Source organism: Salinibacterium sp. UTAS2018, from assembly GCF_004118935.1.
In the GTDB taxonomy this organism is placed as follows: domain Bacteria; phylum Actinomycetota; class Actinomycetes; order Actinomycetales; family Microbacteriaceae; genus Rhodoglobus.
The window spans coordinates 288,358-346,028 of sequence record NZ_CP035375.1; the positions used below are offsets into that span (position 1 = coordinate 288,358).

The 57,671-nt window shown below is 60.7% G+C and carries 46 protein-coding genes and 1 pseudogene (2 of these 47 only partly in view); 23 read left to right on the plus strand and 24 right to left on the minus strand.

The window, feature by feature from the left end:
* The 3 genes in view from ESZ53_RS01375 to ESZ53_RS01385 are tightly spaced (at most 38 nt apart) and all read right to left on the minus strand, a layout consistent with a single transcriptional unit that may run on beyond the window.
* Positions 1-371, minus strand: partial view of an SCO6880 family protein gene (locus ESZ53_RS01375; RefSeq protein WP_129071196.1) — the start only. It extends 1,096 nt beyond the left edge of the window; the window shows 371 of its 1,467 coding nt (coding positions 1-371); its start codon is at positions 369-371; its stop codon lies beyond the left edge, outside the window.
* Between the two features lie 6 nt (positions 372-377).
* Positions 378-1,721 (minus strand): conjugal transfer protein TrbL, encoded by a 1,344-nt coding sequence (locus ESZ53_RS01380; RefSeq protein WP_129071197.1) that lies wholly within the window; start codon positions 1,719-1,721, stop codon positions 378-380.
* 38 nt (positions 1,722-1,759) lie between these two features.
* Positions 1,760-2,032, minus strand: coding sequence for a DUF6112 family protein (locus ESZ53_RS01385; RefSeq protein ID WP_129073445.1), 273 nt, complete (start codon positions 2,030-2,032; stop codon positions 1,760-1,762).
* A 336-nt stretch (positions 2,033-2,368) separates the two neighbouring features.
* Between ESZ53_RS01385 and ESZ53_RS01390 the strand changes: the two genes are divergently transcribed.
* Positions 2,369-2,668, plus strand: a complete 300-nt coding sequence (locus ESZ53_RS01390; protein ID WP_129071198.1) for a hypothetical protein — start codon at positions 2,369-2,371, stop codon at positions 2,666-2,668.
* Between the two features lie 327 nt (positions 2,669-2,995).
* Here ESZ53_RS01390 and ESZ53_RS01400 read toward each other — a convergent pair whose 3' ends face one another.
* The 8 genes and pseudogenes from ESZ53_RS01400 to ESZ53_RS01435 all read right to left on the minus strand — a co-directional run bounded on the left by ESZ53_RS01400 (position 2,996) and on the right by ESZ53_RS01435 (position 10,127).
* Entirely contained in the window at positions 2,996-3,262 is a 267-nt protein-coding gene (locus ESZ53_RS01400) for a DUF6112 family protein (protein WP_129071200.1), read from the minus strand.
* 23 nt (positions 3,263-3,285) lie between these two features.
* Positions 3,286-4,443 (minus strand): annotated as a pseudogene (locus tag ESZ53_RS01405) (M23 family metallopeptidase); the annotation flags it as partial.
* Positions 4,444-4,454: 11 nt separating this feature from the next.
* A complete protein-coding gene (locus ESZ53_RS01410) occupies positions 4,455-5,138 on the minus strand; it encodes a hypothetical protein (RefSeq protein ID WP_129071202.1) in 684 nt (227 codons plus the stop codon).
* Between the two features lie 30 nt (positions 5,139-5,168).
* Positions 5,169-6,185 (minus strand): ParB N-terminal domain-containing protein, encoded by a 1,017-nt coding sequence (locus tag ESZ53_RS01415; RefSeq protein WP_129071203.1) that lies wholly within the window; start codon positions 6,183-6,185, stop codon positions 5,169-5,171.
* A complete protein-coding gene (locus tag ESZ53_RS01420) occupies positions 6,182-7,039 on the minus strand; it encodes a hypothetical protein (RefSeq protein ID WP_129071204.1) in 858 nt (285 codons plus the stop codon). The genes ESZ53_RS01415 and ESZ53_RS01420 overlap by 4 nt, the downstream gene beginning before the upstream one ends.
* 462 nt (positions 7,040-7,501) lie before the next feature.
* Positions 7,502-8,119 (minus strand): DUF2637 domain-containing protein, encoded by a 618-nt coding sequence (locus tag ESZ53_RS01425; protein WP_168187167.1) that lies wholly within the window; start codon positions 8,117-8,119, stop codon positions 7,502-7,504.
* A complete protein-coding gene (locus ESZ53_RS01430; protein ID WP_129071205.1) occupies positions 8,116-9,039 on the minus strand; it encodes a bifunctional DNA primase/polymerase in 924 nt (307 codons plus the stop codon). The genes ESZ53_RS01425 and ESZ53_RS01430 overlap by 4 nt, the downstream gene beginning before the upstream one ends.
* Complete coding sequence (locus ESZ53_RS01435) at positions 9,036-10,127, minus strand: ArdC-like ssDNA-binding domain-containing protein (protein ID WP_129071206.1); 1,092 nt, start codon at positions 10,125-10,127, stop codon at positions 9,036-9,038. Before ESZ53_RS01435 ends, ESZ53_RS01430 begins: the two co-directional genes overlap by 4 nt.
* A 389-nt stretch (positions 10,128-10,516) precedes the next feature.
* Between ESZ53_RS01435 and ESZ53_RS01440 the strand changes: the two genes are divergently transcribed.
* From ESZ53_RS01440 to mobF, 12 genes are all read left to right on the plus strand, one after another.
* The gene (locus ESZ53_RS01440) at positions 10,517-10,948 is read left to right on the plus strand and encodes a hypothetical protein (protein WP_129071207.1); all 432 of its coding nucleotides are present in this window, start codon (positions 10,517-10,519) and stop codon (positions 10,946-10,948) included.
* Between the two features lie 57 nt (positions 10,949-11,005).
* Positions 11,006-11,470, plus strand: a complete 465-nt coding sequence (locus ESZ53_RS01445) for a hypothetical protein (RefSeq protein ID WP_129071208.1) — start codon at positions 11,006-11,008, stop codon at positions 11,468-11,470.
* Positions 11,467-12,483 carry a DUF6545 domain-containing protein gene (locus ESZ53_RS01450; RefSeq protein WP_129071209.1) on the plus strand — a complete coding sequence of 339 codons (1,017 nt, stop codon included), beginning with the start codon at positions 11,467-11,469 and terminating at the stop codon, positions 12,481-12,483. The genes ESZ53_RS01445 and ESZ53_RS01450 overlap by 4 nt, the downstream gene beginning before the upstream one ends.
* Positions 12,480-13,622, plus strand: a complete 1,143-nt coding sequence (locus ESZ53_RS01455; RefSeq protein WP_129071210.1) for a S9 family peptidase — start codon at positions 12,480-12,482, stop codon at positions 13,620-13,622. Before ESZ53_RS01450 ends, ESZ53_RS01455 begins: the two co-directional genes overlap by 4 nt.
* Before the next feature lie 126 nt (positions 13,623-13,748).
* Positions 13,749-13,949 (plus strand): helix-turn-helix domain-containing protein, encoded by a 201-nt coding sequence (locus ESZ53_RS01460; RefSeq protein ID WP_129071211.1) that lies wholly within the window; start codon positions 13,749-13,751, stop codon positions 13,947-13,949.
* Between the two features lie 4 nt (positions 13,950-13,953).
* The gene (locus ESZ53_RS01465) at positions 13,954-17,265 is read left to right on the plus strand and encodes a helicase-related protein (protein ID WP_129071212.1); all 3,312 of its coding nucleotides are present in this window, start codon (positions 13,954-13,956) and stop codon (positions 17,263-17,265) included.
* Positions 17,258-17,923, plus strand: a complete 666-nt coding sequence (locus ESZ53_RS01470; RefSeq protein WP_129071213.1) for a DUF4391 domain-containing protein — start codon at positions 17,258-17,260, stop codon at positions 17,921-17,923. The genes ESZ53_RS01465 and ESZ53_RS01470 overlap by 8 nt, the downstream gene beginning before the upstream one ends.
* Before the next feature lie 18 nt (positions 17,924-17,941).
* On the plus strand, positions 17,942-19,927 hold the full coding sequence (locus ESZ53_RS01475; protein WP_246837345.1) for a site-specific DNA-methyltransferase: 1,986 nt from the start codon (positions 17,942-17,944) through the stop codon (positions 19,925-19,927).
* A gap of 5 nt (positions 19,928-19,932) precedes the next feature.
* A complete protein-coding gene (locus ESZ53_RS01480) occupies positions 19,933-23,070 on the plus strand; it encodes a type III restriction-modification system endonuclease (RefSeq protein ID WP_129071215.1) in 3,138 nt (1,045 codons plus the stop codon).
* An 11-nt stretch (positions 23,071-23,081) separates the two neighbouring features.
* Positions 23,082-24,836: a DUF262 domain-containing protein gene (locus tag ESZ53_RS01485; protein ID WP_129071216.1), complete on the plus strand. Its 1,755-nt coding sequence runs from the start codon at positions 23,082-23,084 to the stop codon at positions 24,834-24,836.
* 68 nt (positions 24,837-24,904) lie between these two features.
* On the plus strand, positions 24,905-25,648 hold the full coding sequence (locus ESZ53_RS01490; RefSeq protein ID WP_129071217.1) for a hypothetical protein: 744 nt from the start codon (positions 24,905-24,907) through the stop codon (positions 25,646-25,648).
* Positions 25,649-25,958: 310 nt separating this feature from the next.
* Positions 25,959-29,504 carry a MobF family relaxase gene (mobF, locus tag ESZ53_RS01495; protein ID WP_168187259.1) on the plus strand — a complete coding sequence of 1,182 codons (3,546 nt, stop codon included), beginning with the start codon at positions 25,959-25,961 and terminating at the stop codon, positions 29,502-29,504.
* 65 nt (positions 29,505-29,569) lie between these two features.
* Here the strand turns inward: mobF and ESZ53_RS01500 are convergent, their stop codons facing one another.
* Entirely contained in the window at positions 29,570-30,577 is a 1,008-nt protein-coding gene (locus ESZ53_RS01500) for a DNA-processing protein DprA (RefSeq protein WP_246837346.1), read from the minus strand.
* A gap of 187 nt (positions 30,578-30,764) precedes the next feature.
* Between ESZ53_RS01500 and ESZ53_RS01505 the strand changes: the two genes are divergently transcribed.
* Positions 30,765-31,112: a sulfate permease gene (locus tag ESZ53_RS01505; RefSeq protein ID WP_129071219.1), complete on the plus strand. Its 348-nt coding sequence runs from the start codon at positions 30,765-30,767 to the stop codon at positions 31,110-31,112.
* A gap of 417 nt (positions 31,113-31,529) precedes the next feature.
* On the opposite strand, the gene ESZ53_RS01510 is transcribed toward ESZ53_RS01505, so the two are convergent.
* From ESZ53_RS01510 to ESZ53_RS01520, 3 genes are read right to left on the minus strand one after another with little or no spacing between them, the layout of a single operon-like run.
* Complete coding sequence (locus ESZ53_RS01510) at positions 31,530-33,302, minus strand: SAVED domain-containing protein (RefSeq protein ID WP_129071220.1); 1,773 nt, start codon at positions 33,300-33,302, stop codon at positions 31,530-31,532.
* Positions 33,302-34,765, minus strand: coding sequence for a ThiF family adenylyltransferase (locus ESZ53_RS01515; RefSeq protein WP_129071221.1), 1,464 nt, complete (start codon positions 34,763-34,765; stop codon positions 33,302-33,304). The genes ESZ53_RS01510 and ESZ53_RS01515 overlap by 1 nt, the downstream gene beginning before the upstream one ends.
* Positions 34,762-35,769, minus strand: coding sequence for a nucleotidyltransferase (locus ESZ53_RS01520; RefSeq protein ID WP_129071222.1), 1,008 nt, complete (start codon positions 35,767-35,769; stop codon positions 34,762-34,764). The genes ESZ53_RS01515 and ESZ53_RS01520 overlap by 4 nt, the downstream gene beginning before the upstream one ends.
* Positions 35,770-36,077: 308 nt before the next feature.
* Between ESZ53_RS01520 and ESZ53_RS01525 the strand changes: the two genes are divergently transcribed.
* From ESZ53_RS01525 to ESZ53_RS01535, 3 genes are all read left to right on the plus strand, one after another.
* Positions 36,078-36,446: a helix-turn-helix domain-containing protein gene (locus tag ESZ53_RS01525; RefSeq protein WP_129071223.1), complete on the plus strand. Its 369-nt coding sequence runs from the start codon at positions 36,078-36,080 to the stop codon at positions 36,444-36,446.
* 3 nt (positions 36,447-36,449) lie between these two features.
* On the plus strand, positions 36,450-37,028 hold the full coding sequence (locus ESZ53_RS14575) for an ImmA/IrrE family metallo-endopeptidase (RefSeq protein WP_129071224.1): 579 nt from the start codon (positions 36,450-36,452) through the stop codon (positions 37,026-37,028).
* Positions 37,029-37,095: 67 nt separating this feature from the next.
* On the plus strand, positions 37,096-40,779 hold the full coding sequence (locus ESZ53_RS01535) for a hypothetical protein (RefSeq protein WP_129071225.1): 3,684 nt from the start codon (positions 37,096-37,098) through the stop codon (positions 40,777-40,779).
* Between the two features lie 884 nt (positions 40,780-41,663).
* Here ESZ53_RS01535 and ESZ53_RS14270 read toward each other — a convergent pair.
* From ESZ53_RS14270 to ESZ53_RS01550, 4 genes are all read right to left on the minus strand, one after another.
* Positions 41,664-41,840 (minus strand): hypothetical protein, encoded by a 177-nt coding sequence (locus ESZ53_RS14270; RefSeq protein ID WP_168187168.1) that lies wholly within the window; start codon positions 41,838-41,840, stop codon positions 41,664-41,666.
* A gap of 134 nt (positions 41,841-41,974) precedes the next feature.
* The gene (locus ESZ53_RS01540) at positions 41,975-42,172 is read right to left on the minus strand and encodes a hypothetical protein (protein ID WP_129071226.1); all 198 of its coding nucleotides are present in this window, start codon (positions 42,170-42,172) and stop codon (positions 41,975-41,977) included.
* A 437-nt stretch (positions 42,173-42,609) separates the two neighbouring features.
* Positions 42,610-43,236: a hypothetical protein gene (locus ESZ53_RS01545; RefSeq protein ID WP_129071227.1), complete on the minus strand. Its 627-nt coding sequence runs from the start codon at positions 43,234-43,236 to the stop codon at positions 42,610-42,612.
* An 886-nt stretch (positions 43,237-44,122) separates the two neighbouring features.
* The gene (locus ESZ53_RS01550; protein ID WP_129071228.1) at positions 44,123-44,518 is read right to left on the minus strand and encodes a Rid family hydrolase; all 396 of its coding nucleotides are present in this window, start codon (positions 44,516-44,518) and stop codon (positions 44,123-44,125) included.
* 641 nt (positions 44,519-45,159) lie between these two features.
* Here ESZ53_RS01550 and ESZ53_RS01555 point away from each other — a divergent pair.
* Entirely contained in the window at positions 45,160-45,516 is a 357-nt protein-coding gene (locus tag ESZ53_RS01555; protein ID WP_129071229.1) for a cupin domain-containing protein, read from the plus strand.
* A gap of 102 nt (positions 45,517-45,618) precedes the next feature.
* Positions 45,619-46,611, plus strand: a complete 993-nt coding sequence (locus tag ESZ53_RS01560) for an LLM class flavin-dependent oxidoreductase (protein ID WP_210403822.1) — start codon at positions 45,619-45,621, stop codon at positions 46,609-46,611.
* A gap of 687 nt (positions 46,612-47,298) precedes the next feature.
* Here ESZ53_RS01560 and ESZ53_RS01565 read toward each other — a convergent pair.
* Positions 47,299-47,919 carry a hypothetical protein gene (locus tag ESZ53_RS01565; protein WP_129071231.1) on the minus strand — a complete coding sequence of 207 codons (621 nt, stop codon included), beginning with the start codon at positions 47,917-47,919 and terminating at the stop codon, positions 47,299-47,301.
* 76 nt (positions 47,920-47,995) lie between these two features.
* Between ESZ53_RS01565 and ESZ53_RS14385 the strand changes: the two genes are divergently transcribed.
* From ESZ53_RS14385 to fmdA, 4 genes are all read left to right on the plus strand, one after another.
* On the plus strand, positions 47,996-49,039 hold the full coding sequence (locus tag ESZ53_RS14385; RefSeq protein ID WP_210403823.1) for a LuxR C-terminal-related transcriptional regulator: 1,044 nt from the start codon (positions 47,996-47,998) through the stop codon (positions 49,037-49,039).
* 188 nt (positions 49,040-49,227) lie between these two features.
* Positions 49,228-49,521 carry an FmdB family zinc ribbon protein gene (locus ESZ53_RS14580; RefSeq protein WP_210403824.1) on the plus strand — a complete coding sequence of 98 codons (294 nt, stop codon included), beginning with the start codon at positions 49,228-49,230 and terminating at the stop codon, positions 49,519-49,521.
* Positions 49,522-49,549: 28 nt separating this feature from the next.
* Entirely contained in the window at positions 49,550-50,170 is a 621-nt protein-coding gene (locus tag ESZ53_RS01580; protein ID WP_129071232.1) for an AmiS/UreI family transporter, read from the plus strand.
* An 81-nt stretch (positions 50,171-50,251) separates the two neighbouring features.
* On the plus strand, positions 50,252-51,505 hold the full coding sequence (fmdA, locus tag ESZ53_RS01585) for a formamidase (protein ID WP_129071233.1): 1,254 nt from the start codon (positions 50,252-50,254) through the stop codon (positions 51,503-51,505).
* A 417-nt stretch (positions 51,506-51,922) separates the two neighbouring features.
* On the opposite strand, the gene ESZ53_RS01590 is transcribed toward fmdA, so the two are convergent.
* The 4 genes from ESZ53_RS01590 to ESZ53_RS01605 all read right to left on the minus strand — a co-directional run.
* Positions 51,923-52,822, minus strand: a complete 900-nt coding sequence (locus tag ESZ53_RS01590; protein WP_129071234.1) for an oxygenase MpaB family protein — start codon at positions 52,820-52,822, stop codon at positions 51,923-51,925.
* 98 nt (positions 52,823-52,920) lie between these two features.
* On the minus strand, positions 52,921-53,907 hold the full coding sequence (locus tag ESZ53_RS01595; RefSeq protein ID WP_129071235.1) for an NAD(P)-dependent oxidoreductase: 987 nt from the start codon (positions 53,905-53,907) through the stop codon (positions 52,921-52,923).
* The gene (locus ESZ53_RS01600; RefSeq protein WP_129071236.1) at positions 53,904-56,732 is read right to left on the minus strand and encodes an alpha/beta fold hydrolase; all 2,829 of its coding nucleotides are present in this window, start codon (positions 56,730-56,732) and stop codon (positions 53,904-53,906) included. Before ESZ53_RS01600 ends, ESZ53_RS01595 begins: the two co-directional genes overlap by 4 nt.
* Positions 56,726-57,671 carry the 3' portion of a 3-oxoacyl-ACP synthase III gene (locus tag ESZ53_RS01605; RefSeq protein WP_129071237.1) on the minus strand. Its footprint extends 77 nt past the window's final position, so only the last 946 of its 1,023 coding nucleotides appear in the window; the start codon falls outside the window, past its right edge — the gene reads right to left on this strand; it ends in the stop codon at positions 56,726-56,728. Before ESZ53_RS01605 ends, ESZ53_RS01600 begins: the two co-directional genes overlap by 7 nt.

Sequence of the window (57,671 nt, forward strand, 5' to 3'; positions counted from 1 at the left end):
CGCAGCCGTGCCATGTCGCCGGGTAGTGCGAGCGAGCCCGCAGGCCGCGGCTTTACAACGCGTCGCCGGTAGAGCAGCTGTCCACCGGTGGTTTTCCACATCCACCAAAAGGCAACGGGAATCCATTCGACGATCGGACGCCCAGCGATCCGGATCCACACCACGGATGCGGCACAGAGCCATACGGGTGCCGACAACGCGATGAGCATGCCGCCTCCGGCATAGAAAGCCCACACAAGCGTGGTCACACCAATTCCGAGCGCGACCAGCTGGGAAAGGGATAGTCCGAGCAGGATGCCCCTTCGTGTCAGTCGGGAGAATTTCACCGGAATGAGGTCCCCGGCTCGTTGATTGTCGTAGTCCTTTAGCATGGTCAGCTATTCCTTCCCAGATCGTGGCTGCTGGGTTCTGGGTGGTGCTGGATCTGATCGCGGTGCGGGAGGTTGAGGCGTGGAATGAGGCGCGGGTGCAGCCGCACCCGAACCACCTGCACCGGCAGCCGCAGTTTCGGCCGTGCCACCAACAGCGACTCCGAGCTGAGGCCCGGCAGTAGCGGCAGCTTTGACGATCTCCGCGCCAATGACCGCTGCCGCTGCGGGACCAGCAGCTGCGGCAGCGCCACCGGCACCTGCACTGGCTCCCGCGCCCGCTCCGGCAGCTGATCCGCCGGACGTCGCCCCACCTGAAGCAGACGTGCTGAGTGAAGCGGTTGCTGCTGGAGCGGCGTTGGATGTCCCGCCACCACCGGAGCCACCGTCGAGAACTTTCTTCACTCCGTCGCTCTGAGGCTTCGACGGCACTGGCACGGGCCGGTTGACTGCGCTCTTTGCCTCCTGCTCGCTTCCCATCGCGTGGTACATGTCGAAGCCAAGGAACGAAATGAACCGATAAACCATGTACGGCGCAAAGGCTGCGATGAACAGCAGCACGATGCCTGAGATGGGTTCAGTCACGGCCGACAAGTCAGCCTCAATCGGGGTCGACACCTGCGTGATTGCAATCAAGAACACGACGACGAGCACGAGCTTGGATACGATCAGCGCAACCACGAAAGCCGCCCATTTTCCGATCCATCCACGGGTGACGTCCCATGCAGCGCCTGCAAATGCGATGGGCGCGAGCACGATCGCGACGAGCAGCAGAGCCTTGCGGATCAGGAGCGAGAACCACACGATAGCGACCGCACAGATCATGAGTCCGGCGAAGAAGATCGTGACGATCGCACCGACCCCGGGAGCGGCGATATTGATTGTGGTGAGTCCAGCGGCGAGGAGTGCGATCTTGTCGCCCATGGTGGCGGTGGTTTCTCCGGCGGCCTGAACAACCCCGATACACAGCTGATCCACGATCTCCAGCGCCGTCGCCGTCAAGGTGATGACGACGAACGACCCCAGAACCGCTTTGGCTGCGCCGAGTGCTGCACGCGAAAGTGCGGCGGGTTCGCGCCGGATGAGACCGAGGATGAGCTGGAAGCAGAAGAACAGCAGCACGATGAAGACGCCGATGCCGAAGAGCAGGTTGTAGACGTCCAGGTAGCCCGGGGATTGGACGTCAACCAGGGTTGTGCTATCGAAGACGGTCCACATGGTTTCGATGAGCCATCCGGCAGCTTGCCCCATCGTGGAGGCGAGCCAGTCGAATGGCGCCGACACGAGGGTCGCTGCACCTTCACCGACGGCATCACACACGTTGGAGATGACAGGAATATCGCAGACACTCATCGCAGGCCTCCCGGAAGTATCGGATGAACGGATGGGTCTCAGACCTGCTGTCCGACGTTCCAGAAGAAGTTGATGAGGGTCACCGATGCACCGCAGATGACGGCCGCGCCGCACGAAATGAGCACGCCGAGTTTGCCGCGAGAGGCGAGGTGCGGGTTGGACGAGTTCGACCCAAAGCCCCAGACGATCGCCGAGATGATCAGCGCGAGCACGGAGAGGATCAGGCCGATCGTCATGACGGCTCCGACGATGGTGCGCAGCTGGGCGATCCCTGGCAGCCCCGAATCGTTCGGGGTGATATCGATGTCCATTGGCACCAGGGCTAAAAGCTGCGTCGGTATCTGCAGCAACGTAGAGGGGAAACCGAACACGGCGTGCTCCTTGAGATAAATCTGCCTTAGGCGGATGACGAAACAGTGTCGCTAACCAGGTGCACCGTGTCTCCCGTCTCTCGCGCCAAGCACCGGCCAGTAGCTTGTTTTGACCGAGACTTACAAGTGGATTCTCTAGTTGTTTGTTTGATGGCCAGCTTTCGACTCGACAATTGGGCCTTCCCTTGGAGAATGAGGCCGCCTGAATGGCCGTAAGTTCGAATGATTCACTAGTGTTTGTTCAGATAGTAAATCCACCCCGAAAGGATGTCTCTGATGGTCAGAGCTGACCACAATCCAGCGCAAGCGGAAGCCGATATGCAACGACGGCAAGAGGAGGCGAGTCGAACTGACGACGCAAGAGACGAGGCACAGGCCCTTGTTGACGACCTGGATCATGAGATTGATGCCGCCCATGCTGCAGGGGATGATTCTGCCGTCTCAGAGCTACAAGATCGACATGAACAGGCGGAGCGTGATCTTGAAGCTGCGGAGCAAGAGTTTGAGTCGGCGATGAACCAACTTGGGCAAGATATGCAGTTTTGGTATGAGGAGGACGACGATGATGAGGAATAACTTGTCGAAGAATAGAGTGCAGAAATGAGTAGATTCCCAGATGTAGATTGGTTTTGCGACCGGTGCAATGAACATCTGAATTATCAGGATGGATTCGACGACAGCAAGTACACGTGGAAGTGCACTGGCTGCGGTCACAAGAACAGCAGTTCTAAGGACAACATTTTCGATTCCCCCGAGGACTACCTTGGCGGAGCTGATCCAATCAAGTACTGAGTACTGAGTACTGAGTACTGAGTACTGAGTACTGAGCATCGGGCAGTGAGGCGAGCCCGCCAACGGTAGACACCGTGTGTGGCGTGCGTATGAGACTTGAACTTCGCGAGGTCACAACTGCTCACCGAGCTGGATGAGCCAGTTCATCCACGTCACGCCGCCGCCAGCGAGGATCGCGGCACCCAGCGCGATGAAGACCCCGGCACTCGCCTTTGCCGCGACCGTAGGGTTTCCGGTGGAAGTGGCGATGGCCCAGAGGAATGCACTGACGATGATCATGAGTACGGCAACAATCAGGATGATCGTGAGCATCGCTCCGATGACGACCTTGAGATCACCGATGCCGCTCAGGCTGTCGAAGTCTGGAAACACATTCATCAGCGGCCGCCTTTGATCGCGGAGCATCCAGCCCCTGCGGTTGCTTCTGGGAGGGCAGCAGCATCGTGGTCGTTGAGCCACTTCGCCCCGTCAACGGCCGCAGCGTTCGTGCCACCTGGTCGGACCTCGAAGTGCAGGTGCGATCCGGTCGAGCGCCCAGCCGAACCGACGTCACCGATGTATTGACCGGCGACGACGTATTCGCCTGCGGTGGAGTGGATGCCGTTCTCCCACATATGCGCGTATGCAGTCGCGATCATTTCTCCATCAATGCGGTGCTCGATCACGATGAGCCCGCCGTAACTGCCTGAGACCTCAGCGACAGTTACGAGACCATCGGCTGCTGCAAGTATGTGGGTACCGGCAGTGGCAGCGAGGTCGGTGCCGGAATGGAAGGCGCTCTCCCCGGTGAATGGGTCAACGCGCGGCCCAAAGTCGCCAGTGAGCACCCACGAGCCTTCTGGCAGCGGAAACACGACGGGCGAAGATTTTGTCACGGCGCCTGGCGGGGGAGGCGCGGGCGTTGAGGAAGGCGATGTGCCGCTGGCGAGAGTCGTGAGGATCTTCTCCGCGACGGGCTCGTAGTTGTTGTACCGGTCAGGGTAGGCCGACACCTCGACCGCTTGCGCGGCTTCGCCCTTACCCATGCTCTGCCATCCAGGGATATCGAGGAGCCCGCGGGGCGACGGGTAGTTGGGGCCCGATGGTCCACCGAAGAACGCGGCGGCTTGGTACTGGGGATCCATCAGCTCAGCTGCGGAGCCCCAACCCGATTGTGGGCGCATTTGAAACGGCCCGAGCGAGTCATGATCGGACCCGTTTCCATCGTTCGGAAAGTCCCCGGACTCTGGGTAAGTGCGTGTGTTCGCGAGCTGCCGCAGTGTCGACTCGGTGAGTGCGGCCATGATCGCGATCTGGATGCCATCTCGGGTGACCCCCTCGACCCGTGAGCCCACGGTGATGATCGTTGCCGCGTGCGTCAGCTGCTGCTTGCTGAGGGTAAACGTCTCGCCATTCGCTGTTGTCACCAGGAGAGAGTCCGGCACGGTGCCTAGGGTGTGTCCTGACGAGGAGAGGCACGCAATCACTGCAGGATTCATCACGAGGCCGACGGTGACGAGCCCGAGGGTTGGTGCTAAGAACATTAGGGCGATGACTGCGATCGCGAGCTTTTTCAGCATGATTATGGCTCCTAACGCAGCGGATTGTTCAGCTGTGAGAGCCGCAAGACGTAGCAACTGCCATCGGGTGGGCAGGCGATGAAGATCGTGAAGGCGACCTCTTGCTCGGCGCTGACTTGGTCGCCGTTCCAGTTACCGGAGCGATGTCGGATTCCCTCGATTGTGAACGCGGTGGCGTCTTCGGGAAGCTGGTCAGGGCGAGCCTGTGCAAGCGCGTCGGCCCACGCATCCGGCACGTAAGCGGACGTGATCTCCAAGTATTGGTTCGTTGCGTACTGACGCAGCTGCAGCCACGCGTGCTGGGTGGGCAAGTACGTTGCAATGTCGGCTGCTAGCCCGGGCTGCTCGGCACTGGTGGGGTCGGCCACATCGAGGATGACGGCGGTATATTCCAACGGCAAGAACCCGCTGCCGGTGTCCCACGTGAACAGCGCAGTCGCGACGCTGCGCGAGAAGGCCTCCGCATCGATGTTGCGGGGGATCGCCGGGATCCGAAGCACCGGGGTCTCCCGCACATGCGAAGGCTCGGTGGTTGGCTCAACAGTCGAAGAGACTGTGCCGGTCGGCTCGCTGGGCTCGCGGGATCCGATGAGGAACCCATAGGCTCCAATGCCGGCGATGAGGAGCGCCACCACAGCGGTGGCGACGAGTGTGACAATGGTGCGGCGTGAACGGGGTGCAGGCAGAAGCTTCATGCTGGGTAGGTGCGCAGCACTTTCTCGGCATTAGATCGCCCGGAGATTCCTCGTCTGCGTTGAAGGCTCAGCGCCAGTGATTTCGATGTCGCGCGCTGTCCGGAGTTGTTCGGCAAAGTGTGAGGTCGCGTCAACGACGCGGAGGAACATCTCGATCTCTATATCGCTGAGCTGGCGAGCGAGGGTGCCAGAGTCGAAGTGCCGCCACCATCCATCGAGTTCGTTCCACGTCACCACGAACGCCCGAACTGGCCAGGGCTCGTCGCTGTCAATGGGCGCCGTTCTGGGGCTCGGCGAGGGACGACGCTTCTGACGCGGCATGCTCTTGATGCGTGCCAGCGCGGCCTCCGCCAGCTGCGCTACGTCCTCGGCCGGTGCGTCTGACTGAGCCCCTAACACGAGCTGCCGTGCGCGTTCATAACTGGGATGCACGGGTGCGCCGGACCCGATGAGTTCAAGCTCAGCTGCGACACCCTCTCGCACCGACTCTGTCTGATTCTCATCGTCAGCGAGCTGTTGCAGGTAGTTGATCTTCTCCAGCGTGGTGTGTGACGCGCCATCCGGGATCATCGAGGCGGCCTGCGCACGGGAATCTCCGAGCGACTCCGACGGTGCCGCAAAATTTGCGTCACCGTCAGTTCCCGGCTGGTTTTCGTGGCTGAACCGTGAAGCTTCCTGACGGCGAGCGGCATCCTCAGCCATCAGTGTCTTGATCTCCCGATAGAGCGCGGCACTCTCCAGCTGGGTGAGCGGCTTGTGCAGCACGTTGTCGTCCTGCTCGGCAAGGAGGTGCGCGAGATCGCCCGAGATGCCGGACCGCACCCAGACCTTGACGTGCTGCCATCCGAGCTGCTTTATCGCAGCCAATCGTCGCGCACCGCAGACCAGAATCCCGTCAGGGGTGACCGTGATCGGTTGCAGCAGGCCATCGCGCTCGATTGACGCGGAGAGCGATCCGAGGTCGCCGAGCCCAATGCGGTGACGGCGTCCGACCTGGATCGAGCCGACTGCCCGGTCCAGCTCGATATGGCCGTCGCGTGTACTCATCGTGTGTTCCCATGAGTGGGCGCCGACATCGCAACAATCATTACAAGGTCGTCGTCACCGAGGAGCGTCGGGAGTGTTTCGCCGACGAGGAGGCGGAGCAGGATGCCGCGGCCGGTGCTTGTCGCCCGGTATGCAGGGTGCGGATGCCCAAGCAGCATGTGCAGAAGCGACGACCATGAGTCGGCGGGTAAGTCGAGAAGCGCGCGTGCGTGCTTGTCCCGGCGCAGCAGCTCGTAAGCGCTTTGTCGAGACCCGATTCGTGCCACCGCGCTGCACACATGTTCGATCGCTTCGCGGGCGGTGCTTTCGGGCCACCCCAAGATCGTGAACAGGGTGATCGCGCGGTCGATCGCGCGCCGGGCTGTATCGGTGTCGCGCGCAGTGTTGGGGTCGTCGTCTTCAATGATTGGATACCGATCGACGACGTGGAATGCCGGGTGATAGTCGGCGAGTGGATTCTCCCGGTCGGCAAAACGCTCAGGGTCGTGGAACGCAGATATGTGCGGGCGACGTGCTTGATGCGTCGCGCAGAGCAACCCCTGCCCGCGTTCCTCGGCGATGCAGGTCACCTGAACGCCACGCGTGACAACAGCCCAAGGATCGATGGCCTCGCGAGCGGATCGAGTCCGCATGACGTCGAATGCTGCCGATGCTGCCTCCCATGGATCGAGGCCATGCTTTCGAGCCAACGCCGCATATTTGTCCGCGGCGAAAGCTGCGAGTTCGGCAGCGACGCGGTCGTGCTCCCACGCGCGAGCACCTGCGTGGTGCAATCGATGCAGCAAGGCACGAAGCCCCTCGCTCGTCGTATAGTCCTCACGTGGTTGCCGGGTCGAGCTGTTGGTATCGATCATGGTGTGGGCACCTCCTGACAAGCAGGTACGCGCCCGCTCCCTAGCGGGGTCCTGGATGTCAACGAAGTGCCCATGAGATGCCGTGCCCGACGATCAGGGTGTCCCGATCGCGCCTCGCTCGGCCCCTCGTCTGGAGCTGCCATGTCCGAACGCGGACAACGGGGGGGAGGCGCCGGACTCTCTCTGCAACACCTCGGGCGCTGGTCGCGGTCGCCTGGTACGTGCGACGTCGAAGCTCGGCCTGGAAGTTGATCCCTGCCCCGGCAACGCGCGACCCTCCGCGCACCATCAGATCAGTCGGCCGCACCCACTCGACTCCGCGGCCGCGGTAGAACGCGGGGTCGATTCCAGCGCCATTGCGATGACCTTGAACGCTCGCTGCCTCAACTGCTTCCGGCGCGCTCGCAATCGTCACGGAATGTTCATCGGCGACGACAGCCCTGCCATCCTTTTCTACATCGTTCATTTCAATTCCTCCTCGTGCGGCGTTGTGGATGCGGGCGCCATGGTGCGCTCCTGATCGAGCGGGTTGTTGGCGAACCAGCGACCCACAGTCGAAGGGTGCACACTCAGCTCACGCGCGATCCTCTTGTTCGACCACCCCTCCGTGCGTAAAGCCACCGCAGACTCCTGGGGCGAGGTCTGCGTCGTGGTCTTGCGAGCGGCTTCGGGACGCTCGGGAATGCGGATGAGGAGCGCGGTGAGGTGAGTGATCGCCAGCAAGACCAGCGGTGGAACGGCCGCCACCGCCGCGGCGAGAAGGCTCGGAACATCGGCATCCGCCGCGACGACCGCGTGAATCGAATTGGCTGTCACCGACACGGCCGCGGCTCCAGCCAGCAGAGTCCACGGGTACCAGGCGGCGCGTGCTCCGGCCAGAGCGACGACGGCGACGGTCGATACGACGATGACGCCGTCGACAATGAGCGGCCACGCCCAGGCTTGCCCAGCACCAATCCCTGAACGGGCGGCAAGGTCAGCAAGCGAGGTGAATGACAGCCAGAAAGCTCCCGCGGCAATGAAGACGGTGCCTGCGACGGCCGTCATGACGGCCCATCGTCGCGCGTTGAAATCACTCATGCCAGTGCCCGTGGGTTTGATGCGGGCGGTGGCCGATCGCGTGACGTTGTCGCGCTGGCCGGTATCGATCGCTGCGGAGGTGCACCCTGCACCGCCCGGTATGCAGACCGGACGGTTGTCGCAGTTTCGCGCTGGCTGAGACCGGCCTGTTCGGCGGCGGCGCTGAGCGCGTCGAGCGCCTCGCTGGTCGGCACCATGTGCTCGGCCATCTTGCAAGCGGCCCAGAAGAGCCCATGGTTGCGTTCGCCTTCCTGGCGTCGCGCAACCCATTCGGCCAGCCGTTGCACGTCAACGGACTGTTGCGTCGACTGCCCACTTCGACGTGACTTATCACGTGGCGGTGGATCGAGATGGTCGCGGAGACGCTGCGAATCGAGTGCACGACCTGGTGCACTAGCCAACTGGAGGACCTCATATCGTTGCGTCGACCCGGCGAGGGTGCGCAGCGACGGCGGGATGATGACATAGCCCCCGTCACCGCGGAAGTCGATTCCAGTCCGTGCGGATTGCCAGGAGCGCTGCTCGCTGTTTCCGTCCGACGGGAAGAAGAGGTGCAGCCCGCCGGATGGAGTCCTGACTGTGGCTTCCCAACCTTCAATCAGTCCGTCGCGCTTGGCGCCATCGAGTGCGTTGTAACCGTTGACGGAGCCGTGCACGTCTACGTCGATCACAACAAGGCCTGTGGCGGCGCCGGTTGGCATCCCGATATTTGCTGAGGGCATTGCTGCCCACCAGCGATTAACCAACTCGGGATCGTTGCTGGCCGAATGAAACCCTCCCGCAACGGCGGGGCGCTTCCCGCCCGCGACGCAGGGAAACACGGGGACGCCGGAAGCTGCGAACGCGAGCGCGCTCTGACGGAGGGAGACCCAGCGACCAATGTGATCGAGCGTCGTCACGAATGCTTCCGGCGTATTCATCGCAGCTCTCGCATGTCGGCCAACGCCACCTGGTGTGACGCCGCGGCGGCCATGGTTGAGAGTGAAGCGCCTGTGCGTTCTACTGCCTTGGAGCTGTGACGAGTCGATTCCCGATCAAGCCCCGGAGGTGTGCCGTCACCGGTCAACTGCGTGTCGAGTGGATCGAGAATTTTCATCGCTGTCGCACGGACTCGCTCACCGGTCGCCCGAACAATCTTCGACGGTTCCTCGCCATCGACTTGAGCCGCCCACGTCGAGACATAGGGGATCGTGTAGACGGTGGTATCCATGCCGTGCGCCGCGCCCACCATGAGCGCTACTGACTCGGCCTCGACTTCACCAATGCCTCGGTGCTGACGTGCATCTCCCTGATCAGGCCCGTGCATGAGGACATGTGCGAGTTCGTGAGCTAGCGTCTTCACTTGAGCTGCCGGATCCATGTTCTCGCGGACGCTGACTGTTTTCTCCGCATAGTCGGTCACGCCGTTCGCGCCATAGATCAAGCCCGCGTGCGCCACGCCATGCACCTGGAATCCGGCTGCTTCGATCTGCTGCACGATTCCCTCCCGGAGCCCCGAAGGAGCCTCGCCCTGCAGCAGTTTCGCCGTCGGCGGTGCCGGGACCGGATCGCCCGAGGTCTGTGCGGCATCCCAGACGTAGGCGGGGCGGACGCCGACCATCTTCGACCGAACTTGCTCACCAGGGCGAGGCTTCTCGTACCGGTTGAGTCGTCGCCACGATGTCGGGTCAGATGGCGATGACGAGGCGAAGCGGCCGGTGACTGGAGCGAGAATCTGATAGCCCGGCTGACCCTTCTCGACCTGGTGTCCGAGCTGCTGCCACTGTTTGTATCCGGCCACGTACGAAGGCATCGGATCCGGCACCAGACCTGCCTCATGCGCCGCGGTGTGCTGCATCCAGATCAGCAGTGTGTTGTTGAACGAGCGACTGCGGAACCGAGCCGCGAAGGCGATCGCCTTGGCCCAGTCTTCGCCAGATACCAGCTGATCGACAGCCTCAGTCAGCTTCTCGTGCAACTCATCGAGCTTTGCCTCCCGCGCTTCGCGGCGATCGTCTGTCGATGCCATTGACCCGCCTCCTCTTCGATGCGCCATGACGCACAAGCGTGTGGCGATACACCTGTGAGGTGAGCGAGGATCCCCAAGTCGCGGTGACGCGGAGCGGCATACTCGCCGGGATGTCATGAGCGTGCTGTGACTACGCGCGACTGAGTGAACGAGCATCATCGCCTCGAATCTGGGCATGGTCCGCCTCCCTTTGAGCAGCGGTACCATCACGCCGAATCATTAAGGTTGAGCATGCTCAAATGGCTTAGGTCTTCCGTTCTAACATGACAATTGAGCATGCGCAACCCTTGATTTGTGCATGCTCAACGGCTATGTTGAGCATGCGCAACACCCCGCCGGGGTGGCCGTCGCCGATACCTACCCGTCCCGACGGAAGGGGGTCAGCACAAATGACCGAAAACGAGAGCAAAGCCGCCGCCGCGGATCTCGCGAAACGCCTGCGGCTGCTGCTTGACGTTGCGATCACCGAGTCCGGTGTTGAACCCACGTATTCGCAGATCGCCGCCTACCTAGGCGAACGCGGCACCAACCTGTCGAGATCGCGGTGGACCTACATGGTGAATGGCCATCGGTATGTGCAAGACCCCGAGATATTCGAAGGGCTCGCAGCGTTCTTCGATGTCGACGCTGACTTCCTTGTCGGTTCTGATGGGGCCGAGGTTCCGCCGCGAGTGAGCGCACAGCTCGATCTTGTGCGCTCAATGAGGGCGGCGAAGGTTAAGTCGTACGCGGCCCGCACCCTAGGAGATATTTCGCCGAAAGCTCTCCAAGCCATCAGCCGGTTCCTAGATGAAGAAATGGCACACACAATCGAGCAGTGACGGTGCCCCGGTGCGGAACAACGCCGGTAGATGCTCTCGAAGGAGGGTGAGCAGAGCATGAATATCGAACTGACCGTGTCTACGGCTGTCGCTGATCTTGCTCTGGGCGGAGTCTTCACTTTCGACGCCTTGTTCGACGCTGTGCGGCAGCGCAGACAACGGAAGCTGCGGGTCGTTGAGCTTGCTGAACTTGGCGACCATGATGGCATTTGCGCCGTCTGGCTGACTACCGATACTGAGGATCTGATCCTCCACGCCCACAGTGACTCGGTTCTGCACCGACAGCAGTTCGTTCTGCATGAGTTCGCTCACATGATTCTTGGGCACTGCGACGGTGACGAGTGCTCCGAGGTGGATGCCCTGCTTCCCGATATCCCACCGCACACGCGTGGTCGCTTGCTCAGGCGCCAGGACCTCGACACAGGCGCTGAGATCGCTGCAGAGTCGTTGGCTGACCGGCTCGCGGCAGGGATCCGCGGTTCGGCCTTCGCGGAGTCTCGCTACTCGGAGATATTCGCATGATTCAGACGCTCGTCGCTGCGCTCATGTGGGTGCTTGTGGCGAGCCTGCTCATCCTGCGGCGCGGGCGCACAGACCGCAGCATCACGTATTCTGCGCTCACCATAGCTATCGCGATGACACTCAACGTCGATGCGATCTACGTCGTCGTCGATCGAGTTCTTGGCGCAACCAACCTGGCCACGCTGCTCTCAGATGTTCTCCTGATGATCGGCCTCTTTTTCCTTGGCCGGGCAGCTATGAAAGCGGGGGAGTATCGCCCTCGTTTGGTGCGCGCGGCCGTTGGTCGCTCCGCACTGTTCATCGCACTCCTTGGCGCCTCAGTGGCCTTCACTCTCATCGATCGAGGGCCAACGACGGTCAATTTTATGATTGCTCTCGGCGCCCAACCGTGGGCCGCGACGTATTCGATCGTCGCTTTCACGTACTGCGGGATCGTCGTTGCCGCGATGCTCGCGTTGGCGACACGTCAGTTCCGGCTTGGCGATGGCATCCAGCGCATTCCGCCGGCGCTGCTGTTCATTGGCTCCGCTTCGGGCGTCGCACTCTGCGTGGTGGTGATCGTTATGGATGTTGCTCACATCTCAGGCAACCTCGAACTCATGAACGCGGTCGGCGCAACGTATGGGCCGCTATCTCTACTTGCGTTTGTTTTTCTGTGCGCCGGATTCGTAGGACAACCACTGGTCCGATACGTGCGAGATCGCGCCAGACATGCGCAGACATCTGAGATGGTGAGAGAGCTGGATCCGCTCTGGCGTCGAGCAACACTCGTGCGGCCGGGACTCAGCGGCACGAACTCGCTCGGGTCGAGCCTGGATGACCCAGAGGTTCGCCTCCATCGCGAGATCGTCGAGATCCGTGACGCAATGATCGATCCACGCGTCTCTTTTGAAGTCACTGGACCCGATCGTGCATTGCTGGAGCGAGCCGAGGCTCACCTCTTGGGGGCTGATGCGCGCGGCGCACTTGAATCTGTGCCTGGTCGCCCTGCACGCGAACGAGGACAGGTATGAGACGGATCATCGCTGCGGGCGCGGCGCTGCTTACCGCGGGGGGTCTGAGTCTCGGATGGACTATCGCCCGGAGGCTGACCGCACGGGTAGGCCCAAGGAACTTCGACCTGACCATCCGCGATGTGGAGGTTGATGGAGATCGGCGACTACTGGTCCTCGACCGCACACGCGAGACTGCCGCGCGCGGTGTCTACAACCTGTGGTTCGAGACGGGCGATTGGGTGCGAATATCCGACGAAGTGCTCGATCGAGGCTCTGGCCAGATCGCTCGAGTTGTGACGGATGCGATGCACGACTTCCTACCTTCCGCTGGAGACCGCTTTTCGTGGAGCGGGATCTACTTCGCAAACCCAGCCGATGCAGGCCTCAGCGCCAGGGAGATCTCGATCAACACACCTGCTGGCGCAGCTTCGGCATGGCTCATTGAGGGCAAAGAGGACTGCTCGACCTGGGCGATCCACATCCACGGTCTGGGGAGCAGCCGGACCGGAACGTTGCGCGGTGTTCAAGTTGCCACGGAGCAGGGTTACACCTCGCTCATCATCAGCTACCGCAACGACGGCGAAGGACCCCGACTTGGCGCTGGGTGCTCAACGCTTGGCTTCACGGAGCGCGAGGATGCCGAAGCCGCAGTCGATTTCGCGGTCCAGAACGGCGCGCAACGGATCGTGCTGTTCGGATGGTCGGTGGGTGCCGCGATCGCACTACAAGTTGCCAACCGCACGCAAGAGCGCGGTGTGATCGCGGGACTCGTTTTGGACTCTCCAGTTCTCAACTGGATCGACGTGATCAAAGCGAACTGTGCACGAAGTGGATTGCCCGCAGTGGCAGGTCATCTCGCGACCCCGTGGTTGACGCTGGACCCGCTCGCCCGCATGGTCGGGCTGCCGGGTGCCATCCCCCTTCGGGAGCTTGATTGGGTGCAGCGCGCCGAAGAGCTCACCGTTCCCATGCTGATCCTGCACGGCACCAGAGACGACTCAGCCCTCATCAGTGTCTCGGTGACACTCCGCGATCGACGTCCTGACCTTGTCCAACTGGAGTCTTTTGACGCAGGGCACACGCTTGCATGGAACTCCGCCCCGGAACGGTGGCGCTCTGCCGTCGGCTCTTGGCTCGCGAACCGCATCACCGACTGATGGGTGCCGCGCCCGGCTCCATCGTGATGGTTGGCCCGATTACACCGGTAAAAACCCTACTCAACCCGCTGTCACTCCGATATCATCGGGAATGTCGGCCTGCGCGGGTCGAGACGGAGGAGAGACGTGACTGAGCCATGGATGTCTGCCGACGACATTGCGACGTATCTTGGCGTCACCAAGGACACCGTCTACACCTGGATCGCCGAGAAGGGGATGCCCGCCCACAAGATCGGCCGTCTGTGGAAGTTCCAGGCGAGCGAGGTCGACGATTGGGTTAGGGGCGGCAGCGCGGTCGGAAACGTGCGTGACGGGGCGGAGGGCTAACAGCTTGCGCATCATCAATAACGTCACCGACCTCCTTGGAGATGATCTCAAGGCCGAGATCACCCCGGGTTCCAAAGTTCGTATCGCCGCATCGACGTTCTCGATCTTCGCATTCGAGGCCCTCCGTAAGGAGCTGGAGCAGGTTTCAGAGCTGGAGTTTATTTTCACGACGCCAGCGTTCGTTACGGAGAAGATGACGGACAAGCTCCGCAAGGAGCGCCGCGAATTCTTCATCCCAGCTGGTCATGCTGAGTCGAGCCTGTCTGGCTCGGAGTTTGAGATTAGGCTGCGTAACCAGCTCACCCAACGCGCGGTCGCGAAGGAATGTGCGGACTGGGTGCGCCGCAAGGTCACGTTCCGATCGAACGCAACCAGCAATCCAATGCAGCAGTTCGCGGTCGTTGGTGACAGCGCTGCTTACACATCCCTGCAGGGCTTCACCACGGCGGACCTTGGTTACGAGCGGGGCAACGCTGTGTCAAACATGGTGCAACGCGTTGACGAAGCTCCGATGACCTCCCAATACCTCCAGCTTTTTGACCAAATTTGGCACAATCCCGACCAGCTCGACGATGTTACCCAGACGGTCCATGACCACATCGCCAGCGTGTATGCGGAGAACGCTCCAGCGCGCATCTACTTCCTCGTGCTGTACAACCTATTTGCCGAATTCCTCGACGACATCAACGAAGATGTCCTGCCGAATGACCGCACCGGATACCAAGACACGAAGGTCTGGCAGAGTCTCTACAATTTCCAGCGCGATGCAGCGACAGGGATCATCAACAAGCTGGAGACCTACAACGGCTGCATCCTCGCTGACAGTGTCGGTCTGGGTAAGACCTTCACTGCATTGGCAGTAATCAAGTACTACGAGCTGCGCAACAAATCGGTGCTCGTGCTTGCGCCGAAGAAACTCTCCGAGAACTGGACAAACTACAACGCGAATCTCACGACGAATATTTTTGCCGCGGATCGGTTCAACTACGACGTCCTCGCGCATACCGACCTGTCACGGACCCGCGGTGAGTCGCTCGGCCTGAGGCTGGATCGGATCAACTGGGGCAACTACGACTTGGTCGTCATCGATGAGTCGCACAACTTCCGTAACGCCGACTATGCCGAGGAGAAGGAGTCGCGCTATCAGCGGCTCATGCGGCAGGTCATTCGAGAAGGAGTCAAGACCAAGGTGCTGATGCTCTCGGCAACCCCGGTAAATAATCGCTTCAACGACCTGAAGAATCAGCTCCAACTCGCCTACGAGGGAGAATCCGAAAATCTCGCTCAGCATCTGAACCTCTCCACTACCGTCGAGAAAGTCTTCAGCGACGCGCAGCGGGTCTTTAACGAGTGGTCCAAACTCGACACTCAAGATCGCACCACGGATCGTATCCTCAAGATGCTCGATTTCGACTTCTTCGAACTGCTTGACGCGGTGACGATCGCTCGCTCACGCAAGCACATCCAGGCGTTCTACGACACCACCGAGATCGGCGCCTTCCCTGAACGCCGCACACCACTTTCTATCCGCGAACCACTCACCGACCTCGCGGACGTTCCGGGTTTCAACGAAATCTTCGAGCAGCTCCAAGCGCTCACCCTTGCCGTATATACACCGCTCGCATATGTGTTTCCGAGCCGACGCGCCAAATATGAAGACTTGTACAACGTCACAGCTGGTAGCGCCCGCTCCAACCTTGGCCAAGCTGGGCGCGAGCAAGGTCTCAAGAAGCTCATGACTGTGAACCTTCTCAAGCGACTGGAGAGTTCGGTCGAAGCCTTCCGCCTGACCGTAAGCAAGATCGAGGAGTCAGTGGACCGCACCCTGCGGCGCCTCGATTCTCACGCAGGAGCGCTCGCTGATCTGAGCGCTGATCTCACCGGGCTTGACTTCGACCTCGATGATGAAGACGACGCAAACGTCGAAGCCATCTCGTTCGGGGAGAAGATCAAGATCGACCTCGATGACCTAGACATCGAGTCCTGGCAGCGGGATCTATGGAACGACCGCGAAACCCTGCGAGAGTTGCTTGACGAGATGCGCAAGGTTACTCCGACCCACGACTTGAAACTCGAGAGAATCAAGCAACTCATCGCCAACAAGGTGGCCGATCCGATAAACCCCGGCAACCGTAAGGTGCTGGTCTTCTCTGCCTTCGCCGACACCGCGAACTACCTCTACCGTGAACTCGCTCCTGTGCTCGCCAATGCGGGGCTGGAGACGGCGGTCATTACCGGCGGCAGCCACGGCGCCAAAGCCACTCTCGGCACCGGGTTCGACTTCCAGCAGGTCATGGCCATGTTCTCGCCCAAGTCGAAGCAACGCCACCTCACCATGCCTAATGAGACTCGGGAGTTGGACGTCCTTATCGGCACCGATGTCATCAGTGAGGGGCAAAACCTCCAGGACTGCGACTTTCTCATCAACTACGACATCCACTGGAACCCGGTTCGCATCATCCAGCGGTTTGGGCGTATCGACCGCATCGGCTCCACCAACGCTCAGATACAGCTGGTCAACTTCTGGCCCGATATTTCGCTCGACGAGTACATCAACCTCAAAGAGCGCGTCGAGAACCGCATGGTTATCGCTGACCTTGCAAGCACGGCCGACGATAACGTGCTCACCCTGGAAAACTCCGATGCAGCGTTCCGCAAAGAACAGCTCCGTAAGCTCCAGGACGAAGTCATCGAACTTGAGGACGTGCGCACCGGCGTCTCGATCACCGACCTCGGACTCAACGATTTTCGGATGGACCTGCTTGGTTACATCAAGGAAAACGGAGACCTCGCTGCCGTTCCCAAGGGCCTGCACGCCGTCGTTCCTGCCGACCCCGCGAAGGGCCTCAAGCCGGGCGTCATCTTTGCGCTGCGCAGCGTGAACGCCGACGATGCTCAGCTCACTGGAAAGAGCGGCAATCGTGGTAACCGGCTCCACCCGCACTATCTCGTCTACCTGGATGACCAAGGCAATGTCATCGCCGACCACACCGAGGCTAAACACCTACTCGACCTGCTCCGCGCCGGATGCCGACCCTACAGCGAGCCTGTCCCTGAGGTCGTACACGCGTTCAACGCTGCTACGGGTGAAGGTGCGCAGATGAGCAAGTACTCCGAGCTTTTGACCGACGCGATCCACTCGATGATCGACGTTACAGAGGAACGCGACATCGACAGCCTCTTCACTGGCGGCCAAACTACCGCGCTGACACAGTCCATTGCTGGCCTCGATGACTTCGAACTGACCGCATTCGTCGCCATCGTGGAGCCCGCCACTTCGCACTCTGAGCCAGCCGACGGGGGAACCGATGGTTGATTTGCTGTACAGCTGGCCTGCCGCTGCGAAGTTCGGCAGCCGTGTGCCTAAGGAGAAGTTCTACGCGCACGGCAGTGTGAGCACTGCGGTGCGCGAGAAGTTTGTGTCTGAGGTCCAGCGAATCACCTGGGCCTACAAGCTTGCTGAATCCACCATCAACCTCCCCGGTAGTGCGGCCGTGCCCGAGATTCAGATCTTTCATATCGACACCAAGACTGGCGACGTCGCCGACCAGGTGCTGTCTGCGATCGACAAGGCGATTCAATTCCCGATCATCTTCGAGGTCACAAGAACAACGGCAGGGGAACCACAAGTTCGGATGGCCGCGGCACATAAACTGCTTAGCCCAGGCGCTCCGAAACTCAGCACCTACTACTCGACTAGTTGGCTCTCTGCTGACGCAGAGCGACAGTCCCTCCCTACCGCAATCCGCCTGCCCACTCTCTACGCAGCGATCCTGGAACCTTTGATGCCAGTGACGGTGCGCCAGGGCGAGGAAATGTCAGAGGTTGCCGACAGGCTGGCAACAGTGCGGAAACTCGAACGCGAGATCACCGCCTTGGAGCGCAAACTCCATACTGAGCCGCAGCTCAACCGCAAGATCGAGCTACGCCGCACCCTCAAGACTAGACAACAAGAACTCGAACAGCAGAGGTAACCCGTGGAGAAACTACGAATGACGTCGCCAAACCTAACCGACACCAATATCGACAAGCTCGCCGAGCTGTTCCCGACCGTCATCACCGAGTCCGTCGACGTTGACGGCAACGTCAAGATGGCGGTCGACTTCGATCTGTTACGCCAAGAACTATCGGATAGCCTCGTGGAAGGGCCGCAGGAGCGCTACCGGCTCGACTGGCCGGGCAAGCGCGCGGCAGCAATGGCCGCTAATGCACCTATTGCCAAGACTCTCCGGCCTGTCCGTGACGAGTCTGTGGACTTCGATACCACCAAGAATGTCTTCATCGAAGGCGACAACCTCGATGCTCTCAAGCTGTTACAGGAGTCATACCTTGGCAAAGTCAAGCTGATTTATATCGACCCGCCCTACAACACGGGAAATGACTTTGTGTACAGCGATTCATTCGCCGCGACCAAGGCAGAAGAACTTCTGCGCTCAGGCCAGATTAGCGAAGACGGAGTTCCGCTTGTCTCGAACCCAAAAGCGAACGGTCGGTACCATTCCAGCTGGCTCACCATGTTGCTGCCGCGCCTGAAACTGGCCCGTAACCTGCTTTCCGACGACGGCGTGCTCGCTATCTCCATCGATGAAAATGAGCATGCCAACTTGGTGAATCTCGGTTCCGAGGTTTTTGGTACCGACGCGTATGTCGGCGAGATCGTACTAAAGAACAGCAGTAAAAACGACCAGAGCTACATCTCAATGCAGCACGAGTACATCGTCTTCTTCGTAAAGAACAAGACTGTGAACATTGGTGATTGGACTGAGCGCAAAGAGGGCTTGGAGAAGATCTACGCCGCATTTGAGGGCTTCCGGAAACAGTTCGGAGAAGACTGGGCAGCCATTAACTCGGCGGCGAAGGCTTGGTACAAGACGTTTCCGGCTTCCGATCCCGTGTATGGCAACAAGCATTACGACTCGATGGATGCAAAAGGCGTCTACTTCGGAAGTGATATCTCGGGCCCAAACGACGGGCAGTACGTCTATGACGTCATTCACCCCGTGACTGGCAAGCCATGCAAGCAGCCATCGCGCGGATGGGTCTTTCCTCCCGAGTCTATGAAGGAAAAGATTGCTGAGGGGCGCGTTCATTTTGGGCCAGACCACACCACGGTCCCGAAGCTGAAAACGTACCTGAAGCAAGCTGAGACTCAAAGCCTCACCAGCGTTAGATTCGTCGACGGTCGTGCCGCGTCAAAGCGGCTCGCGCTCCTTTTCGGGGAGAAGGTCTTCACCAATCCCAAGGACGAATTGCTCCTACGCGATATCTACCGGGCGGTCGGCGTTTCAGGAGAAGACATAGTTTTGGACATGTTCTCGGGGTCAGGTTCGGCCCTTCACGCCGTATGGGAGCTAAACCGCACGTCGGGCAGTGCCGTTTGCTTCATCGGTATCCAGCTAGCCGAAGACCTGAACGCATCGCTCAAGACGGCCAAGGGTGCCGCCAAGTTGATTACGGCCAACGCGATCAAATTGCTTGGCAAGCTCGATAAGCCGGCGACCGTCGCCGAGATCGGAAAGCAGCGCCTCCGCCTGGCCGGGGACACGCTCCGGGGCACGGCCAAGGGGTTGGACTTCGGCTTCAGAGTACTGAAACTAGACACCACCAACATGACGGACGTCCTTCGTTCCCCAGATGACACTGACCAGTTGGCGCTCAAGCAGCTTGAGGGGAGCGTGAAATCCGACCGTTCAGCTGAAGATTTACTCTTTCAGGTGCTCCTCGACTGGGGTCTCGACTTGACGATGCCCATCGTCGTCGAACAGATCCACGATCGTCAAGTGTTCACTGTTGAAGACGGTGCGCTGATCGCATGCTTCGACAGCGAGGTAACTCCGGAGATTGTCCACGCGATCTCGCGGCGGCAGCCGCTACGTGCGGTCTTCCGTGATTCGGGCTTCGCATCGGATGATGCTCGGATCAACGCAGAGCAGGTCTTTCGTGAGGTGTCCCCAGCGACCGACGTGAAGGCGATCTGATCGGGATGAAACTACAGTTCAAGGTCCAGCAGTATCAGACCGAAGCCGTCGACTCGATCGTGGATGTCTTTGAAGGTCAGCCCAAGCATGACGGCATCTCATATCGAATCGACCCCGGCATGGTGGCGCCTGCGTTAAACCCAACGTTGTTCGAGACAAATGAGACGCCTGACTCTGGTCTTCGGAACGCCGAGATCGCGCTCTCCTCAGCCCAATTGTTGGAGGGTATCCACAGAGTGCAGCGGTCTCGCAATCTGCCGGTGTCGTCGAAGGTCATGGAAAGTAGGGCCGCCCCCGGCGCGCCTAGCCTCACAGTGGAGATGGAGACAGGAACCGGCAAGACTTACGTCTACATAAAGACGATGATGGAACTGCACAAGCGGTATGGCTGGTCGAAGTATATTGTCGTGGTCCCCTCGGTTGCGATCCGCGAAGGGGTAAAGAAGTCCTTCGACGTGACGGCCGACCATTTCCAACAGTCTTACGGGACCAAACCTCGCTCATTCATCTATAACTCATCTCAGTTGCACGAGCTAGAGCGTTTCAGCTCCGACTCGGGGGTGCAGGTGATGATCATCAACATCCAGGCATTCAACACAACAGGAAAAGATCAGCGTCGTATCTACGACGTGCTCGATGATTTCCAGTCACGAAAGCCGATCGACGTGATCAAGGCGAATCGACCGATCGTGATTATCGACGAGCCTCAGCGATTTGGTGAAGAGTTTGACACCAAGTCAGGAAAACCAAAGAAGCCGTCGACCTCGATTCAATCTCTAGCTGAGTTCAACGCGCTCATGGTTCTGCGCTACTCGGCCACACACAAGCCCCATCACGACTACACCAAGGTCGTTCGACTAGACGCCCTAGACGCCTACAACCAAAAGTTAGTCAAGAAGATTTCAGTTCGGGGCATCACAGTCAAAGGTCTCGCTGGATCAAGCGCGTATCTCTATCTTGATGCGATCGAGATTGCTAAGGGAGCGAAGCCCCGTGCTCGGATTGAGATCGAAGTGCAGCCCAAGGGCGGACCGATCAAGCGCATGGTCAAACGAGTCGAGAAGGGCACGAATCTTCACGATCTCTCAGGCGGTCTCGAAGCGTACAAGCCTGACGGGAAGGCGCTCATCGTCAATGACATCGATGCGAACCGCGACGTTATCGAACTGAGTAACGGCGACGTCGTTATCGCGGGGCAACTCGCCGACCGCGACGTCACGGAGGAGACGAAGCGGCGCATCCAGATTCGTGAGGTCATTCGTGCTCATTTAGACAAGGAACGCGAACTGTTCAGCCAAGGCATCAAGGTACTCTCACTATTCTTCATCGATGAGGTCGCCAAGTACCGCAACTACGAACGGGAAGATACCCTCGGCGACTACGCCCGCGTGTTCGAGGAAGAGTTCACGGCGATTCGCGACGAGGTGCTCGGCGAGTTGGCAATCGACGACGCGACGGAGGAGTACCAAGAGTACTTGCGGCGCGACACGGTTGGCCGGGTGCACGAAGGCTACTTCTCGATCGACAAGTCGAGCAAGCGTCAGATCGACGGTAAGGTCTCCGGCCGCGGTGACGACAAGGGCCAGTCCACGGACACGGATGCGTACGATCTGATCCTCAAAGACAAGGAGCGTCTGCTCTCGTTCGAGGAACCGGTACGGTTCCTCTTTTCCCACTCGGCGCTTCGAGAGGGATGGGACAACCCCAATGTGTTCGTGATGGGCATGCTTAAGAAGAGCGACAACACCGTGTCCCGTCGTCAAGAGATCGGCCGTGGCCTGCGCCTCGCCGTCGACCAGCATGGCGAACGCATGGACAACCCCGCCACGGTGCACAACATCAACAAGCTGACGGTGGTCACCGACGAGTCGTATACCGATTTCGTTGCAGGGCTCCAGAAAGAGATAGCCGAATCGCTTGCGGCGCGGCCGCGCAAGGCCAGCGTCAAGTTCTTCATCGGCAAGACCATCACGACACTGTCCGGTGAATCTCCGGTTGAGGAGGCCGTGGCGCAAGCTCTCTACAAGTACCTGATCAAGAACGACTACCTCAACGACGATGACACTGTCTCTGACGCATATATGCAGGCAAAAGAGTCTGGGACGCTCGCAGAGCCTACCTCCGAGGTGCTGCGACCCGTCATTGATTTCTGCTGGCCGCTCGTGGACGCGCTCTATCTTGACGTGTCGATGATCGGCGAGGACGCACGCAAGCCGAAGAAGATCCCGCTCAACGACGCCAACTTCGCCAAGAAAGAGTTCCAGGAGCTCTGGGGCCGCATCAACCATAGGGCGGTCTATCAGGTCGAGTTCGACTCAGCGGAACTGATTCAGAAGGCCGTCGGCCACCTCGACAAACACCTGAACGTCGCCGCGATGCAGTACATCGTCCAGACGGGGCAGCAGCGCGATGAGCTTGAGGCAGCTGACCTGACGAGCGGTTCCGGATTCGCAGTGTCGACTACGCAGACTCACACCGAGACGGTGAGCGCGGGCTCACAGGTGAAGTACGACCTGTTGGGCGAGATTACGGAGAAGACCCAGCTCACCCGCCGCACAGTCGCCGCGATTCTGAGAGGCGTGGCACCGGGCACGTTCGGGAAGTTCCGATTAAATCCTGAGCAGTTCATCACGGAGGCTGCGCGGCTGATCAACGAGCAGAAAGCGACTGTCATCGTCGAACACCTGGCGTACGACACGCTAGAGGACCGGTTCGACTCGGCGATCTTCACCGAGAATCAAACCGCGCAGGACTTCCGCAAGGCGGGCGCCAAGCTCAAGAAACACGTCTACGACTTCGTGGTGACGGACTCGAAGATTGAGCGAGCGTTCGTCACGGAACTGGACACCAGTACGGAGGTCGCTGTTTACGCGAAGCTTCCACGCGGGTTCTTCATCCCGACCCCTGTCGGTGATTACAATCCGGACTGGGCGATCGCGTTCACAGAAGGCAGCGTCAAGCACGTCTACTTTGTGGCTGAAACCAAAGGCTCTCTTTCGACCCTTCAGCTCAAGGGCATGGAGGACGCCAAGATCGAGTGTGCTCGGAAGTTCTTCGCGTCTCTCAACGCCAAGAACGGTAAGGACGTCAAGTACGACGTCGTCACTGACTACACCGAGCTGATGCAGCTCGTCAGCGCCTAGGAGAAGACTCGATGTCGTTCCAGACCCCGCGCAGTATTGAAGAGATGCTCACCGCGATTCATAAGCGGGACTATCTGATGCCCGCGATCCAGCGCGAGTTCGTCTGGGGTACCGGCCAGATCGTGCAGCTCTTCGACAGCCTGATGCGGGGCTACCCGGTCGGCTCATTCCTGCTCTGGGACGTGCAACCTGAGACAGCACAGTCATACACCTTCTACGAGTTTCTGACGAACTTCCACGAGCGAGATAACCCCTACGCCGACAAAGCCACGGTCGTATCTGGTCGCGGGACGACCGCGGTACTCGACGGACAGCAGCGGCTCACCTCGCTGAACATTGCTCTTTACGGGAGCTACGCAGAGAAGAAGAAGTATGCGTGGTGGAACAGCACTGATGCGTTCCCTGTCAAGAGGCTGTACCTCAACCTCGCTGAGGATCCGGCCGATGAAGAGCTGGGTCTGAAGTACGACCTGCGGTTCCTCAGTGACAAAGAAGCCGTTGCTAAGAACGGCGAAGAAGGCATGTGGTTCCGCGTCGGAGCGGTGCTTGACCTCGCTAACTCCGGCCCGGCCATCATGAAGGAGCTTTCCGCGCGGCGCATCGTTGACCAGGCTTCGGCATTCCAACGACTGTACGATCTGTACGAGGCTGTCCGGGTACTGAAGCCGATGAATTACTTCCTCGTCACGGATCAGGACCCCGACAAGGTGCTGGAGATTTTCGTCCGTATCAACAGTGGTGGTACGACCCTGTCGTACTCCGACCTGCTGCTCTCGATGGCGACGAACCAGTGGAAGGAACTCGACGCTCGCGAAGAAGTCCGCTCGCTGGTCAGTGAGATGAACAGCAACGCCGGGCGCCAGTTCTCTTTTTCCAAGGACGTCGTCTTGAAAACGGCTCTGACCGTTGCAGGCGTCGACGTTCGATTCAAGGTCGCGAACTTCACCCAGGCAAACATGTCCAAGGTGGAAGCCGCATGGCCTGAGATTGAAGGAGCGCTGCTGCGCGCCGCGACCTTGCTTCAGCAATATGGGTTCAATGAACGCAATCTCACCGCGAACAGCGTCATCATCCCTATCGCTCACTATCTCCATTTGCGGGGCGCAGGAGACTCGTACCTTGATTCGACCGCCGACGCTGCCGATCGACTTGCGCTCCAGGGCTGGGTGACTCGCTCGCTGATCAAACGCGGAATCTGGGGATCCGGACTCGACTCCACCTTGATGCGTATCCGCGACGCCCTCATTGCGAATGCGTCAGGCTCCTTCCCCGTCGCCGAGATCGAAGCTGCTATGGCCTCGGTCGGCAAGGGGCTCGCATTCGATGCGTCTGAGATTGACGAGTTGCTCAACCTCAAGTACGCCGGACAGCGCACCTTCGCCGTTCTCTCCGTTTTGTATCCGGGACTCGATCTTGGCAAGAAGTTCCATGAGGACCACATTTTCCCGAAGTCGCGATTCACGAAAAAGAAACTTCGCGCGGCAGGTATCCCAGAGACGCAGATCGACGACTATATCGCGGCTTTCGACCTGCTGCCGAACCTTCAGCTACTTGCAGGAACAGCCAACATTGAGAAGCAAGACGCACTGCCGGAGGATTGGGTCGCTGCAGCCTTCCCGAATGAAGTGAGGCGCAAGACCTACCTTGACGAGAACGATCTCGACGGCCTTCCTCTTGACCTCTCGGACTTCTTGACGTTTTTTGAACAGCGGAAGTCGCGCGTGCGGGACCGGCTTTACAAGGCGCTTGGAGCCACAGCTCCGTGACTGAGAGTTACAGCCAACGCGACACTCGGGAGACGCCGGAACAGGCGAGGTATGGCGAACATCTCCTCTTGACCGAAGTCGCCACGCGGCTCGGCGGGGTGAAAAGGCGAGTCGAGTCATTGCCCACACCGCCCGGGAACTCAGTCCTTGGCCGGATTGACGCACTGACGACTCCGTTTAATACCTCTGAGATGGTCCAGATGTACTTGGCGGTCGCGATCGACAACCTGTGGACGCTTCATCGTTACGTCCGCAAGGTGAAAGAGATCCCGATGGTCGCGGCCTATTCTTTGATCCGGTCAGCAGTTGAGTCAACGTCTTACGGAATCTGGATTCTCAACGGATATGGCAATGATGTTCGGGCGCAGCGATCCCTCCGTGTCACTCTTAACGATTTTCAACAACACGCCGCGCTCCAGAACGCTTTTGGCTCATACGAATTTGACGTGCCCGATCTTGAGCAGATGATCCGCGACGCGAACACGAAGCTGCGAGGGCTTCAGACCGAAGCGATCGACGATCAGCTCCAATCGACGGGGATCATCAACGCTGTAGACGGATTCGTGGGGGAGCGGCGTTTCTTCAGTGGGATACAAGTCTGGAGGGCCACGAGTGGCTTGAGTCACGCGAGTCAACTGGCGCTTTCCGTGCTGCTCGAGCGGGCGCCGGATGGGACGCGAACGTCCCGCATGACGTTCGTAGCCGGATTCGCCCTGACCGCCATCGAGAATATCGAGCACCTGCTAGATCGCGTCGTCGAACTGTCACAGCCATTTCCAACAAAAAGGTCCGAATCGGTTCGCTCGGACTAGAGGCCTGCGCGAAGCAAGTCGAAGCTGTCGGTATTGCGCGTCTAACTCAGACTCGGGGTTCCAGACACGGCAAGCGGCTCCGAAATTGATCAATACGCGGTTGCGTGCCGCTACGAAGGATGACTGCTCTCCAGGCATCCTAGCTTGTTGGACCCGACCACGTAGTTCCCGCTTTCCGCAGCGCCTGCCGAGCCTCCACGCGTCTTGCAGATCGAGGTCGCGACCACTCGCGTGTGACTGCTGAAGTCACCGATCGTGCTTGTTCACCTCCTCCTTGATAGAGGGAAGGTGAGCTGCGGTGACGGTGTCGATGCGGGTGATGTCGGCTGGCGACGGCTACAAGTACCTGCTGCGCACAGTGGCGGCTGGTGACGGCGACCGGGACCTTTCGACCCCGTTGACGAGGTATTACAACGCGGACGGCACGCCGCCGGGACGCTGGATGGGCAGCGGCCTCCCAACGCTCGGAAGCGGGCAACTCCGCGACAGCGATGAAGTTACCGAGGCGCAGCTCCAACTGCTGATCGGAATGGGGCGTGACCCTCTCACAGGTGCCCCGCTGGGGCGTGCGTACCCGGCTTACAAGTCCGTGACTCAGCGCGTTGAGGAGCGAGTCGGAACGCTCGATCCCAAGCTGGGGCCGACCGCTCGGGGCCGAGCAGTCGCGGCGATCGAGGCCGCGGAATCCGAGCGTGGCACACGACGAGCAGTGGCCGGATACGACTTCACCTTCTCCATCCCGAAATCCGCCTCCGTGCTGTGGGCAGTCGCTGAGGCAGGAACGCAATCACTCATCGTCAACGCACATCACGCGGCGGTTGCAGAAGTGGTTGCGTTCATGGAGCGCGAGGTTGCAGCCACTCGCGCCGGTGCAACCCCTGGGGATGGTGCCGTTGCGCAGGTCGAGGTGCGTGGGCTGATCGCGACAGCCTATGACCACTACGACTCGCGCGCGGGTGACCCCCACCTGCATACGCACGTCGTGATCAGCAACAAGGTGCAGACCGTGCTCGACAACAAGTGGCGAAGCCTGGACGGGCGCCCCCTCCACGCTGCAACGGTGGCGCTCTCCGAGTTCCACGAAGCGGTGTTCGCGGATCACCTCACGCGGCTCTTCGGTGTTGAGTGGGAAACGCGTGATCGCGGACGAGACCGCAACGCGGCATGGGCTATCGCGAAGGTCCCTGAACAACTCGTGTCCGAGTTCTCGTCGCGTTCGCGGCATATCAACGAGGAGAAGGATCGGCTCATCGCCGCGTACGTGGAGAAGCACGGCAGACAACCCTCCCGCACGACGATCATCAAGCTGCGTGCCCAGGCGACACTCGCCACACGACCGGAGAAAGAGATCCATTCCCTCGCCGAACTCACCACTGAATGGAGGCATCGGGCGGGCAAGATCCTCGGTGTCGATGCAACGCGCTGGGCACGCGAGGTCACGGCGAATGAGGCGCCGTTGCTCCTGCGCGCTGATGATGTGCCGCTTGACGTAGTTCGTGGGCTGGGACAGAGCGTCGTGGCCACAGTCGGAGAAAAGCGTTCCACTTGGCGCCGCTGGAACCTCACCGCCGAAGCTGCCCGGCAAACGATGAAGTACCGTTTCGCCAGCACACGCGATCGCGAAGCGATCATCGGCATGGTTGTCGACGCTGCCGAGGCCGTGTCGATTCGGCTCACGCCGCCCGAACTGGCATCCAGCCCTGCCATCTTTCGCAGGAGCGATGAATCGTCGGTGTTCCGGCCGAAGAACTCCACGGTGTTCTCGTCGGGTGAGCTGCTCGACGCCGAGGAGCGCCTGCTTCGACTCGCTCACACAACGACGGGCCCAACCGTCTCGCTGGAGACGGTCGAACGCATCGTGCGGAAGCCTGACCGTGCGGGATTGGTACTGGGCGAGGACCAAGCATCCGCGCTGATGGAGATCGCGGTGTCCGGTCGCATCGTCGATCTGCTTGTCGGCCCCGCTGGTGCCGGGAAAACGACCGCGATGAACGCGCTGCGCCGAGCGTGGGAGAAGGAACACGGCCAAGGATCTGTCGTTGGACTTGCGCCATCTTCGAGTGCGGCACATGTACTCGCTGAGGATCTCGGGATCACAACCGAGAACACAGCGAAGTGGTGGCAGAACCACCTCCAATCCGGAGCGAGCTTCCAACCGGGTCAGCTCGTCATCGTCGATGAAGCGTCCCTCGCGGGGACGCTCTCGCTGGACCGAGTCACCCAGCTCGCTGCTAAGGCCAGGGCAAAGGTGCTCCTTGTCGGTGACTACGCACAGCTCCAGGCGGTCGACGCGGGCGGCGCATTCGGGCTGCTCACACATGACCGCGATGACGTTCCCGAACTCGTTGACGTTCACCGCTTCACGCACGACTGGGAAAAGCGTGCGTCTCTCGACCTCAGACATGGTCACACCGAAGTCATCGACACCTACGATGCGCACAATCGAATCGTTGACGGTGACACCGAAAGCGTGATTGATGCCGCCTACGCCGCATGGCGCGCCGATCTCGTCGCGGGGCGCGCGACGGTTCTCGTCTCAGACTCCAACGAATCCGTGACAGCGCTCAACAACCGCGCACGGACCGATCTGATCCTCGACGGCACCGTCTGGGGGGCGCGCGAATCGGAGCTGCACGATGGGACACATGCGGCTTGCGGTGACATCGTGATCACGCGCCGCAATGACCGCCGTCTGCTGGCCGGACACGGCTGGGTGCGTAACGGGGACCGCTGGAGCGTCGTCGATGCCCGACGCGATGGATCGATGCTCGTTCGACGCGCGGGAGGTTCGTGGGGGTCCAGCGTCCTTCTACCAGCTGACTACGTCGCGGAGCACGTCGAACTCGGCTACGCGGTCACCTCCTTCCGCGCGCAAGGCCTCACGACCGGAACGGCACACGTGCTCGTCGACTCGACCATGTCCCGGGAGACCTTCTACGTTGCGATGACACGGGGCCGTGATGCCAACGTCGCCTACGTCGCAGTCGACAAGCCCGACCCATCCCACGATGGTCCACATCCTGGTGAGAACGATGAAGTCACCGGCCGCAGCGTTCTCACCGGAGTGCTCCAGCACGTCGGTGCCGAACTTTCCGCGCATGAAACGATCGCCGTTGAACAAGAGTCCTGGGGAACGATCGCGCAGCTTGCCGCAGAATACGAGACGATCGCCTCGGCCGCGCAGCGCGACCGGTGGGCATCCCTAGTGCGAGCGTCCGGCCTCAGTGCTGAAGATGCTGAAGAGGTTGTTGGCTCGGATGCGTTTGGTCCGTTGACTGCGGAACTACGCCGAGCCGAAGCCAACCACCATGACCTGGCCAACTTGCTCCGGCGTCTCGTCCGTGCGCGTGACTTTGGGGATGCGGACGACATCGCTGCCGTGATCCGCCACCGACTTATCGCCGCCACCGCAAGGCCAGCTGGATCAGGGCGCACACGCAAGGCACCCAGGCTCATCGCGGGACTCGTGCCCGAAGCGATGGGGTCGGTCGCTGATGACATGCGAAAGGCACTCGACGAACGTCATGGCCTCATCACGCAGCGAGCCGACACAGTGCTCGACAAAGATATTGCCGACGGCGTGCAATGGATCGCGCAGCTCGGTGAACCGCCCGCTGCCGCGTCGCGGCGTGAGGGTTGGCGGCTGGCAGCGCGCACAATCGCCGCGTATCGCGACCGGTACTCCGTCGCGACGCCGAGCCCGCTTGGGCTTCGACCCGAGGCCACGGCACAGCGAATCGATCACTCCAGGGCCGAAGCAGCGCTCAACGAGATCCGTCGGATGAACGCCGCGACCAACGGGGTGCAGCCTTATCGGGAGCCGTCTCAGCGGACTTCGGAGGGACGGGTGCGCTGAACGCTGCCCAGTCGCGCCGGTACGCGCTCATACCGTCAACAAGCCGCGCTGAGGAAGATGAGCGCTTACAGGCCGCGTGAATCGGGGGAGCGACGGTCACACGCTGCAGCGATGCGAAATGCTCGTGACAGCTCCGCGTTGTGGTCGTTGCTCTTGTCCTCGTCGGCGAGTCGAAGAACGTCTTCGGAACCTGTGAGCAAACGGGCGCGTCTGTCTTGAATAAGGATGTTGGAGCCGTAGCTGGCGGCACTCGTCACGGGGCCAGGAACCGCACCGACTGAGCGACCAAGCTCCACTGCTTCGTCGGCGACACGCAGCGATCCTGACCGCGCCCCCGCCTCAACGATCACCGTCGTCGAGGAAAGCGCGGCCATAATCCGGCCACGATCGAGAAAGCGCTGCCGTGTTGGCGCTACACCCGGTGCGACCTCAGAAACGAGGAGACCTTGTTGCTCAATACGCGCAAACAGATCCGCGTGTCCAGCAGGGTATGCGCGATCGACCCCACCCGCGAGGACTGCAATCGTTCTTCCACCGGTCGCCAGCACCGACTGGTGTGCGACTGCTTCGATACCGTAGGCACCGCCAGCGACAACGACACGGCCACTGAGCGCGAGGTCACTGGCGAGTTCAATCGCCATGTGGTCTCCATACGCTGTGGAGGCACGCGCACCGGTGAGCGTGATGCGGTCGGCGAGAGGCGTAGCCAGCAGCGCAGTCTCGCCACACGTCCAAAGTGCATATGGTGTGCGTGCTCCGAGATCGTTGAGGGCGACTGGCCAATCCTTCTCACCCGGAATCAGGACCCGGAGGCCTTGTCGCTCGAAGGTCGCCATCTGTGTGGCCAAGGTGTCGGCGCTGCTCACAGTGTGTAAGCGTTCGCGCCATACTGCCGCTGCGATTTGGTCGAGGCCGGGCACCGCGCCGTCAGCATCAGCGAGGCGGAGCAGTTCTACAGCGCCGACTCGGCCAACGAGACGACCGGTCGACGGATCATTCGGTGCAGCCACGAGCGAGAGAACGGTACGCGCGCTCCGCTCGTCGTGTCCGAGGGAAGAGAGGGAAGTCATCATCGGGCTCCTTCACAGCCAGTCATCACCGTGCAGGTGCGTAGCACCGCCCTTTCCTATGTCGTTGGTTCGGCGTACCCTTGCAATCAGGCGACACACTCAATGTTCGCCATCGCCCACGCGATGGCATGACGGCCCTAGGGCAGTCCTCCAAGGTTCAACGTTGCCGAGCCATGAGAGGACCGTTGTCATGTTTCGAATCATCTGGGTTATCAGCATCCACCTCCGCAACTTCATGCGCAGGTTCATGCCCACCAACATCCTGCTCGACGCGATTCGCACCCGCCGCGGGCTCAAGTGGGGCGTGCCCGCGATGCTCCTCGCCATTCCGTATCTCTTCGCCGCGAGTACCTGTACGGCTCTGATCGAAGGGGGAGCGTCCCGCTTGCTCTACGTCGTTGCTCTTGTCTGCATCTGGAACGCACTCAAGTTCATCGCGATCGGTCCCGTATCGGTCGTGCTGTTGCTCCTATGCAAACGTTCTGAGCGACTATCAATGCGACTCCGGCCTCTATCGACTGTCGCGGAAGCGCTCTAGAACGCCTCGCCATTCCGTATCTCTTCGCCGCGAGTACCTGTACGGCTCTGATCGACGGGGGAGCGTCCCGCTTGCTCTACGTCGTTGCTCTTGTCTGCATCTGGAACGCACTCAAGTTCATCGCGATCGGTCCCGTATCGGTCGTGCTGTTGCTCCAATGCAAACGTTCTGAGCGACTATCAATGCGACTCCGGCCTCTATCGACTGTCGCGGAATCGCTCTAGAACGCCTCGCCATTCTGGCGTGACGGTTCGGAGCACGATGCGTACGTTTCGAGTAATCGGAAGAAATCGAGGACAGGGTGCTCCCTTGAGTAGCCAGCCGTTGCTGCTGAATGATGGGATTCGCGGCGTCACGTGGAGTCTGATCGCTTACAAATCATTTGGATGCCTCCCGAGATCGGCAGTTACGGGGCCTTCACAGGATGACTTCCGTGATCGGCCCGCTGCTGACCCCAGGTTCAAGGACAAGCGCTGGAACGTATCTTGGATACTCCGCGTGGTCACCATCCCACTCGTAAACGACTGTGCGTAGGGTGTTGAGGTGCCGTCCAAGCAGGACCGCCATCGTGTACGGGCCGTGGAAAGCAAGATGCACTTCGGCTCGTCCGTGAATCGCGGACACCTGTTTGATTTGCTGTGCAATCGTCGCGCCGACTCGGGCGCCCTCGCGCGGATCGATCCGGCCCTTGGTGCTGATCGTGATCACTGCGGTCGTATCGAATGTCTGGCTGGAATCATTCAGGAGTCTCTCGAACGAACTGCGGTCCGGGTGGGGAGTCAAACTGACGAAGATCGCGACACGACCGTGGCCGCTGGTTTCATGTCCGTGCCCGGATTGAATGACTTCGATCTCGACCGTGCTCTCCTGGGGATCGTCGGCGGGGGCGTTGGACTTCCAGAGTGCTTCCTGGAGGTCGAGAACTTCGACGACGCCGATCTTTGTCTCGGGTAGGGCAGCACCTATTGCGAGGGCGATCGAAAGGTGGGCGCCACCTGCGATTCGAACTGTCCTGGCTCCCGCGGCATAGACGGCATCGCTGGTGAGAGGGAGGGTTCTCCGCAAGTGTTCAAGCCCGCTCTGTGACGGCAGGCGTCCGGAGTCGGCAGCCTTGACGCGGAGGTGCAAATCTTCCTCGTCCGCTTCAATGGCGAATGGCGTCGGGCGTGTCTGGAGACGTATCGTGAAGGCGCGGTCTTCTGCACGAATTTGGGGTCTGCGCTGTTCAATGCGGTGCATGAGAAGGTCACGTACGATCTCGATCTCGCCTGCCTTGGCGAGCACGTTGCTTTGTTTCTTATCGGCAAGCGTTCGAGCAGGTGAGAGCCTCAACAGCCGGTCTGCAGCGTCGTAGTCGCACTTCGAGTCATCGTCTGGGCGGGGAACCTTGTTCGCGATGCACAGGCTGAACGCGGGATCGGCATCAAGCTGCAGCAGACGCGGGAGTTCACGCTCGCGGACAATCTCGCTGTCCACGATCTCTGGTGTCACGATGAGAACAGCGGCCGAGAGTCCGCCCGTGAGGGCATATTCGAGTCGATCGGTAGTTGTGCCGGGACGCAGGTCCGTGCGGTCTCGCCACACCACAAGTCCGGAAGCGCGGAGCAAATTCTCAAGTGACTCTGCCTGAGCAGTTCCGTCAGATTGTCGGTACGAAATAAAGACGGGGCCGTCGCCTCGGACGGCTCCAACGGGTAGCAGTCGAAGCGGGCCAAACCTCGACGTTGGGGAAATGACCGGCGCTTCAGCGGTGCTAACGCGCCGTAATCGCCTCCGTTGCGCGATGAGGCCCACGAAAGGTTCAGGTCCACCGACCACGTGAACTAGCAATACAACAGGACCGCCGCTTACCTTGGCGGTTTCGCGAAGTGCGTCCACATCGGTCGGACTCGGCCTGGACGGGAACGGGTGGCTGTGCCATTCGCCCACGTATCCGGTTGGATCATCGTCGGCGCGCTGAGCGAGGAAACTAGTGAGGAGCTTGTTCGCTAGAACGTCGTCGCGCACGTATTTACTGGGAGTTGCCATTTCTCCATTGATGATGAGCGCGTGAGTCACAACGATTCTGTTGTCCTCGTGGTAGCCAAGGAGAATTCCGCCTGTTTCGAGAGGGAGATGCTTCGCCGTCGCAGAGGTGATGCTTTCGTATGCAGCGGGTCTCAGGTCGATGCGTGACGTTTGCTGTCTCATTATTGATTTCCTTCTGCGGTGACAGGAATATTCCGAACTTCCCCAGCGGGGTTAAGGGGGCTTTTCAGGATGAGCCCGATGGCGTGACGGACGGTTGCTGCTGCCGCTTCGATCACCGCGACCGGGGGCGTCGGAGAGATCGGGCTTCCGCAGCCTGCCTCGAATACCTCGGCGGACGGTGATCGGGCAGCGATCGTCGAGGATGGTTGCGGGGTCGCGCCGTCGAGCGGGGGCAACACGTCGATACGATACGTTGCTCCGGTGTTTTGCAGTGCCGCAGAGAGTATTCGGGTGCCTATTGACTCGGCGGCGACATGGAGAAGAGCTGTGGTGGCGAAGTCAGCGGTGGCGTTTATGACGAGGTCATGCTCGTTGAGCAGGTCTACTGCCTCTGCGCCGGTTGAGAGTGCGGTTTCGATCAGGTTGATGCTGTCCGGATGAATCTCACTGCGGGCCACTAAGTGGCTCTTGACTGCTTGGGCCTTGGACCGGCCGATGGCCTCCGGGCCGACAAGATGGCGGACTAGGTTTCCGGGCATGACGACATCCGCGTCGACAAGTGTGAGGTGACGGAACCCCGATCGGACAGCCGCGTCAGCGATGAACGAACCGAGCGCGCCGACACCGACAATGGCGAGCTGGCTTTGGTTGAGCTGCGGCGCCAGTGCTCCGGCCCGTGAAGAACGGGCAGCCTCGGTATCCGCTGCCGACCTCAAACGCCTGACGGCGATGCCGCCGGTCGTCGTCGGCCAGACCTCTAGCGTGATTGCGCCGTCGTGCGCGCCGCGCCGGTAGATCAGAACGACGATGCCAATCGCGTGGGCACGGATCTGTCGATCGATATTAACGTTCGGATCGATTCTTGCGGCAATGTCATCCCACTTGTGAGGGGGAGTTGCCACCTCACCGAGGTCGGCGACGTAGCCGAATCGGTCCTTGCTGCGTTTCGACGTCTTCACTGGACGCGTTCCGGATCCAATCTTCATTGTGTTGTTCGAGGAAGGGCGAAAGCGCACATAGCTGTTTCGCCGCTGCGAGAGGTCGTCGTAGAGATAGAGCTGTTCGTCATCGGAGCACTGAAAATAGCGATCGAGATCGAGGTCTGGTCGATCGTCCGGCCACCCCAAGTTTGCGTTCTCAAACCACGACTTGATGTGCTCCAGAAACGCATCTGTCTCGGTCCACCACAGCCCCTCGTGATCATCTTCCGCGACTAGGCATAGTGCCCCGTCCAGCTCTCGATGCCAGGACAAGGGCACTTCGTCGGTTTCGACCGGGATGACACGTGGGGGCCGGAATGGAAACCGTGACGGCAACGTGATAACGATGGAGGCCGTGCCGCCTCCATGCGTGATGGGACCCTGCCACCCAGTATCGGTTTCGACGTAGCCTGAGCGGATAAGGCCTTCCTCGAAGTGTTGTCGCGTGTACGCGATGTAGTCGTCATACGTGGCCAGGCTCAACCGAAGGTCCTCTGGCCCGCCGGAACCACGCGTGCACCGGCTGAGATCGCGAATGCCCGCTTACTGCCGTCCTCGTTGAATCCGGGAGGCATCGGGAACACGATCTCGTCGTCGCCGTTCTTTCCGAGCAGCTTCCGAAATGCGAGGGCCGCCTTGCCTTCGTCTTCTTCGTCGAGTGCGTCCCGTGCTGCAATAGCGGAGTTCGCGAATTGGGTTCGTGCTGCCTCCAACTCGTCGTCGGTCGCACGGATACGGATGACGTTCCCCGGCAGCGTCGGATCGTTCACGCCGATGCCATAGGCCACGAATTTTCCAATGATCTTGCTAGCTTCAGCGGTCGCAGAAACGTAGTACTCCGCCTGGTCATTGCCAGACACTGCGCCGGATGCGAACGCCTGGTAGGTCGCCAGCTCGATGAAGAAGCCCCCAGGCTTCTTCTTGCCGAGTTGGGCGCGCCGGGTCTGGCGGAGCAGCTTGACCGTCGGCACGTAAAAGCCGTCGTGGGCCGCGTTCATCTCGCTCGACAGTGAGGTCAGTCCTTCAGGGTTTGTGCGTACCCACTCGTTCTCGTCACCCTTCTGCGGGATCTCCCATGTCTCTCCGTCCCAGTGGAGACGGGCTGGGACGGCATCCACGTAGAGGTCGTACTCGGGGAAGGAGATCTGGAGGCTGCGGTCCTGACGCTTCGTGCGTCGGTGCCCCTCGGCGTCCGTACCGAACTCGGCGTGCAATACCGTGAAGAACTTGTCCAGTATGTCCTTCGATGTGACGTCGCTCGGCATGTCAGGAAGGCGTACGAGTACGTCGACGTCCTTGATTCGTCTGATCGACACGTTGCGCTTGTACGAACCGATCAACACGGGGGAGACGCCGTACTCGGTGAGCTTGGCGTCCGCCTCCAGGGCATCGCGTACCAGTCGATGCGCCTCCGGCGCGTTTGTCTTGTCATCGCTGGGCTCGATGGAGCTCAGCGCATCCTTGAACTGCTGTTTGAGGTGAGCCATTGGCTCCTCCGATTCGGATTGTAGGGGGTCGGGTGTTCCGAGTCTTCCTCACACCACCGACATTGCGAGGAAGACTCGGAATGGGGGTCTACTTCTTCTTGCCGCTCTTGCCAGTGCTCTCGTCGGTCGTCGTCTTGGGGTGACTCTTCACGGTTGACTGCTTCACAAAGCGCCCGGTGATGGCGCTACGCCCTCGCTTACCTGCCATTGCTTTCACCTCCCTCGTGTTCCAAATTCGATGTCATGTTTCAATTCTAACACAGTCGTGTCGAGAGTGACTTGGTGTTGTAGATGTGAGACACTCGAGTATGGCCAAAACAACGATCAACACGGCCGCGCTCTATTCGGCGCTCGATGCTGCCCGCCAAGAACGCCAGCTCTCGTGGCGAACGCTGGCGGGTGAGATCGGCGTGAGTCCGTCGCTGCTCTCAAGGCTCGGCAACGGACTGAAGCCGGACACCGACGGGTTCGCAACGATCATTGCGTGGCTCAGGCTCCCTGCCGAGGGCTTCTTTGAGCGCGATGGCGAGACCAATGCCGACGACGCGCGTGAACCAGATCTCATGGCGCAGCTCGCGCCCCTTCTCCGGGCCCGCAAGGATCTAAGCGAGACGGATATCAACTACCTCCAGCAAGTAATCGGTCTCACCGTTGAACGCGCTCGGGCGAAGGGATGATTTGTGCGTCGCGGATTCAAGACCGAGGCGAAGCGCCTTGCGCTGGAGCTTCGGACTGAAATAGATCTCGGCGCGCACGCGCCCTTCGACCCGTACGCGTTCGCGTCGGAGTACGGAATCCCTGTCGTTCGACTTAGCGAACTCGACGGCGCGGCGCGCGAGCATTTCCTGAATGCACAGGGGAGTGCGCTCTCAGGCGCGTTGATCCCAGACGGCACAGGAGCTGTGATTCTGGAGAACGATGCGCAACCGCTCACGCGGAGACGCACCACAATGTGTCACGAACTCGCTCATGTTGTTCTCGAGCACTCATTTGGTGTCTCACTGTCCGACGAACGGAAGTGCGGGCTCGGCGGTGAGCAGGAGGAGGAAGCCGACTGGCTCTCTGGTGAGATGCTCATTCCCCATGACGGCGCCTTCCGGCTAGCCCGAGCTAACGCCACGGACGAGCGTGCGGCTCAGGTGTTTGACGTGAGTCTTGCGGTTGCCCGCTGGCGCATGAATCACAGCGGAGCGCGCAAAGTCGTTGAGCGAGGCCGGGCAAAATGGGCAAACGGTGGAAGCCAACATGTTGCTCGATGATGCGATGGACAGATCGCGCTATGACCTCCAACCCCTTGCGGGCTAGGACGAGGAAAGAGATTGACCTATGTCTGACGTCGGAGACACCAGCATTCGCACGATAGTCAGCGAATTCGAGCGAGAATCTCTGTGGGCGCTGCTCTACGCGTCCGCATCGGCGCCGGAAACCCGTGAGCGATGGTATTCGCTCGCGTTCCTGATCAACGCTGCCCTTCGAGAACATGCGCCGACAAACGGCACCGAAGCGACCGCGGCTGACCTCCGTCGCTTGCTCGATGCCGTCGAGGACTGGGACCCATCGATCCGTTTCATGGAGGATTTCACCCCAAAAGATCCGCGAGACAACGCTCGCATCCGACTCGGTGACAATACAGTTCGTATCTTTCCTGGATCGATCGAGCGTCCGATCGCAGACGTGGATCGCGCCCTCATGCTGGCGCGTGCGTTAGACGAGACGCTTGCCTCAAAGCTGGGATTCGGAATCTCAGACTTAACTGCTCTAGTGCTCGAGCATGTGGACAACGAGATCGCAACTCTCGCAACCGCCTGGCCAGTCGCGACCGAAAACCGCACAGAGATAGTCACAGAGAGCGAGATACTTCGAGCTATAGACGCGATGAGAGCTCACGCTGGAGACGCTCCTTCTACCGCCGCTCAAGCGAGCGCGCTTGAATGGATAACAACTTCGATAGACCAAGTCGATTTTGACCCGCACCACCCGCAGAGCTTGTTCGGCCACGCAATGAGAGTGGTTGATGCCGATGGCACGACTCGATGGATGCCGCTGTCGATCATCCCTGATGCTTTTGGTTTTGCGATTGGGGAGCTTGCGGAACTAGTGGCTGACGAAGACGGTGTGGCTGAAGAGTTTTCTCGCACCGTCGCATCTGAGGTCAGACAGAAGCTCTGGAAATTTGGGCGAACGATAATCGGAGCGGCAGAGACGGTCGACGGTCCACCAGTGGTGACGGGCGGCAACTACGTTCAATGGATCATTGCGCCCAGTCCACAGCGGGCACTACTTGTTCAGATAGTCAGCTCGATCGGTACCGAGTTCGGCGGTTTCGGAGAAGTCGACCCGGCCGCTTTGCAAGCCCGTAGCGTATCTGTTTCGCAAGACGGACGGGTGAAGGTACCCCTGGCGAGGGATGGCGTATCGTTGCCCCCTAGCGTGGAGATAGTTCCGCTGATGATCGTCGCCACCGCTCATCACGTGATGGTGCCGTCGAGCCCTGGCATGATGAGCATGACACTAGACGATTTAGCGTGGATCTCCGCAACGGCCGATGCAGAACTGGATCTGTACAACTTCTGTCGCGATCTAAGCCGTTCAGACCTCCCTCGATACTTCGGGTTTGAAACGATCAACACCTGGGAAATGTGGCGGGCCAATGGGAAAAGTCTATTTTCGGGCGGCCTTGCGCCCAGCATGATGATGCTGGACCCGCACGCGGGCGATGCGGAATGGGATCGCTCTGTGCAGCTCAGCAGCGTTGAGGTAGGTCTGGCTGCGCTTCAACTTCCGGGCCTTCGAGAAATGGCGGCGGCCGAATTTGAGCCGGGTAGCCCAGCTCATGTTATGTCTTGGCCGCGAATTGATGGCAATGCAACAGAAGGAAACGTCCGTGTATCAAGAGCGGGTTTCTTCGAGCGAGGAATTCCCTGCGGCTGGGACATTTATGTTGGGTCATACCCAGTGGCAATTCCCACTTCGTCGTCGTTGTGGCCCGATGGAGACAAAGGCATTTTGCTTCACAAGCTTGCTGGGGCGATCGCGTTCGGAGTCGGGCAGGTCGAGAACGAATGGCAATTGGCGCTTGACGGCCGCGATATCGCGGGATACGTCTTCATCACTGGAGAAGCGGACGAGAACCAGTGTGAAACTCCATTCACGGTTGTTCAGCATCGCACCACGGCCGGACCAGTCGGAAGCATTCACGAATACGAGGTGATCGTCGACTTCGAAAAGATCCTCGAAGTCGGAGATGGCCACCCCGCGGTGCTTCGAGAACACATGGCGGCCTTGATGGAGCAAATACTCCTAATGAGCGACGTCGAGCCAGCAGCCGCCCAGCGAGTGCGGACCGCGTGGGAAGTGGCGCCTCCTACGCTCACTTTCGACGTCGCGAGCGCGCGCACGAAACGTTACGGACTGGCCCTGCCCGTTACCAAGGATCTCGCATTTACCGCCACCGCAGAACGCTTGGTATCAGAACGCGTCCGGGCGGCAGGGGTGGCTGTGGGTCAGTATCGAGGGCGTGAATTAGACCGTGACATCCTGGCACGGGCTACGTTGGAGATTCTTCTGACCCGACTCTCGGAATTCGACCGAGACGACATCACTCGATGGGGAATGATCCAGCTGGAGCGGGTCGCCGAACATCGTGCCCAGGAGCTAGCGAACATTAGTCGCTCAGCTCGCGATCTGGATGTCGCTTGGAACCCCGTGGCGCGGTACGCGGAAAAGATTGCGGAGTTCCTCAATCTGCGCCGTGGCAACGAAATCCTTGTCGAGCAGGCACTGCGGGCCACGCCGAGCGGGAATAAGCCCATTGACCGGATCGCTTGGGCGGAACTTCTGGCCTTCGCCGATGTCTATCTCAACGCAACCACCCGTAGCGAAAACATTCATCACCAAGTAAACCCGTTAGCGATAGACATCTCCGAGTCGTACGTTATCTCGGAGGTGGAAGACCTCGAACCCAGCGAGGAACAGCACCGTGTCCGATACGACCTCGATGCGACAGCGTTCAACGAAGCGGTTGCGAACTCGAGGATGCGTTCGGATGACCTCGAGGCGACCGCTGTGTCGCAAGCGCGCCGAGACGATGTAGACGCGGCGATGTTGATGGGCTACGGAGCGACTCCACTCGATATATACACCGTCCTATTTGCATTGGCACAATGGCCGCTGGACGACGAAGATGCGGATGCCGTCGAAACCACCCTCGACGAAGCCCTAGCTCACCTCGTCGATTTGACATTGCTTGGTAAGGAGGACGGGGGAGGGGCGCGACTTCGAGCCGCCCTAGGAATACTGATAAGTACTGCCGATGACTTGGGCGCGGACCACTGGAAACCGTGGCACTCAAGAACGCGGAAGCGCCGATTGCTTGCCCAACCTCTTCCTTTGCTCTCTAACGGGAGGCTCATGATCGCCCCCCACTACCTCGTCGCTGTTCTTGGGGTATACCGGGGATACCTGGAGCAAGGCCTACTTCCGTGGTCTCAACCGCAGCCTCCTGCCGGCGTAGAAACGGCATTGGGCAAATTCCGTGACGCGAAAAACAAAGCGTTTGAAGAGGACGTTGCCAAGGAAATGAAGGACCACGGCTGGACCGTAATCACCAACGTAAAAGAAACTAAACCCGAACGGCTGGGACTCGCATCTCTGCAGACGGAAATCGATGTGGTTGCCGGCAAGGCAGGTGAATCCACGATATGGCTGTTAGAGGCGAAGGATCCCGCGACGGTGCACGCGACTCCCGAACTGCGGCGGTCGCTAGATACCTTTCTTCTCGATGCGGCCAAACCTTCATATGAAAGTCAACTTGCGCGAAAGCATGAGGATCTCGCGCCCTACGCCGCCGCTGTCGCCGGCGCATTGAACCTACCGACCAGATCCCAGGATGATCCTTATGTAGTGCGGACGCGTTTCGTTACTCGCAACCCAGTACCGGCCGCGTTTGTACCAGGTAAATTCCGGTTCTCGGTTTTAGAAACGCTTGTTGCCGAGATCGCGGACGAGTAGCGGCGCCACCGAACATGTGCCGTCGTTAGACGAGCTAGCGCAGCCGCCGCGCCCTTGAATCGGGGGACCAGAAGGGGACCAGAATCATGCAAACCGTGCAAGTCATGACCTGCCGAGCATGATCTGAGCCGCGGAACTACGCGGTTCTTGGCCCGATTCGGGTCTTTTGGACGCCTGGGGGTCAGGGGGTCGCAGGTTCAAATCCTGTCAGCCCGACAATGTGCCCCGGATTTCTCACGAAATCCGGGGCTTTTTCTATGGAGCTTTTGGGTTCAGAACCCCGATCCAACGTTTTCCCAACACTTCGAACTCCGGAGCATCGAAAGCCCATTTAATTAGTGCGATGTGTGGGCTCTGATCTGCGAGATGTCTTACTCTCTCGGTTCATAAGGAATGCGGTTGTAGTCGTCCGACGAGCGCGGTCTTATCAACGGTTACTTCGATGCACGCGGCCGTGGTGCGGGGTGGATTTCTAGAACTCGACCTCGTCCATGGAATTGCGGTAGCCATTCGATCAGCGACGCATCGGCGCGTACATCGAGCGGATGCCGGATATGTCCTTTTTCAATTGCCGAAGGAATGAAGTCGCGGCAGCAACGCCAACGCCTCGGCCACACACGCTGGGTGTGGGTTGGCGCCCTGCCCGCAACGAAAGTGCCGGCGCAATGGGCGAGCACTCGATCGTTATTCGGTCCCACAGGGCCTATCGCAGCAAGCGTCGCCTTCGAGTCTCTGGTGCGAAGAGCATAGAGACTGACGAACCTCATACCGCGGTGTCCCTACACTTCGCGAAGCCGACGCACCGTCGTGGCGTTGGATCGAGTTGTACAGCGTCGGCGGTGCTTGAGTCGTGCAGCACGAGCGCGATCAGCGTCTGGAGGCTGCTACACCGTTTCGCGCCCGCCCGCGGGGAGCCGAGTACCCGCCTTCACCTCGCCGAGAATATGAACAACGCGTTCGATGAAAGCGTCGGCGATTTTCTCGTCTGTTTTGGTCCATGTGAGCCCGAGCGGTTCGATAGTGGACTCCTTGTAGGTGAGTCCGCGTCGGTCGTACTTCATCCGAATGATGAGCGCGACTATGGGTGGGTGCGAGCGTCGAGTTCCCTCGCAAAGAAAGACGTCGCCGCCTTCAGAACATCGTTGATCTCCCTAAGCTCCTTGTTCTCTTTCTTGAGCCGCCGAATCTCCTCTAGCTAGACACTCGTCGGGGCGACCCGGTTCCCGGCATCGGCCTGAGCTTGCATGATCCACTTCCGCAGCGTCTCGATGCCGACATCGAGCTTCGGCGCAAGATCACGACACGCAGCCGCCATCGACGGGTAATCAGCTAGACGATCGAGGGCCATCCTGACGGCGCGCTCACGAACCTCGCTTGGATAAGACTTGGGCATAACTGCACCCTTTCGCCAGAAAGAAAGCGGCAAGAAACCCGGGACAGTTCATTTTGCCCACCGCGCTAGGAGAGGGTCGCGTGGAAGCGTTTTCGTGTATGGGTTCACGGCGCCAGCATCTCGCCGACTGACGGGTCGCGTAGGTGGCCAGTCCGGTTTGTCGAGCTGTTCGGCAATGACTCGCTCCTTCAGGAAGGTGGCGATAGTGCGCAGGTTGTACTGGGTCAAACGGTTCGATGAACACCATCGGGACTGGGGTGTAGTCGACCATGACGTTCGTCACCCGGTGATCTTCGGGGTCTTCGGTCTCGAACCCGGTGACCATGCTGAAGATGTTCACGGCGCCTGCGTCTCTCCTGCGGATGGGTTGCTTAGGTGGCCCGTCCGGTTTCCCGGGCTGCGCGGCAACAGAGGGCGAGATGGGGCACTAGGGGCATCTACCCTGCGAACTCAAAGTCGATGGTGATCTCAGGATCGACGCTTTTGATGATTCCGGAGTAGAAAACTTGGGCTTGCGCTTTCAGCGCTGCTTCGCTTTGGGTGATGTACTCCTGCTTGTTCTCGTCGCTGAGAATGTTGTTGATCATGCGATTTTGAGCCGCTGGCGGCGCCAGCCAGCTGAGCACGTTGTTGGTCTCGATGGGGTCCTCGAACACGGGATCGTCGAAGCCGATGCTAATGAATTCAGGTATAGCCACCCGAAACGACCCTGGCCCGGTTGGTTCGATCTTCACCTGTGACCCATCGATGCCTAGTTTTGCGTCGAACTTGTACTGGATCAACGTCGTTTTCTCGCTCGCGGGTACGGCGAAGCCGAGAATCTCTCCTTTGCCTTCGTCCCTCGCGATACCCTCGATATGAAGGCTGAGTAAGGCGACCTCTTGCATGGGTGTGTCGAACTTAATCACCTGCGAATCTCGTTCGTTCGAGCTACTGGTGAACAGCGAACCGAGAGCGAGCGCGTTGAGCCCACCAAACGCGAAAGCTGCGCCCATTCCGGCGACCACCAGCACAATGACCAGTAGGAGAGGCCAGAGCAGAACCCTTGCTTTGAGGAAGGTCATGACGATTCAGTCTCCAGTTTTGTTCGACGTCGAAACGTCCTCGAAATCCCGCGGTATGGAACGGCCGCAACACATCGCAGCACCAAGTTCCCTCGAACCATATACTCAAGCAGGAACTTGCCGAGTCTGGCGCGCCCTGCCGACATTGCGACGGCCGCGATCCGACGCGCACCGAACCATAGCGAGGGCGATGTCCACCGTGACGCTCGAACGCTGTCGACGGAATGCGGACATTGTCAGGAGATTCGCTTGCCTTCGCGTTGGTAGTTTTAGAGGCGTAGACGAATGGACGAGCGCCTGCGGCGACACTATCGCCGCTTCGGAGCGCCTCCAGTGTGCCACCCCTCGGGCGCCAAACACCGAGCGTGCCCCCTTCGGCGCCCCGACTCAGCACAGCCCCGCGCCAAAAGAGGAAAATCCGGAGGGGGGGTGGAGGAAAACGCGTTTCAAGCGTCGCGAACGGACCTGTGATTCAAGGGCTGTGTGAGTTCTTGGAACAGCCGACCAAAAAATCGCGGAAACTCAAGGGTTTCCGCGATTTTTCGTTAGTGAGATTTGATCCGGCCACCTAAAACCCCTCCTGAAACGCCTTCTGACCGGCGCTTTGCTCGGTTCGCGAGTGTCGCCTGAGGGGAACAGGGGAACGCTATCGTCATTCTGCTGGCGATCGCCGGTGTTCTTGGACTCGCCGCCGTAGTTCTCGTCCACGAGGTTGCCAAGGTCATCGTCATCGGCCTGCGTGCCGCTCGTTCCCCATTAGCCCGCCTCGCACAATTCGGAGCCGAGCGGGCGCGCGCACTACCTTTACTGCCCAGGGACGCTAGTTGACCGACTGATGGGCTGTCGGGTGACTTGCTCTCAGTCGGGGCCAGCGGGCGTGTCCGCGCTAGGTAATTTCGGCTTCAGGCGACAAACAGATCGCGTAAGCCTCGATCTCAACCGTACGTGCAGGATGATCGAGAGCGGATACCTCAACGATTGTCGACGCGGGTCTTATCTTCTCAAATGCTTCGAGGTGGGCTCGAGCGACAAGAGGTATGTCGGCGATATCCGTGACGTAGGCGACAGTACGCACGACCGCGGCGAGGTTCGCACCAACGTCTTCAAGCGATTTTTCTATGATGGCTAGGGCATTTTTGGCTTGAGTGTAAGAATCGCAGCCCTCGATGAACGGCGGTTGTGCAGACGTTCCCGACACGTGCACATGATCCCCGACTCGGATCGCCCTCGAATAGCCGTAGATGGCCTCGTATGGATCGTCCGAAGCTGCCAAAGTACGCATTAGGCCACGATAGCAGGGTTGTTTGCGTGCGCTTGGACTAGGAGCCGCTTGGCAGTCGCCGGAGCTCGCAACACCGAAACCTGTGTTCACGCGAAGAATGCCACGTCGCGCATTGCGTTCAGCGCCCTGCTCTGCCCCAGCCGTTGAGCATCGAATCTCCGCTGCATCGTCTGAGAACAACGCCCGCCATGCGTCGAAATCATTCGCGTCAAGCACATCGCGTACCGATGAGAAAAGTCTCGACCGGCTAAATCGTCTACACGGTCGGTAATCTCGGTCACGGCGTCACCACCCCGCACGCTTCGCCGCCTAATTATCGGCGCGTTTAACACGCTTGGCTTCGTTTTCGCACGGTTGCTCCACCGGTTGACCATCCGCCGGCGTTTGAGCAGTTCGCATGACGCACAATAGTTCAAAACGCTACCTTGTGTACTATCGTGTTTGATCAACAGTCATTTGTTCGTCGTGTGACACAGCGATGGACCAGACTTTTGCAGTGCGGACCCCACCACCGTCAATACAGAAATGACAATGATGTTCAGAAACTTTCACGCTGAGTTGGCTCCCGCGTACCGCCCCGCAGCGACTCCTGCGGAGGCTGACGTGAGCTGGTCAGACCCGACTCTCTCCTGCACAGCGCAATGACAAAGGTAATCCGCACGGCTGACGTCGCAGTAGTCGAGGAGCCAGAGAACGACTTAGTGATGCGAGCCCTCGCCTCTGAAGCCGACATGAGCGTCACTTGGGTTCAACTCGCCGGGAGTCACCGGCGGCTGAGCACAGCACGCTCGACTCGCGCATATGTTGTCTTGACTGGGGCGGTCGAGATTCAGCTGGGGGACGACCGGTCACAGAGCGTTGAGGCAGGCAACGTTCTGCTTGTGCCACGCGGGGTGCCGTACGAGCTCTCAGGCTATGGCACCTATCTCGTAATTAACGCGCCTGGGTTCGTTTCTGGCGACGATGAGTATTCGGCGGCAGCTGAGACATCCGTTTGAACGCTCCCATTGCCTTTGATCGACTGGCACGCCGAAACCGGGGTGGAAAAATCGAGAAACTTGGCCCGACGTTAAGACTGAATTACGAGAGGAATGGGTGGCATGCGATTCAGCTTGCGCGTCAACAATGACTTGGATATCCGGACCCTCGCCTCGGCGGCTGTTGCGGCCGACGATGCCGGCTTCGAGCAGATGTGGGTATCACACGATCTCATGATGCGGTCAGCACCAGCGCTTGTCGGAGCGTTGGCGGTCAAAACAGAGCGTATCCACCTCGGTATCGGGATCATGAATCCGTACTCGGTGCATCCTGCTGAGTTAGCAATGACTGCAGCCACATTGCAGGAAATTAGCAACGGGCGATTCCTTCTGGGCCTTTCTGCCGGGGCGGGCGAGTTCCTGGCGTGGATCGGAATTGAACATCAAAGACCGCTTAGCCGAACCAGAGAAGCACTCCGTGCGATTAGGGCTCTCCTTGCGGGGCAACGTCCGAGCGAGATTGATGGCACAGGCGCAGACTGGACTGAACACGCGTACCTAAGGATGCCGACACAACAGGTCCCCATATACCTGGGGGCGATGAGCCCGAAAATGCTTGAACTCGCCGGGCGAGAGGCTGATGGTGTGCTCGCTCTATCGTTCCCACCGGAGCACTTCACGACAGCTCGCAGGCATGTTGAAGACGGAGCGGCATCGATCGATCGATCGATGGATTCGATCGACGTTCCCGCATGCGTTTGGCTCTCCGTAGACGAGGACAAGGAAAAAGCCGATCGCGCGCTCGCAGTCAAGCTTGCCTACTACGGAGCCGCGTTCTCGCCCTATCTGTTGGCACGCGCTGGACTTGTACCGGAAGATTTCGCAGAGAGCGACCAAGCCTTGCGTGATGGAGACATCGAGAAAGCCATTTCCGGGATAACGCCGCAGATGTTGCGCTTGGGAATTAGCGGCGATCCTGACTCGGTCGTCTCGCGCTGTCAGGAAATCAAAGCCGCCGGAGTCTCACACTTATCGTTCGGCCCACCGCTCGGTGCTGATCCTGTCAACGCGATTGAGCTTATCGGCAGCGAGATCTTGCCACGACTTCGGGACTAACCGAACTGAGCCCACTCGCTCCAACCGATTCATGCGGTTCAGTCCATCAAACGAGGATTACACGGAACACGAGACCGAACAGAGGGCGGGAAGCGGTGTCACAGGCAGGCGACATCTCGCCGCACACCACGATTTCGTAGCTCTTCAACAGGACTCGATGGCCCCTCAAGCCTGACTTCTGCATGGAGGGCGGCAACGTCTTAACTGGCGGCGCAGGGATTTTCAAGGATCGGCGTCTCTCTCCGTTTGTCTCGTTTAGGCTCGGTGGCAAGGAATTCTCGCCCATCGGATCGAGGTTTTGGTTATGCCGCAGCCCTCATCGACTGGGAGCAACACAATCTGACGCAATGGGCCTCGCATCCACGAAGCTTCGACCTCGTTTCTTCGCATCTCATACACTTGTCTCGGCGGATCAGGTAAAGCCTGTTTCGTTCGTTAGCCTCCGCCTTCGCGCAAGGCGGCACGCTGCTGATCGTCGGCGACGACGCGGCCGACGTCGGTCGAAAATCTCTACACAAGGGTCATCTCGCCGAGCTAATGTTCGACTCAGACGATGCGCTCGCCGCGAGCGCCAGCGAGGACTTGGTGGTCGAGTTTGCCAGCTCGCGCGAACACGGCACGCAGCCTGCTGAGGGAAGCGTGCTCAGGCACGATGTGGTGGTCATGGCCACCCGCACATCCCAGCGATTAGAACGCGTTCTGCAGCTCGCAGACGATGTCCACCTCGATGGGGGTGCCGTCTTCGAACGTGCCCGCGAAGCGCACTTCGACGAGGTCGCGGCTTCCGTCTGCGGTTCGAGAGCCGAGTTCTGTGAGCGAAGCGATATCGCCTCGTGCCGGGGTTTCTACGCCTGCTGCTCCGACGAGGTCGTTGAATCGAAACTGAGATTCATTGATCGCGACGAAGTTCATCGCCTCATCTTCGTGGGCCTTCACGTTGTCGATCCCGACGATTGTGAAGATCCCGGGCATGCTGAGGTCTCCGACATCCTCCTTGCCGCCGAGACGGCTGATCTCGCAGTCGCCGGTGAAGTCCGGGAACTCGACCCCGTTAACAATCACGGTGGCGTTTCCGACATCGTCGGAGGTGAGCCCACCGGCGGCAGGCTCATCCGGCGCCGCTTCGTCTCCCGCGGTTTCCTCAGCAGTGCTGGAGTCATCCGTCGTGCCGGTATCGGTCAGATCGTCGTCGGTCGACGTCGAGCAGGCCGCGAGTGTCGCCGTGATGGCAAGCACCACCGCGGCAACCCGAACCCTTCGCACTGCAGAGAGGGGAGTGAGAGCGAAAGGCGTGCGCGGCATAGTCATGGTTTAAGGCTGCCGACCGGCAGCCAGAATCCGCAATACGTCTTTAGGCGTACGCGCGCGGGTAGGGTGTTGAAGCATGGGACTGAGCGATGCTGACGCACAGGCCGTCCTTCGGGTCGCCGGGCGGCTCACCGCGCATCCGCCGCTCGACTTCGCGGATGTGCTCGAAGCGGTGCGCGAAGTCATCGACTGCGACAGCGCATCTTTCAATGACATGGTGCTGGCCGCGCGAGATTTTCGCTACGTGATTGTGCCCGCCGCCGAGATCGCCGTCGCCACCCGGTTGAAGCCGGAGTACGACAAGTACTTTCACCAGCATCCGCTGATTGCTGCAGCGACTTCTAAGCCCGGGCTTGGTGCCATTCGCTTCAGCGACGTTGAGGGCGCCGCTGACTTCACAGACACCGATCTTTATCGACATTTTTACGAGCCGTTCGATGTGCGCTTTCAGCTCGTCGTAGAGCTGCCCTCGCCGCCGGATGTCGTGGTCGGCTATGCCCTCAACCGCAGCGAGCGGATGGGGGAGTTCAGCGATCGCGACGTCGCCGTGATGAACGCCCTCAGCGGTCACCTTGCGATGCATCACCGCGCAGCGCTCGACGCCGAGCGCGCCCTGCTCGTGAATGCGGAGATGGATCGTCACGCCTGGGCTGTGGTCTCCGTGCGGTCGGATGGGGCGGTCGAGGCGTCGTCGTCGCAGGTGCTGAACGTGGGAGATCGAGTTCCGGAGGAGCTGGCCTCGATCGTCGTTGCTGCCGACTCGACACCGGGCGAAGAAGCTCAACATGACGTGATGATCGGCACGCAGCGATGGCACTGCATCGTGCATCCGGTGCGGCTTGGCCCCACGGTGCTGTTCTTGCGGCGGCAGCAGGACGTCGCTGCAGATGCTGCGGCGCTTCTGGGCGCTGGTCTCACCCGCCGCCAAGCTGACGTCGTGATCGCGCTTGCCCGCACGGGTGGTTCGAACAACGAACTCGCTCAAGAACTTGGCATGTCAGAGTCGACCGTAAAGAAGCATTTGGAAGGCGTCTTTCGAGTGCTGAACGTGACGAGTCGTGCTGCTGCGGTGCTTCGGTTGCGTGAGTTGACTGCGGCAAACGGCGATGTTGCTCGGTAACGATCGCAGTTCGACGAGCTTCCAGCCACGTCGATCGCGTCGCTGACGTGTTCTGGTGAGCGTGCCCACGCCGACTTGAGTGCTCTCGTCGGCGTCTCTCCACCACAGAGTGGTACCGCATCCATTGCTTACTTGATGGATGCTTGCTAGCGTCTCGATATATACAAAGTTGTCTACCCGTAAGAGGGGTGAGTGCTATTCCAGCCTACGAATTTTCTTGCGCCGAACACGGGCATTTCGATAAACGTGCTCCGATGGGTGACATTCCCCAGGTGGCCTCGTGCCCAGTCTGTTCCGGCGACGCGCCCCGTGTTTTCAGCTCGCCTCTCCTCAATCTGGGGGATTCCGGAGCAAGACGGCTTCTTGACGCGACCAACGCGACGGCGGATGCGCCGCGAGTTGTCGGCGCGCCACCATCGGGTTCTCGTAGGCCTCAACGGGTTACCTACGATCCTCGAGCGCAGAAATTACCGCGCGCCTAAAGAAAAAAATACAGGAAGCGAGATCCAGATGAGTGCTGTCGGTTTGCTATATGTAGGTGCGGTGCTATTTCTCAACGGGCTCGCGCTGATGGGCATCGTGAAAGGCACCGGGGCTACACCCATCAACTGGTTCGTCGGGTTCTTGCAAGTTCTCACCCCCACCTACCTGATTTTCACCGCCGGGGGAGACGCTGCGGTAATTTTTTCCGCGAGTGGTCTCTACCTGTTCGGCTTCACCTATCTCTACGTGGCGATGGGGAACACCTGGGGCCATGACCCGACCGGGCTCGGCTATTTTTCTCTCTTCGTCGCGATCATGGCCGTTGCGTACGCCGTCGCGAATCTCGTCTGGTTCGGGGACTACGCGTTCTTTGTCATCTGGCTCGAGTGGGCCGTCTTGTGGTTCCTTTTCTATCTGGTGCTTGGCAAGGGGATGACGTCGCTCACCTGGATCACCGGTGCGGTTGCCGCCGTGCAGGGGTGGATCACCGGCGCGATTCCTGCCTTCCTTCTGCTCACGGGAATCTGGCAGACACTCAACGGCGCGATCGTCGCCGTAGTTCTCGCTGTTGTTTTCATCGTCGCGATGGCCATCATGCGAAGCCGGCAACCAGCCCCAACAGAGGAGGTGGCCCACTCGAACGCCTAAGCATTCACCGCCGGTCATTCCGAGGCGAGTGCCGTTTTCACGAGACTCACAAGTATTTGCTTCATCTTTGAAAGGAAAAAAATGTCTGAGAATCTGTTTCCCTTAGATTCCGAAAAATCCTTTACCGACCAGAAACTGGTGGGCCACAATCGATGGCATGGCGACATCCCGGCGGCCGTCACGGTCAAACCGGGCCAGGTGTTTCGAGCTGACTGCCGTGAATGGTTCGACGGGGCAATCGTCAATGATGACTCAGCCGATGACATCGCCAATGCACCGCTAGAGAGCGTCCACGTGTTGAGCGGACCGTTCGCCATTGAAGGTGCCGAACCCGGCGACCTGCTGATTGTCGACATCCTCGATATTGGCTCGATTCCGAATGAGTCTGGCCCGCTTGCCGGCCAGGGCTGGGGCTACACCGGCGTCTTCACGAAGAACAATGGCGGAAGCTTCCTCGTTGACCAGTTTCCCGACGCCTACAAGGCCATTTGGGATTTCGAAGGCGGCTACGCTACTTCTCGCCACGTGCCCGAAGTGCGCTACCGCGGCATCACCCATCCCGGGCTGATGGGAGTCGCGCCCTCCAACAAGCTGTTGTCGACGTGGAACTCTCGCGAGGCTGCACTCATCGCCACTGATCCGCACCGGGTACCACCGCTCGCGCTTCCCCCGGAACCGCGTTCGGCTATCCTCGGGTCGCTCACCGGAGCGGAGTTCGATCGGGTGAGCAACGAAGGCGCTCGAACCGCTCCTCCACGCGAGAATGGTGGAAACCAGGACATCAAGAACTTCACCAAGGGCACGCGCGTTTTCTATCCGGTCTTCGTGAAGGGGGCGAATCTCTCGTTCGGTGACCTGCACTTCAGCCAGGGCGACGGTGAAATCACGTTCTGCGGTGGCATCGAGATGGGCGGATTCGTCGAGCTCAAGGTCGACATCATCAAGGGCGGCATGGAGAAATATGGGGTGTCGGAAAACGCGATCTTCCAACCGGGAATCGAAGGCCCGCAGTACAGCGAGTGGCTGGCTTTCAGCGGCACCTCGGTGACATTGGATGGCGAGCAGAAGTACCTCGACTCCGATCTCTCGTACCAGCGCGCGTGCCTGCACGCGATCGACTACCTCACGAAGTTCGGGTACAGCCCCGAGCAGGCGTACCTTCTTCTGGGATCCGCGCCCATCGAAGGTCGACTGTCTGGTGTTGTGGATATCCCCAACTCCTGCGCCACCGTGTACCTGCCCACCGCGATGTTTGACTTTGATGTCACTCCGTCCAAGGGCGGTCTGCACCAAATCAATCCCGGAATCGGGGCCCCGCGCACGGCAAATAGTTAACCGAGTGAGCAGACGCCCCTGGGGGCTCTCTGCGGCTTAGTGAGAAAGCGGTACGTCGCTGGTTTAGCCGGCGGACGTGCCGCTTTTTCGTTCTTCGGATCGCTACGCGTTTCGTTGCAGAGTCTTACGCATCGATACTCGTGAAGTCGGTTGAGCGCCTCGGCAGGCACGGGGAATGATTGCCTGAGCAACGGTCTAAGCATCCCCGCGCCAGCGGTCGAGGTTAGTCCTTGCGCTTGCTGGCGGCCTTGTCTTTCTTGTCGGCGCGCTTCTCTTTGAGAGACTTGCTCGCTACAGTCTTGCCGCTGGATTTCTTGGGTGATTTATCGGCCATGACGTTATCCTCCTGTGAGCCGAGTGGCTCGTTCCCTGAGGGTACCCCGCCCGCGGCGCCAACCGATGTATGCGCCGTGTGAGTTAGACCGAATCACGCTCGCGCTCGAGGCGGGCCAGCCGCACGCGGGCTGCGTCCTCGCTGGAGGATGAGGTGCCGAGAATTTTTCCCACTGAGCGCAACACAATGCCGGTCGCCCAGATCACCGGCAGCGGTGATCGGCGAAGACCAAGTAGCTTGCGGTGTTCTTCGGGCAACGAAGCGACGGCGCCGGCGAACAGCACCCTGTAGGCGGGCATCATTGACCTGCGAAGCGGGGGATTGCGAATGAAGCGCACTGCTTCGAGAACGCGATCGTCGCTTTTGAGCACAGGGCGGAATCCATCAATCTGAGCTTTCAGTTCAGCGCGGGATCGCGGTGGCTGCTCTACTCCTACGAGTTCTCCGGCGGTTGCCCACTCGCTCACGTACTGGTCGGCCCCGCCGGGGATGGGCTTTCCCCATAGCTCATGGCTGCCGAGGAACGCGTCGGTGAAAACGGCGTGCACCCACGACAGCAACTCTTGGTCGCCCGCGGTGTAGGGGCGTTCGACACCGTCGACATCCAGATAGGTTCCGGCGACTCGGGTGTGATATTTACCGACGCGGGCTGACTCCTGCTTCGACTGTTCAGTGCTGGCGAAAGTGACCGTGATGAGCCACTGAATTGTTCCCGAAAGTCGCCCCAGCGGATCCTCTTTGTACCGCGACCAATCGTGAACGCCCGCCATCGCTCCGGGGTGCAGGGTCTGCATGAGCAGCGCCCGGATGCCGGCGACGAGAGTGCCCATGCCGCCGTGCACCACCCAGGCAGCAGAATCGGGGCCAAAGAATCCCGCATCGTCACCCTGTTCGATGCGAGCAACCCATTCCGGTCGCCCGGAGCTTTCGCCGGAGAATGTCGTCAGCAGGTGTGAGCGCCAGGAGTCAGAAAATCTTCCCATCCTTCGACGATATGCCGGGTTGCTGGGAGGTTAGCCGAGTGCGTCCGTCGAGTTGATCTCGTTAGCCGGTTTCGTCGGTGGGCTCATCCGCCGAGCCGTCAGGCGACCGGCGCGGCGGTTTCGGCGTAGTGTGCCGCGAGCCGACGCAGCCCCTCGTCGATGCTGACCGCGGGAGCCCAATCCAGAGCGGCCCGGATGTCGCGCTGATCGAACCAGTGGGCTGTCGAGAGCTGTTCGGCGAGAAAGCGTGTCATGGGCGGCTCATCCGCTCCGGGGCGCACAGCCCACACTCGTTCGACGGCAGAGCCCGCGGTGCGACCGACGGCGGCCGGGATACTCCAACGCGGCGGCTGAACGCCGGCGGCGAGGCAGATGGCGGCGAGGATGTCGCCGACGGGACGCGGCTCGCCATTGGTGAGAACGTAGGCGGTGCCGTGAGCGGTGTCGGCGCGGTGCAGTGCAGCGACAATTCCGGAGGCCGCGTTGTCGACGTAGGTCGTGTCGATGAGGGCGGTGCCGCCGTTGAGCAGGGGCAGCCGTCCGCTGCGCGCGCGGTCGACGATGCGGCCTACGAGTTGGGTGTCACCGGGACCCCACACGAGGTGGGGGCGGATGGCGATCACCTTCATAGCGTCGGAGTCGCGGGAGAGCGCTAGCAGTTCGGCCTCGGCCTTGGTGCGGGCGTAGTCACCGCGAGCGTGCTCTGGCGAGGCGAGTTCGGCACCAACCCCGGCCAGAGCGGAGCCGGCGTGCGCGACCGAGGGTGACGACACCTGAACGAAGCGTGAGACGCCCGCAGTCTCGGCGGCGGAGAGCACAGTGCGCGTTCCTTCGACGTTGACAGTCTGGAACGCATCGGGGTCTCCGGCAAGCGAGACTTTGGCGGCGAGATGGATGACGCCTTCTGCGCCGTCAGCCGCGCGCGCAACGTGCTCGGGGTCGTTGATCGAACCGAGAAAGTCGGTGACGCCATCCACGCCGGATGGGCGGCGCTGCAGCGTGCGAACCTCATGGCCCGCCGCGACCAGTTCGGCGGCGACGGCGCGACCGAGGAAGCCGGATGCTCCGGTGACGAGCACGATCATGGCGCGGTCGGCTTTCCGCCAGCAAGCAGACGCTCGGCCCACTCGGAAAGCCGTGACCGGTCAATCTTGGAGTTGTGGCGGATGTCGGTCGGCAGTTGCGGAACGACGAGCACGGCAACCAAAGGAAGCGTGGTGCTCGCGCGCACGGCTGTAGTCAGCTCGGGGCTCGCGAGTCCGGGGCGCTTGGCCGTCGGAATCGTTTCGACCACCGCGACGGCCTGGCGCAATCCGTGCGGACCAACGCCAACGACGGCGGCACGGCGCACGGCCTCGACGCCTTCAACGTCTTGTTCCGCGCCGACGGGCGCGATCGGTCCCGTTGAGGTCACGATGACGTGCGGCAGGCGACCTTCGACCCAGAGGCGTCCGTGTTCGTCGAGGTGTCCGACGTCGCCGGTGCGGTGCCAGCGCAGGGGCTGGTTCGCCGCAGCGTTCGTTGCGTCGCCGGCATTCGGAGTCGCGGCATCCGTTTCGATCCCGGTCTCCCGAACAGCGGCACGATCAGTCAGCCACAGTCGGTCGTAGTGGTCCTTGAGGTGCGGTGCCGAGATGATGATCTCGCCGAGAACGCCCGGCTCCGTGCTCGGCACTCCGGTGGCGACACCGTCGGAGTCGAGAGCGCTGATGCGTACGAGGTTATCGCCGATCGGCGTTCCAACACAGACGCCGGTGTTGGCGTCACCAGCGGCGGCGCGGATGCCGTCGAGGGTGAGATCGGTCACAAGCAGGCATTCGGTCATGCCATAGGGCGAGTGCGCGATCGCGTTGGGCATGACGGTGCCGGCGGCGGTGAGCAGTTCTGCGCTGATGGGCGCACCGGTGGAGAGGAACGTGCGCACACGCTCGAGCTCCGTGCGGTCGTCAGCGGTGAGATCTGCGGCGGTCGCGACGACGTTGAGAATCGCGGCAGGGGAGAGGAACACCATGCTGGCGCCGGATGCCTCCACGGCGGCCGCGACAGCGTGAGCGGTGAGCGTGCGGGGAGCCGAGACATCCATCTCGGGCGTCACGGATCGCGTGCCGAGTGCCGGACCGAGCAGGGCGAAGGGCGCGAAGCCTGTCACGAGTCCGGTGTCGGCGGTCACTTCGAAGTGTTTCGCGAGCACATCGCGCAGGGCGGAGAGCTGACCGTGGCGGTAGACGACGCCCTTGGCGGGGCCGGTTGAGCCCGAAGTGAAGAGAATCGCGGCGTCGTCTTCGGCGCGCGGCGGTGCCGGGATGGGCGTGCTGACGCCGAGCGTGATGAGGTCACGCAGGCTGAACGAAACTCCGAGCGCGGCGTCGGAAACCTTGGGAAGACGCGCGGTCGAGATGCGCACTCCGGGCCAGCCGAGCGCGCGGGCGGCGGCGAGGCCGGGAGCTTCGCCGATGACGTAGTCGGGCCAAGATCCGCGTACGGCACGGGTGAGTCCCTTGACGCCGAGCCCGGCATCCGCGACCACGATGATGGCGCCGATGCGCAGGCACGCGTAGACGACGGCGGTGAGGGTCGGCCCGGGTGGGACCAGCAGCGAGACCCGCTGGCCTTTGCGAACGCCAATGGCGGTGAGACCGGCGGCGATTTCGCTGACGCGGTCGGCGAGTTGCTTCCAGCTGACCTGTTGCGGGCCGCGGCTTCCGCGAGTCGACATGTCGATCACGGCGGTCGCGGTGTCGTCACGGCGGGCGTCGAGGTTGTGCCAGAGCGGGACGAAGGAAGCGGCATCCGCGCCGGTGTCGGTCGCTGCTGAGCCGGACACGTTGGTGGCAGACGCTTCGGAGTCAGCCGTGTGAGTGCCAGCTGCTTCGGAGCCAGTCGCGACAGAGCCGGCCGCCGCAGCGAATGCCTCACGAGGCGACAGCGCCGACGAACCAGGATCGGTAATGCTGGCAGCATTGTCGCCCAGCCAAGTCAGCACCGATGCGGCGTAGGGCGCATCTTCGGCGAGCATGTGGCCGGCGCCTTCGAAGCGGTGCACGTTGGCGTGGGGGAGGCGCTCGATGAGGTCGTCGAGGTAGTAGTCGCTGAAGATGGGGTCGCGGGGGCCCCACAGCATGAGCGTTGGCAGGTCGAGGGCGGCGACTCCCTCGGCGATGCGTTCGAGTTCGGGGAAGCTTTCGTGGCTGGCGTCGGCGGGGATGTCAGCGACGAAGCCGCCGATTCCTCCCCGGCGATCGGCGGTGCGATACGGCGCGCGGTACGCATCTTTCACAGCGGCGTCGAGCGGGTCAGTCGTGAGCGCCAACGTCGTTTCGAGGAACGCCGGGGTGCGCACGGTGGAGGAGGCGAGCATCCCGCGCGCCCGGGCCAACCGCAACGGTGCGGGGATCGGCTTGCCGGCTTCGTGGTGCACGGCGGTGTTGAGCAGCATGACGCCGGTGAGTTGCGCCGGGTGGTCGACGGCCCAGCCGAGCGAGACGACGCCGCCCCAGTCGTGGCCGAGCGAAATGACGGGGCCGGTGAGGTCGAGGGTGGCCGTGAAGGCCGAGAGGTCACTGACCCGCTGCGCGAGCGGGCGGTGGATGCCGGTGCGCTCTGAGAAGCCCATGTCGAGTTGGTCGACGGCGATGATGCGCCACGCGGGCGCGCCAGCTTCGGCTGCGGAGAGTGATTGGTTCAGCAGGTCGCGCCAGTAGTACGACCAGGTCGGGTTGCCGTGCACGGCGAGGATGGTGCCGATGACGGGCACGCCGAGGCGAGCGAGTTCGGCGCCGGTGTCGAGGTAGTGCCAGTCGTGGGTGAGTCCAGCATCCGCCCCGCTGCCGGGAACGGCAATGATGTGGCTGAAGCGCGGGTCGAGACCCGGCAGGTCGAGCGGTGGGGTGGCGGCGGGCGCAGTTACCATGCGAGCTCCATCATTGCGGTGTTGAGGCCGGAGCCGACGCCCATGAGCAGCACGCGGTCGCCCTTTTTGAGGGTGCCTTGGGCTTCATCGAGGGTGATGGGGATCGAGGCGGGGCCGACGTTGCCATAGAGGGGGAAGGTGGTGGGTACGCGGTCGCGGTCGAGTTTCGCGGCTTTGACGATGGCGTTGGTGTGCACGGATGACACCTGGTGGGTGACGTACAGGTCCATCTTTGACCAGTCCCATTCGGTGGATGCTTCTTTCCACGCCGAGACGACGAGGTCGAGGCCACCTTTAAGGAGGGCTTTCGCGTCGGTGAACATGCCGTCGACGCTGCCGACGCAGAGTTCGTGAAACTGGGTGGCCGCGCGGGTGACGCCGCCGAGAATCGGATGACCGGCCGGATGTTCGTCGGTGCGTCCGAGCACCGCAGCCGCAGCCCCGGAGCCGAGCGTGAGCGACGCGAACTCGCTCATGAAGCCCTCACGATCGGAGTCTTGCTTCAGCAGGCGGTCGATGGTGTTGGTTTGGATATCGTCGGCATCTTCGCCGTTGACGATTATCGCGTACTTGATCTGGCCGGATTCGATCATGTTCGCGGCAAGGTTCATGCCGCTGACGAAGCCGAGGCACGCGTTCGCGACGTCGAAGTTGATCGCCGAGCTGGGCAGGCCGAGGCCGTGGTGCAGGCGCACTGCCACTGAGGGCTCAAGGTGTTTGCGGCTCACAGACGTGTTAATAAGGAGTCCGACTTCGGAGGCATCCACGCCCGCTTCGGCTAGCGCGCGTTGACCTGCCGAGACGGTGGCGTCGTCGGATGTTTCGCCTTCGGCCCAATTGCGACGTTCCAGCACACCGGCCACGCGTTGCAGGAGTCTACTGGGCAACGCAAGGCGCTCAAATGCCGGCGCTAGGCGCGTTTCAAGGTCGCCGGATGTT

Coding starts and splice junctions, on each gene's coding strand:
- ESZ53_RS01555 (WP_129071229.1), top strand. CDS start 45,160: ATGACAAAGGTAATCCGCACGGCTGACGTCGCAGTAGTCGAGGAGCCA.
- ESZ53_RS01390 (WP_129071198.1), top strand. CDS start 2,369: ATGGTCAGAGCTGACCACAATCCAGCGCAAGCGGAAGCCGATATGCAA.
- ESZ53_RS01380 (WP_129071197.1), bottom strand. CDS start 1,721: ATGAGTGTCTGCGATATTCCTGTCATCTCCAACGTGTGTGATGCCGTC.
- ESZ53_RS01590 (WP_129071234.1), bottom strand. CDS start 52,822: ATGGGAAGATTTTCTGACTCCTGGCGCTCACACCTGCTGACGACATTC.
- ESZ53_RS01510 (WP_129071220.1), bottom strand. CDS start 33,302: ATGAGACAGCAAACGTCACGCATCGACCTGAGACCCGCTGCATACGAA.
- ESZ53_RS01505 (WP_129071219.1), top strand. CDS start 30,765: ATGTTTCGAATCATCTGGGTTATCAGCATCCACCTCCGCAACTTCATG.
- ESZ53_RS01600 (WP_129071236.1), bottom strand. CDS start 56,732: ATGGTAACTGCGCCCGCCGCCACCCCACCGCTCGACCTGCCGGGTCTC.
- ESZ53_RS01430 (WP_129071205.1), bottom strand. CDS start 9,039: ATGAATACGCCGGAAGCATTCGTGACGACGCTCGATCACATTGGTCGC.
- ESZ53_RS01400 (WP_129071200.1), bottom strand. CDS start 3,262: ATGAATGTGTTTCCAGACTTCGACAGCCTGAGCGGCATCGGTGATCTC.
- ESZ53_RS01560 (WP_210403822.1), top strand. CDS start 45,619: ATGCGATTCAGCTTGCGCGTCAACAATGACTTGGATATCCGGACCCTC.
- fmdA (WP_129071233.1), top strand. CDS start 50,252: ATGTCTGAGAATCTGTTTCCCTTAGATTCCGAAAAATCCTTTACCGAC.
- ESZ53_RS01580 (WP_129071232.1), top strand. CDS start 49,550: ATGAGTGCTGTCGGTTTGCTATATGTAGGTGCGGTGCTATTTCTCAAC.
- ESZ53_RS01485 (WP_129071216.1), top strand. CDS start 23,082: ATGTCGTTCCAGACCCCGCGCAGTATTGAAGAGATGCTCACCGCGATT.
- ESZ53_RS01535 (WP_129071225.1), top strand. CDS start 37,096: ATGTCTGACGTCGGAGACACCAGCATTCGCACGATAGTCAGCGAATTC.
- ESZ53_RS01550 (WP_129071228.1), bottom strand. CDS start 44,518: ATGCGTACTTTGGCAGCTTCGGACGATCCATACGAGGCCATCTACGGC.
- ESZ53_RS14270 (WP_168187168.1), bottom strand. CDS start 41,840: ATGAAGTACGACCGACGCGGACTCACCTACAAGGAGTCCACTATCGAA.
- ESZ53_RS01545 (WP_129071227.1), bottom strand. CDS start 43,236: ATGACCTTCCTCAAAGCAAGGGTTCTGCTCTGGCCTCTCCTACTGGTC.
- ESZ53_RS01450 (WP_129071209.1), top strand. CDS start 11,467: ATGATTCAGACGCTCGTCGCTGCGCTCATGTGGGTGCTTGTGGCGAGC.
- ESZ53_RS14385 (WP_210403823.1), top strand. CDS start 47,996: ATGGGACTGAGCGATGCTGACGCACAGGCCGTCCTTCGGGTCGCCGGG.
- ESZ53_RS01415 (WP_129071203.1), bottom strand. CDS start 6,185: ATGAGTACACGCGACGGCCATATCGAGCTGGACCGGGCAGTCGGCTCG.
- ESZ53_RS01520 (WP_129071222.1), bottom strand. CDS start 35,769: ATGGCTCACCTCAAACAGCAGTTCAAGGATGCGCTGAGCTCCATCGAG.
- ESZ53_RS01425 (WP_168187167.1), bottom strand. CDS start 8,119: ATGAGTGATTTCAACGCGCGACGATGGGCCGTCATGACGGCCGTCGCA.
- ESZ53_RS01435 (WP_129071206.1), bottom strand. CDS start 10,127: ATGGCATCGACAGACGATCGCCGCGAAGCGCGGGAGGCAAAGCTCGAT.
- ESZ53_RS01445 (WP_129071208.1), top strand. CDS start 11,006: ATGAATATCGAACTGACCGTGTCTACGGCTGTCGCTGATCTTGCTCTG.
- ESZ53_RS01455 (WP_129071210.1), top strand. CDS start 12,480: ATGAGACGGATCATCGCTGCGGGCGCGGCGCTGCTTACCGCGGGGGGT.
- ESZ53_RS01475 (WP_246837345.1), top strand. CDS start 17,942: ATGACGTCGCCAAACCTAACCGACACCAATATCGACAAGCTCGCCGAG.
- ESZ53_RS01385 (WP_129073445.1), bottom strand. CDS start 2,032: ATGGACATCGATATCACCCCGAACGATTCGGGGCTGCCAGGGATCGCC.
- ESZ53_RS01565 (WP_129071231.1), bottom strand. CDS start 47,919: ATGACTATGCCGCGCACGCCTTTCGCTCTCACTCCCCTCTCTGCAGTG.
- ESZ53_RS01500 (WP_246837346.1), bottom strand. CDS start 30,577: ATGATGACTTCCCTCTCTTCCCTCGGACACGACGAGCGGAGCGCGCGT.
- mobF (WP_168187259.1), top strand. CDS start 25,959: ATGCGGGTGATGTCGGCTGGCGACGGCTACAAGTACCTGCTGCGCACA.
- ESZ53_RS01480 (WP_129071215.1), top strand. CDS start 19,933: ATGAAACTACAGTTCAAGGTCCAGCAGTATCAGACCGAAGCCGTCGAC.
- ESZ53_RS01420 (WP_129071204.1), bottom strand. CDS start 7,039: ATGATCGATACCAACAGCTCGACCCGGCAACCACGTGAGGACTATACG.
- ESZ53_RS01540 (WP_129071226.1), bottom strand. CDS start 42,172: ATGCCCAAGTCTTATCCAAGCGAGGTTCGTGAGCGCGCCGTCAGGATG.
- ESZ53_RS01595 (WP_129071235.1), bottom strand. CDS start 53,907: ATGATCGTGCTCGTCACCGGAGCATCCGGCTTCCTCGGTCGCGCCGTC.
- ESZ53_RS01410 (WP_129071202.1), bottom strand. CDS start 5,138: ATGAAGCTTCTGCCTGCACCCCGTTCACGCCGCACCATTGTCACACTC.
- ESZ53_RS01525 (WP_129071223.1), top strand. CDS start 36,078: ATGGCCAAAACAACGATCAACACGGCCGCGCTCTATTCGGCGCTCGAT.
- ESZ53_RS01470 (WP_129071213.1), top strand. CDS start 17,258: ATGGTTGATTTGCTGTACAGCTGGCCTGCCGCTGCGAAGTTCGGCAGC.
- ESZ53_RS01440 (WP_129071207.1), top strand. CDS start 10,517: ATGACCGAAAACGAGAGCAAAGCCGCCGCCGCGGATCTCGCGAAACGC.